The organism is Microbulbifer sp. NBRC 101763 (genome assembly GCF_040371615.1).
Taxonomy (GTDB): Bacteria; Pseudomonadota; Gammaproteobacteria; order Pseudomonadales; family Cellvibrionaceae; genus Microbulbifer; species Microbulbifer variabilis.
This window is the reverse complement of sequence record NZ_BAABQV010000006.1, coordinates 115,343-173,013: the sequence shown is the minus strand read 5'-3', so window position 1 is coordinate 173,013 and position 57,671 is coordinate 115,343. Positions and strand designations below refer to the sequence as shown.

Annotated in this window: 53 protein-coding genes (2 of these 53 running past the window's edge); 15 read left to right on the top strand and 38 right to left on the bottom strand. The window is 48.7% G+C overall.

Going from position 1 to position 57,671, the window contains the following annotated elements; translation table 11 throughout:
- A protein-coding gene (locus ABWV76_RS16060) for a hypothetical protein (protein WP_353376583.1) crosses the window boundary here: on the top strand, nt 1-408 show its 3' portion. It extends 171 nt beyond the left edge of the window; only the last 408 of its 579 coding nucleotides appear in the window; its start codon lies off the left edge, out of view; the stop codon is at nt 406-408.
- Between the two features lie 578 nt (nt 409-986).
- Here the strand turns inward: ABWV76_RS16060 and ABWV76_RS16055 are convergent.
- Both ABWV76_RS16055 and ABWV76_RS16050 read right to left on the bottom strand, forming a co-directional pair.
- Nucleotides 987-1,961 carry a DJ-1/PfpI family protein gene (locus ABWV76_RS16055; RefSeq protein WP_353376582.1) on the bottom strand — a complete coding sequence of 325 codons (975 nt, stop codon included), beginning with the start codon at nt 1,959-1,961 and terminating at the stop codon, nt 987-989.
- Between the two features lie 742 nt (nt 1,962-2,703).
- A complete protein-coding gene (locus tag ABWV76_RS16050) occupies nt 2,704-4,788 on the bottom strand; it encodes a neutral/alkaline non-lysosomal ceramidase N-terminal domain-containing protein (RefSeq protein WP_353376581.1) in 2,085 nt (694 codons plus the stop codon).
- Nucleotides 4,789-5,483: 695 nt separating this feature from the next.
- On the opposite strand from ABWV76_RS16050, the gene ABWV76_RS16045 reads away from it, so the two are divergent.
- Nucleotides 5,484-8,561, top strand: coding sequence for a cellulose binding domain-containing protein (locus tag ABWV76_RS16045; RefSeq protein WP_353376580.1), 3,078 nt, complete (start codon nt 5,484-5,486; stop codon nt 8,559-8,561).
- Between the two features lie 110 nt (nt 8,562-8,671).
- Here the strand turns inward: ABWV76_RS16045 and ABWV76_RS16040 are convergent, their stop codons facing one another.
- Together ABWV76_RS16040 and pcaB are read right to left on the bottom strand one after the other, a co-directional pair.
- A complete protein-coding gene (locus tag ABWV76_RS16040) occupies nt 8,672-9,064 on the bottom strand; it encodes a nuclear transport factor 2 family protein (RefSeq protein WP_353376579.1) in 393 nt (130 codons plus the stop codon).
- Between the two features lie 49 nt (nt 9,065-9,113).
- Nucleotides 9,114-10,463: a 3-carboxy-cis,cis-muconate cycloisomerase gene (gene pcaB, locus ABWV76_RS16035; RefSeq protein WP_353376578.1), complete on the bottom strand. Its 1,350-nt coding sequence runs from the start codon at nt 10,461-10,463 to the stop codon at nt 9,114-9,116.
- 1,129 nt (nt 10,464-11,592) lie between these two features.
- Between pcaB and ABWV76_RS16030 the strand changes: the two genes are divergently transcribed.
- From ABWV76_RS16030 to ABWV76_RS16020, 3 genes are read left to right on the top strand one after another with little or no spacing between them, the layout of a single operon-like run.
- Nucleotides 11,593-12,414, top strand: a complete 822-nt coding sequence (locus ABWV76_RS16030) for an iron-containing redox enzyme family protein (RefSeq protein WP_353376576.1) — start codon at nt 11,593-11,595, stop codon at nt 12,412-12,414.
- Nucleotides 12,392-13,162 (top strand): class I SAM-dependent methyltransferase, encoded by a 771-nt coding sequence (locus tag ABWV76_RS16025; protein WP_282952899.1) that lies wholly within the window; start codon nt 12,392-12,394, stop codon nt 13,160-13,162. Before ABWV76_RS16030 ends, ABWV76_RS16025 begins: the two co-directional genes overlap by 23 nt.
- Entirely contained in the window at nt 13,155-14,090 is a 936-nt protein-coding gene (locus tag ABWV76_RS16020) for a TauD/TfdA family dioxygenase (RefSeq protein ID WP_282952898.1), read from the top strand. Before ABWV76_RS16025 ends, ABWV76_RS16020 begins: the two co-directional genes overlap by 8 nt.
- 98 nt (nt 14,091-14,188) lie before the next feature.
- On the opposite strand, the gene ABWV76_RS16015 is transcribed toward ABWV76_RS16020, so the two are convergent.
- The 11 genes from ABWV76_RS16015 to cysM all read right to left on the bottom strand — a co-directional run bounded on the left by ABWV76_RS16015 (nt 14,189) and on the right by cysM (nt 26,470).
- Nucleotides 14,189-14,491 carry a hypothetical protein gene (locus tag ABWV76_RS16015; protein WP_020413443.1) on the bottom strand — a complete coding sequence of 101 codons (303 nt, stop codon included), beginning with the start codon at nt 14,489-14,491 and terminating at the stop codon, nt 14,189-14,191.
- A 512-nt stretch (nt 14,492-15,003) separates the two neighbouring features.
- Nucleotides 15,004-16,152: a tRNA-queuosine alpha-mannosyltransferase domain-containing protein gene (locus ABWV76_RS16010; protein ID WP_353376574.1), complete on the bottom strand. Its 1,149-nt coding sequence runs from the start codon at nt 16,150-16,152 to the stop codon at nt 15,004-15,006.
- Between the two features lie 83 nt (nt 16,153-16,235).
- On the bottom strand, nt 16,236-17,117 hold the full coding sequence (locus ABWV76_RS16005; protein WP_282952894.1) for an NAD(P)-dependent oxidoreductase: 882 nt from the start codon (nt 17,115-17,117) through the stop codon (nt 16,236-16,238).
- 5 nt (nt 17,118-17,122) lie between these two features.
- The gene (locus ABWV76_RS16000; protein WP_020413446.1) at nt 17,123-17,920 is read right to left on the bottom strand and encodes an undecaprenyl-diphosphate phosphatase; all 798 of its coding nucleotides are present in this window, start codon (nt 17,918-17,920) and stop codon (nt 17,123-17,125) included.
- Between the two features lie 3 nt (nt 17,921-17,923).
- Complete coding sequence (gene tsaB, locus ABWV76_RS15995) at nt 17,924-18,628, bottom strand: tRNA (adenosine(37)-N6)-threonylcarbamoyltransferase complex dimerization subunit type 1 TsaB (protein ID WP_353376573.1); 705 nt, start codon at nt 18,626-18,628, stop codon at nt 17,924-17,926.
- 180 nt (nt 18,629-18,808) lie between these two features.
- Complete coding sequence (locus ABWV76_RS15990) at nt 18,809-19,606, bottom strand: hypothetical protein (protein ID WP_020413448.1); 798 nt, start codon at nt 19,604-19,606, stop codon at nt 18,809-18,811.
- A gap of 266 nt (nt 19,607-19,872) precedes the next feature.
- Nucleotides 19,873-20,871, bottom strand: a complete 999-nt coding sequence (gene hemH, locus ABWV76_RS15985) for a ferrochelatase (RefSeq protein WP_020413450.1) — start codon at nt 20,869-20,871, stop codon at nt 19,873-19,875.
- Nucleotides 20,872-21,043: 172 nt separating this feature from the next.
- Nucleotides 21,044-21,697 (bottom strand): adenylate kinase, encoded by a 654-nt coding sequence (gene adk, locus ABWV76_RS15980; RefSeq protein ID WP_020413451.1) that lies wholly within the window; start codon nt 21,695-21,697, stop codon nt 21,044-21,046.
- Between the two features lie 147 nt (nt 21,698-21,844).
- The gene (gene mazG / locus ABWV76_RS15975; protein WP_353376572.1) at nt 21,845-22,672 is read right to left on the bottom strand and encodes a nucleoside triphosphate pyrophosphohydrolase; all 828 of its coding nucleotides are present in this window, start codon (nt 22,670-22,672) and stop codon (nt 21,845-21,847) included.
- Nucleotides 22,673-22,686: 14 nt separating this feature from the next.
- Entirely contained in the window at nt 22,687-24,933 is a 2,247-nt protein-coding gene (gene relA / locus ABWV76_RS15970) for a GTP diphosphokinase (protein WP_353376571.1), read from the bottom strand.
- 646 nt (nt 24,934-25,579) lie between these two features.
- Nucleotides 25,580-26,470: a cysteine synthase CysM gene (gene cysM / locus ABWV76_RS15965; RefSeq protein WP_282952889.1), complete on the bottom strand. Its 891-nt coding sequence runs from the start codon at nt 26,468-26,470 to the stop codon at nt 25,580-25,582.
- Nucleotides 26,471-26,689: 219 nt separating this feature from the next.
- Between cysM and ABWV76_RS15960 the strand changes: the two genes are divergently transcribed.
- On the top strand, nt 26,690-29,521 hold the full coding sequence (locus tag ABWV76_RS15960; RefSeq protein ID WP_020413456.1) for a response regulator: 2,832 nt from the start codon (nt 26,690-26,692) through the stop codon (nt 29,519-29,521).
- Here the strand turns inward: ABWV76_RS15960 and acpS are convergent.
- From acpS to ABWV76_RS15920, 8 genes are all read right to left on the bottom strand, one after another.
- Nucleotides 29,518-29,904 (bottom strand): holo-ACP synthase, encoded by a 387-nt coding sequence (gene acpS / locus ABWV76_RS15955; protein WP_020413457.1) that lies wholly within the window; start codon nt 29,902-29,904, stop codon nt 29,518-29,520. The two genes, ABWV76_RS15960 and acpS, sit on opposite strands and share 4 nt — an antisense overlap.
- Nucleotides 29,901-30,650 carry a DNA repair protein RecO gene (recO, locus tag ABWV76_RS15950; RefSeq protein WP_353376570.1) on the bottom strand — a complete coding sequence of 250 codons (750 nt, stop codon included), beginning with the start codon at nt 30,648-30,650 and terminating at the stop codon, nt 29,901-29,903. The genes acpS and recO overlap by 4 nt, the downstream gene beginning before the upstream one ends.
- A 26-nt stretch (nt 30,651-30,676) precedes the next feature.
- Complete coding sequence (gene era / locus ABWV76_RS15945; RefSeq protein ID WP_353376568.1) at nt 30,677-31,576, bottom strand: GTPase Era; 900 nt, start codon at nt 31,574-31,576, stop codon at nt 30,677-30,679.
- Between the two features lie 116 nt (nt 31,577-31,692).
- On the bottom strand, nt 31,693-32,373 hold the full coding sequence (gene rnc / locus ABWV76_RS15940) for a ribonuclease III (RefSeq protein ID WP_020413460.1): 681 nt from the start codon (nt 32,371-32,373) through the stop codon (nt 31,693-31,695).
- Nucleotides 32,366-32,806 carry a DUF4845 domain-containing protein gene (locus ABWV76_RS15935; protein ID WP_020413461.1) on the bottom strand — a complete coding sequence of 147 codons (441 nt, stop codon included), beginning with the start codon at nt 32,804-32,806 and terminating at the stop codon, nt 32,366-32,368. Before ABWV76_RS15935 ends, rnc begins: the two co-directional genes overlap by 8 nt.
- Before the next feature lie 48 nt (nt 32,807-32,854).
- Entirely contained in the window at nt 32,855-33,622 is a 768-nt protein-coding gene (lepB, locus tag ABWV76_RS15930; RefSeq protein ID WP_020413462.1) for a signal peptidase I, read from the bottom strand.
- A gap of 43 nt (nt 33,623-33,665) precedes the next feature.
- Nucleotides 33,666-35,471 carry a translation elongation factor 4 gene (gene lepA / locus ABWV76_RS15925; RefSeq protein WP_020413463.1) on the bottom strand — a complete coding sequence of 602 codons (1,806 nt, stop codon included), beginning with the start codon at nt 35,469-35,471 and terminating at the stop codon, nt 33,666-33,668.
- Between the two features lie 133 nt (nt 35,472-35,604).
- Nucleotides 35,605-37,002 carry a DegQ family serine endoprotease gene (locus ABWV76_RS15920; protein WP_020413464.1) on the bottom strand — a complete coding sequence of 466 codons (1,398 nt, stop codon included), beginning with the start codon at nt 37,000-37,002 and terminating at the stop codon, nt 35,605-35,607.
- Nucleotides 37,003-37,177: 175 nt separating this feature from the next.
- Between ABWV76_RS15920 and mpaA the strand changes: the two genes are divergently transcribed.
- Nucleotides 37,178-37,882, top strand: coding sequence for a murein tripeptide amidase MpaA (gene mpaA / locus ABWV76_RS15915; protein WP_353376567.1), 705 nt, complete (start codon nt 37,178-37,180; stop codon nt 37,880-37,882).
- On the opposite strand, the gene ycjG is transcribed toward mpaA, so the two are convergent.
- The 5 genes from ycjG to rpoE all read right to left on the bottom strand — a co-directional run bounded on the left by ycjG (nt 37,870) and on the right by rpoE (nt 41,929).
- A complete protein-coding gene (gene ycjG, locus ABWV76_RS15910; RefSeq protein WP_020413466.1) occupies nt 37,870-38,817 on the bottom strand; it encodes an L-Ala-D/L-Glu epimerase in 948 nt (315 codons plus the stop codon). The genes mpaA and ycjG overlap by 13 nt on opposite strands.
- Nucleotides 38,818-38,857: 40 nt before the next feature.
- The gene (locus ABWV76_RS15905; RefSeq protein WP_020413467.1) at nt 38,858-39,286 is read right to left on the bottom strand and encodes a SoxR reducing system RseC family protein; all 429 of its coding nucleotides are present in this window, start codon (nt 39,284-39,286) and stop codon (nt 38,858-38,860) included.
- 29 nt (nt 39,287-39,315) lie between these two features.
- Nucleotides 39,316-40,509, bottom strand: a complete 1,194-nt coding sequence (locus ABWV76_RS15900; protein ID WP_353376565.1) for a MucB/RseB C-terminal domain-containing protein — start codon at nt 40,507-40,509, stop codon at nt 39,316-39,318.
- A 1-nt stretch (nt 40,510) separates the two neighbouring features.
- A complete protein-coding gene (locus tag ABWV76_RS15895; RefSeq protein ID WP_083922729.1) occupies nt 40,511-41,197 on the bottom strand; it encodes a sigma-E factor negative regulatory protein in 687 nt (228 codons plus the stop codon).
- 117 nt (nt 41,198-41,314) lie between these two features.
- The gene (rpoE, locus tag ABWV76_RS15890; protein WP_020413470.1) at nt 41,315-41,929 is read right to left on the bottom strand and encodes an RNA polymerase sigma factor RpoE; all 615 of its coding nucleotides are present in this window, start codon (nt 41,927-41,929) and stop codon (nt 41,315-41,317) included.
- A 169-nt stretch (nt 41,930-42,098) separates the two neighbouring features.
- Between rpoE and nadB the strand changes: the two genes are divergently transcribed.
- On the top strand, nt 42,099-43,715 hold the full coding sequence (gene nadB / locus ABWV76_RS15885; protein ID WP_353376564.1) for an L-aspartate oxidase: 1,617 nt from the start codon (nt 42,099-42,101) through the stop codon (nt 43,713-43,715).
- Between the two features lie 37 nt (nt 43,716-43,752).
- Here the strand turns inward: nadB and ABWV76_RS15880 are convergent, their stop codons facing one another.
- Nucleotides 43,753-44,205, bottom strand: a complete 453-nt coding sequence (locus ABWV76_RS15880; protein WP_353376563.1) for a protein YgfX — start codon at nt 44,203-44,205, stop codon at nt 43,753-43,755.
- Nucleotides 44,180-44,425, bottom strand: coding sequence for an FAD assembly factor SdhE (locus tag ABWV76_RS15875; RefSeq protein ID WP_020413473.1), 246 nt, complete (start codon nt 44,423-44,425; stop codon nt 44,180-44,182). Before ABWV76_RS15875 ends, ABWV76_RS15880 begins: the two co-directional genes overlap by 26 nt.
- Before the next feature lie 114 nt (nt 44,426-44,539).
- On the opposite strand from ABWV76_RS15875, the gene ygfZ reads away from it, so the two are divergent.
- The 3 genes from ygfZ to ABWV76_RS15860 all read left to right on the top strand — a co-directional run bounded on the left by ygfZ (nt 44,540) and on the right by ABWV76_RS15860 (nt 46,997).
- Nucleotides 44,540-45,580 (top strand): CAF17-like 4Fe-4S cluster assembly/insertion protein YgfZ, encoded by a 1,041-nt coding sequence (gene ygfZ / locus ABWV76_RS15870; RefSeq protein WP_353376561.1) that lies wholly within the window; start codon nt 44,540-44,542, stop codon nt 45,578-45,580.
- A 171-nt stretch (nt 45,581-45,751) separates the two neighbouring features.
- Nucleotides 45,752-46,069: a hypothetical protein gene (locus ABWV76_RS15865; RefSeq protein ID WP_353376560.1), complete on the top strand. Its 318-nt coding sequence runs from the start codon at nt 45,752-45,754 to the stop codon at nt 46,067-46,069.
- A 328-nt stretch (nt 46,070-46,397) separates the two neighbouring features.
- Nucleotides 46,398-46,997, top strand: a complete 600-nt coding sequence (locus ABWV76_RS15860) for a class I SAM-dependent DNA methyltransferase (protein ID WP_282952874.1) — start codon at nt 46,398-46,400, stop codon at nt 46,995-46,997.
- A gap of 203 nt (nt 46,998-47,200) precedes the next feature.
- Here the strand turns inward: ABWV76_RS15860 and ABWV76_RS15855 are convergent, their stop codons facing one another.
- From ABWV76_RS15855 to ABWV76_RS15820, 8 genes are all read right to left on the bottom strand, one after another.
- Nucleotides 47,201-48,010 (bottom strand): hypothetical protein, encoded by an 810-nt coding sequence (locus ABWV76_RS15855; RefSeq protein WP_353376559.1) that lies wholly within the window; start codon nt 48,008-48,010, stop codon nt 47,201-47,203.
- A 530-nt stretch (nt 48,011-48,540) separates the two neighbouring features.
- Nucleotides 48,541-49,263 (bottom strand): uracil-DNA glycosylase, encoded by a 723-nt coding sequence (ung, locus tag ABWV76_RS15850; RefSeq protein ID WP_353376557.1) that lies wholly within the window; start codon nt 49,261-49,263, stop codon nt 48,541-48,543.
- A gap of 2 nt (nt 49,264-49,265) precedes the next feature.
- Nucleotides 49,266-49,856: a uracil-DNA glycosylase family protein gene (locus ABWV76_RS15845; RefSeq protein ID WP_040628784.1), complete on the bottom strand. Its 591-nt coding sequence runs from the start codon at nt 49,854-49,856 to the stop codon at nt 49,266-49,268.
- A 344-nt stretch (nt 49,857-50,200) separates the two neighbouring features.
- Nucleotides 50,201-51,139: an esterase-like activity of phytase family protein gene (locus ABWV76_RS15840; protein WP_020413480.1), complete on the bottom strand. Its 939-nt coding sequence runs from the start codon at nt 51,137-51,139 to the stop codon at nt 50,201-50,203.
- Between the two features lie 55 nt (nt 51,140-51,194).
- Nucleotides 51,195-52,133: a hypothetical protein gene (locus ABWV76_RS15835; RefSeq protein ID WP_353376556.1), complete on the bottom strand. Its 939-nt coding sequence runs from the start codon at nt 52,131-52,133 to the stop codon at nt 51,195-51,197.
- Nucleotides 52,134-52,516: 383 nt separating this feature from the next.
- Nucleotides 52,517-53,455 (bottom strand): esterase-like activity of phytase family protein, encoded by a 939-nt coding sequence (locus tag ABWV76_RS15830; protein WP_353376555.1) that lies wholly within the window; start codon nt 53,453-53,455, stop codon nt 52,517-52,519.
- Between the two features lie 17 nt (nt 53,456-53,472).
- Nucleotides 53,473-53,955, bottom strand: coding sequence for a YajQ family cyclic di-GMP-binding protein (locus tag ABWV76_RS15825; protein ID WP_020413483.1), 483 nt, complete (start codon nt 53,953-53,955; stop codon nt 53,473-53,475).
- Nucleotides 53,956-53,969: 14 nt separating this feature from the next.
- Nucleotides 53,970-54,506, bottom strand: a complete 537-nt coding sequence (locus tag ABWV76_RS15820) for a YaeQ family protein (protein ID WP_353376554.1) — start codon at nt 54,504-54,506, stop codon at nt 53,970-53,972.
- A gap of 86 nt (nt 54,507-54,592) precedes the next feature.
- Here ABWV76_RS15820 and ABWV76_RS15815 point away from each other — a divergent pair, with 86 nt between their 5' ends.
- The 4 genes from ABWV76_RS15815 to ABWV76_RS15800 all read left to right on the top strand — a co-directional run.
- Nucleotides 54,593-55,207, top strand: coding sequence for a LemA family protein (locus ABWV76_RS15815; protein WP_353376553.1), 615 nt, complete (start codon nt 54,593-54,595; stop codon nt 55,205-55,207).
- A gap of 15 nt (nt 55,208-55,222) precedes the next feature.
- A complete protein-coding gene (locus ABWV76_RS15810) occupies nt 55,223-55,972 on the top strand; it encodes a TPM domain-containing protein (protein ID WP_353376552.1) in 750 nt (249 codons plus the stop codon).
- A complete protein-coding gene (locus tag ABWV76_RS15805) occupies nt 55,972-56,583 on the top strand; it encodes a TPM domain-containing protein (protein WP_245556691.1) in 612 nt (203 codons plus the stop codon). The genes ABWV76_RS15810 and ABWV76_RS15805 overlap by 1 nt, the downstream gene beginning before the upstream one ends.
- Nucleotides 56,584-56,873: 290 nt before the next feature.
- A protein-coding gene (locus ABWV76_RS15800) for a hypothetical protein (protein WP_353376551.1) crosses the window boundary here: on the top strand, nt 56,874-57,671 show its beginning. It continues 987 nt past the right edge of the window; the window shows 798 of its 1,785 coding nt (coding positions 1-798); its start codon is at nt 56,874-56,876; its stop codon lies off the right edge, out of view.

Genomic DNA, 57,671 nt, shown 5'->3' with positions numbered 1-57,671 from the left:
ACTCAGTATTCAGAACTCAATGTAAATAATGACTTCGCATTCTCTTCAAACCCAAAAAGCGTAGCTGTGCAATCATTAGCAGAGACTATGAAAACTGGCGATCCACGTACACCTCCACTTGCCCCTAAAAATAATCCACGCACAAAGCCAAGCACTGAAGAACTTGTATCTCGCGATCTCTACCGAGAGTTTGAAGCTCGGCAGGAACAGGCCATATATGCCTCTTTTGCCGCAGCTGCGAAGCATAAAATTACGGAGCTAGAACAACAAATTGAACTAGGGAAGCAGTATGGTATAAACCGGGAACAACTCTACGAGGCGACTCAAAAACTGGATTCGCTGCGAAAACAAAGAGAAATTATTCTCAGGGATCACCTGGAAGTCGATACCGAATCCCCCAAAAAGTAATAGCTATAAAAGTCAGATTTAGACCCTATACGCCTTTATAACTTTTCAGTCTATATTCAAATAAGTCAATAAATTTTCGCAAATGGAAGCTTATAACACTATCATTTTCGGTGTTTTAAACCTGAGTGGCGCCAAGCCAGGTAGGAAGGATAATTGTGAAAGCGGCCCTCCTTCTCTTATTAAGCTTATTCTCCACTTACTCCCTGGCATCCTCTGTCAGGGTCCAATTAATGGACTGGGATAGCATTTGTAAAGTGCAAGTAACTGGTGGAAAGAACCCTTCATTCACAAATTTCCAAACCTACAAAAATGTAAGACGGGGCTGGGAGATTGAGCGCCCCTACCAAATTTGCTACCGTCGCAATGAAGAGCCCTCACAGTGTAACTCAAAAATGACTTTGTGGCGCTGTAAAAGATATGTTGAATCGGATGATCCCAAGAGCAACACTTTCCCGCTGTTCTGATTTTTTGAAAAATAGGATTGGATCAAATGTCATTGCAAACTCATAGCGCAAACTAAATATATAACTTAAGTTTTAACGGAGATTCCATACGCACTAATAGCCACAACCGCCAAGTTACGACGCTTGATCCAATATACTTAACTTAATCATCCAAGGATTGACCTCAGAAGGAGAAACAAAATCAATCTGCAGTACAATACCATCATCAGAAAACCGATATATCCATTTATTATCAATAAATTTTCCCTGGCTAATTTTCCAATCTGGATTCTCTTTCATCTGTTCACTTAACCAGGATTTTACAGTCTCCACATCACCGGAAACCTGAAATGCGGTATACCAATCTTCCAAGTCGCCATAGCTATATTCCTTAGAAACAAATTGAATTGACTCAGGCAAGTCACCAAAATTCGGCATAATTTTGTCTGCCATTATACCCCGGATATAACCGCCCTGCGGCTGCCACTGGTACTCAATCTTCGCCGCAACACTTCTGGCTTTCTCCATCGTATCAATCTTGCTTACCAGGTATAGAGCACCATCTATTCCGGATGAAAGACCGGCGGTAGTAATGATCTTCCCGTTATCTACAAACTTTTTATTCTTTACCAATTCGATATCAGGGAAACTTTTCTCGAACGAATTGAAGGCTCCACGAATAGTGGTTGCTTTCTTACTATGAAGCAGCCCGGTATTCGCCAAAATAAAGGCACCGTTACATACCGATAGCACATACTGCACCTGCTCAGACTGCTCCTTAATCCACTGCAATATCTCCGGGTTCTCCATCGCTTTATTGATGCCACCCCCAGGGATAATTACCGCATCAAATTGATTCTCTTGTTCAAAACTGGCATCTGGAACCACCTGTAATCCCATCGCTGAAGTAATGGTTTCACCATCTTCAGAGATGGTTGTCAAACGATAACGCGCCTGACCAAAAACCTCATAAGGGCCGGCATAATCAATAGTTTGTGCACCATCGTACAATAATATTCCAATATGGAAAGCGTCCTTAGATGTAGAGTGGGCCCAAGCCTTACTACTTAAAAGTAATGAGCACAGGGCAGCCCAGAAAAATATTTTCATGGTTATAACCTTAAATTCGAAAGTCAGTTATTTTTAGCAGGAGCAAAGGTTTATTCGACAATTGATCAGACACATCATAAAAATTCCGCTATATGAATAGGGCGCCTCCAGTCGAGGCAGTTGAAAGCATAAATTAATAGCATTAGTCGCAAAGGACATAAAGCCGACAAATTAGGACATCAATTATCAGAGAAGGAGCCTTTCTATCTCATTGATAATATTTAAGCTGGACATTGGCAATGTTTATATAGGCTCCACTGCCCTATATTTCTTCGCAACAAACCATATTGCCCGTGCTGGGCCAGTGAGGTACCTAAATGAATCTATTGAATTAGATCAGCCTCACCCCGTTCATGGGCAATAATTTTCCATAGTTCTTTATAGATTTTGGGGATTAGCTAAGCCTGCTTTTCGGCAAGCACTGCATCTGCAAATAACCCCAACCCATACATTGCGGACAGCAAGAACAGCTAGTTATTCATATATCAGTAAAGTAAAAAACTTTCCCTATACTGCTTATTACAAGGCGGACTACATGTTTTTTAGGGAATGGAGAAACCACGATTATACTGATGGAAAAGCGGAAAATGAATTACATAGTAGAAGCAGAATAAAAAGAAGAACAAGCAACTTATAATGGCACACAAATATAGTATATTTAGGGCATTTATAGAAAATATGGCATTACCTAGATGTCGATATCACAGTTTCGGTAATGCCATCTAATTGGTGCAAGAATCTGCTAATTAGCTACAGTAAAGTTGCTTGAGGTGCCACTATAGCTGGAAATTTTTCCTGTCCACCCACTCTTCCAGTTTCCGTAATGCTTAATACGATATGTGCCAGCTGGAGTATTTTCACCAATTGTCCACTGCCCTTCAGCAAAGGAACAAGCCAGACAATCTATAGCGGTATCCCTGGTCCAGATGAAACGGGTATCCAAATCATTATCCGTAAGATAGGTTTCCCAGCTACCATTCACTTTTCGCTGAATCTCAATAAACGTGCCGCCAGTCCTGAAATTATTGCGAGGATGTCCAGAGCGAAAAGAGGCGCTCACCATGTCTCCGGCAGAGTAGCTGTTACCGACATCATTCCAGACTTGCCCAAAAGATTCCCAAAGACGCTTATCATCATAAACCACCCCGATAACATGAATCACCTGGTCATTAGATAAATCTGCAGGTGTTGGGCCTGCATCGACTTCCAGATTATTGTTCATGGCATAAGCCATCTCCGTGTAGATTTGCTGGTAAGCTGCAAGGGTGTTGGGGCCAAAGATAGTATGGCCACCCTCATAGTGCTGCATATCAAATTCTTCGTGTGTAGTCACGTAACCGCTATAGGCATTCGCCAGACCGGCAATCACCACCGTAGAGATTCCATTACCCTGCATAGCTGAGAGCACCTGCTTTTCCAAACGGCGCCCCGCCATAGTAGTCATCTCACTGGGCGCAGCAACCAGGGCAAGGGAACCGATTCGAAACATCTGAAATGGTAAATAGGGTGTGTACAGCTCTTGCCCCACCACTTTACGCTCTACAAAGGTTGGCTTTGGATATTGGCAGGGATCATCCTGAGTCTCGTTGAAAACAGCCACCGCAGAAAAAGCGTTCATCAATCCAAATATCGGGAATCCATCAATTACAGATTCAAACAGGCTTTCGCTGCGATCCCATTCTGCACCCTCATTATCTACAGACATACCTTCGAAGATACCGTCAATTCCACTGGGGCCATCCCAGGTAGAACCCGCTGTGAAGGACCAGCCAACCGCGCCTTCACATATATCCTGCTGTCCTACTCCAGTGTACTGTCCCGCCACTGTGTAGCCTGGGAAGTAGATGATTTGATGACGATAGTCCAGTTCCCCTGTCAACTTGTTAGCTGCTGACTCATATAGTGACTGCGCTTTGGAAAACTGCTTTTCTGCAGCCAGCTCTAAACTCGCATATTCACTAGTACCACAGCCATCCCTGGGGCCACACACATTAGGAGAGGCATCACCCAGGTTGCTGTTGGCAAAAGCCGCCACGAAACCATCTGAGGTATTGGGCTGGCCAGCAGCCCAGGTTTCAAATAGATAACTGGCCGCACCTTTATGGTCGCTACTCAACTGGCGTTGTTCGGTTCCGAGGGAAACATTGTGCACAGCAAACCAATTGATAATCCCCATTGCCTCATTATCCGATCCCACCAATTTGAGCTGACTCATGGCTTTATTAGTATCGTATTGGTAATTACTAATATCGGAATTTTGTGCGTAAGGTTCTGGGTTGCGATTAACACTGGTATTGAGCAGGGTACCCTGATCCAGATAAATATCGCCCTCCTTCAGGCTGTTATTCGCTGAGACAATAGACTGGTAAATACCCTCCACAATCGCGCTATAATTATCTCCTGCGTAACCCAATGCACTCATATTCAACATTACATAGTGATCGTAACCACCAGGCCCCACATGAGTATGAGTTGCTGTGAGCATGACATTCTCATCAGTGAACCTATTATTGCCATACTTACTTTTAAGTTTGGCGATTACACCCTGTTTAACGCCCTGGGGAATGCCCTGCAGATCCGCAGAGACAAATACTAGGCGCCGACTATTCTGTGGATTCGCGATAATAAACGCGCGGGACCACAAACGGGTGTGAATTCCCTTTGTTGTTTGCCCTGTCTCACCATAGCCAACCATACCAACATCGGCGGCTGGGCCCGTAATATCGTATTTACCAGTACCCAGCAACCAGTCCGCACCGAATGCAAGAGGGGTAGCGCCTACTAGCCCCAAGAGCACCACACAAATCTTGATTATTATTTTATTCATTTTTTCTCCAAATAATTTGCTATAGCGATGCCTATACATAGCATGAGCCATGGAAAGAAGGCTGACCTTACTTGCAAAAATTATTCTGATAACGCAGTGAAAGAAACTGGCTCGATAGCCAGCTTTACGAAGTACAACTACATGACTGTACTTTTATTATTTCTATTATTTCTTCCTGATAGAGACAAACCTATACAGTGAATAGAGCTTAGACAGGTATGACAATATTCTTCCTTGATTCGCACCTTTTTATTAAGTTAATACTTTGGCACGCGGGTTCCATGATACTTCATTTACGCTATCCACAGGTTTGCAATAACTCCCAACAGACCAAAAGCCAGGGTAATTCGCAATGCCAGATCTGCAATTAGGATTTATTAAATATAGATATCATTCATAGACCGAGGTCGATGTAATTTCCACTTACTTTGAGAGGATCATCGGAGATGACCAGAACGTTTTTAGTTTAGCTTTGATGAATTTATGACTATTCCAACAAAAACGCGCACCAATTTGGAGCGCAAACAGGAACTAACCGAGATGCCTCTAGCTTCCGATAAATTTTGAAGCACTCACGAGCCAACAGAACATGTGAATCAATAGTCATTTATTCAGCATAACTCCTTTAAACGAAACTTTATCGCCAGGAAGGAGCCTTATCTGTTGGTACAAATTTAATAATTAGTGGTTTCTTGATGCATATCCGTCTCATCAAAGCAAGCATGGTCCCTTTACTTTTATTAGGGCTTTCTGGTCAGGCGCTCGCAGCTACAAGCTGCGACGTGAACCTGGTTGTTCAGAGCCAGTGGAATACCGGTTACATGGCCGCTGTAGTCGTTCGAAATACTGGCAATGAACCCATCAATGGCTGGTCAGTCGACTGGCAGTGGCCCGCAGACCAAGTCATCGATCACTCCTGGAATGCCAAGATTAGTCAAAGCGGCAATATCGTTACCGCGGAGGGAACTGGCGATTTTGCCACCATACCAACAGGCGAGGCGCGGTCCTTTGGGTTTAATATCTCCTACTCTGGGGGCAAGCAGATCCCATCCAAGATAAATGCCAGCTGTAATAAGCAAGCATCTTCGCCCCCAACACCTACTGAACCGCCAACAGGCACTCCACTATCCCCAATTGAGCGCTACAACTACATTCTCGGTACCCAGACAATCAGTCCCAAGTACAGTTTTACCGGGGAAGGCTCCCTTGTGGAGTCTGCCAAGGCCATTCATGCAATGGGCTCGAATTTTCTTAAGATTGCCCTCTCCACGGGCCTGTATGATGAACTACGAGGCAAAGGGCTGGACTACCAATTCAAACGCATGCTTGAAGAAGTGCCCGCTTATCGTGAGGTCCTGGAAATGGATTTTTCCCACTATATGTTTTGGGTGGAAGATTCAGGCTCCTGGATGGACAACAAGGGCATGTCCAAAGATGAACTAACCTGGCAGTACGATAAAATTTATGCCCTGGCTGAATACCTGCTAACGCAATATAACGGATCTGGTAAAACCTTTATGATCGGCCACTGGGAAGGGGATTGGAACCTGGTGCAAAAGGCAGACGGAACCCGTGATGACAACCAGGAAAAAATCGACCCCATACGTATCCAGGGATTAATCGACTGGCTCAATATTCGTCAGAAGGCCATAGATGATGCTAAAGCCAATGTAGCCCACTCCGATGTCAACCTGTATCACTATGTTGAAGTCAATAGGGTTGAATCAGCAATGCAGGGGAAGGAGCGTATTACCAATGCCGTACTGCCCCACACTAATGTGGATCTGGTGTCTTACTCAGCTTATGACCTGACTACCAAGGAAAGACACTCAGACTTCGCCACCTTACATACCGAGTTAACCAAAGCTTTAGATTTCATTAATTCAAAGCTTCCCACCAAGGCAGGCTTGCCATTTGAAAAACGAGTATTTATTGGCGAGTACGGATACGGTGAATCCTGGTTCAAAGACTGGGGCACCCGCTCCGGAGAAGCACAGGATATGCTCTCGCGCAATGTGATTAAAACTTCATTGGAGTGGGGGACTCCTTTTATCTTGTATTGGCAGATGTATGGTAACGAGTATGACAGCTGGGCTAATGAGTTTGTCGGCTACTGGCTGATCGACAACGAGGGGAACAAAAAACAGATTTACCAAACACACCAAGAGTTCTATCGGGACGCCAAACAATACCTGATCGATTTTCAGGCAAAGCGGGGTATCCTACCTACAGAGCGAGAGTTCCGCGCCTACGCACTTAAGTGGTTTGAGTCCACTAAATCCCCAACAACACCGCCAACTCCAGCACCAGACACAACACCTGCACCAAGCCCGGAACCTGCCCCCCCACTGTCATCCTCTGGCCAGTGTACTGTGGAATACACTGTCCAAAATGACTGGGGCAATGGCTTTATGGCTAATGTGGTTATCCGCAACACTGGAAATACCCCCATTGAGAAATGGCAGGTACAGTGGCAATGGCCAGGTAACCAAAAAGTGGCCCATCACTGGAATGCTCTGATAAGCGAAAATAGCGGTACAGTGACTGCCAGCGGCCAGGACACTATTCCTCCAGGCGAGGCTCGGGCATTTGGTTTTAATGGTGAGTACACGGGTGAAAATATTCAGCCAAACCTGACCACTAGCTGCCAGTCCAATAGCGTAACAGAACCCTCTCCGCCAAGTACCCCTATACCTACAGCACCAGAGCCCCAGCCCACTGAGCCGTCCAATCCCAATAAAGGCAATGCCAACAGCATAAAACTCTGGCTTATTGGGGACTCGATCACCTATGGCATGACAACACTACCCTTCAACTCCAATGGCTTCCGCTCCCAAATTTGGCAACATCTCTTCGATGCCTCCAATGGCAAATCCAGTTTCCCGCTTACCGCAAGTGAGAGCAATGGCTCCCTCCAAATTCTCTACAGTGGCAAGCCCATACACACTATCGGAACTGTAAATGGTCCAACTGGCCCAGAGGACTTGGCACAACAAAGCAGGAATTACTGGCATTCGGGAATCCCAGGAGCCACCACAAGCGATATGCTCTGCTTCCTAAACCCTACAGGTCATCAAGTTCCATCTGGCTATAATTTTGCCAACTGCGCTCAATCCATTGCTAACTTCAATTCGGTAGCTACCGAAATGTGCCGGGAAGGCAGTAACAGTGCCGGATGGCTAGGTAACCAAGCCTGCCAGCTGAGTCAAAGCCTCTCCGACACAGATGCCGTTGTGATACCTATCCAACTGGGAACCAACGACATTACTTTCTTAAATATGAATGGCGCCACCAAGTGCAGTGCCGCACCTGATATAGGAGGTATCACAGCCAGTCGACTGGAGCAGGTTGTTGCCGGCATATTGTCACCAGCAAATATTACGGATAACTCTACTCTGGTGGGTAAAATATATAGTCACCTTTCTTCATTAGGCATAGCCGATAAAAATATTGCCTTTGTAATCTCGATGATTCCTCGCCGAAGTAATATTGACGGGCAAGACCCCCAAAATTACTGCACCGATTACTACAATGCCCAGATTAAAAATGCGGTAGAAAATGCCAGAGCTTCTTTTAATATGTTCCTGGCAGATCAGGGAAAAATAATCCCTACTGGTGACTCGGTACATCCCACTACAGCAGGTCATAAGGTCATGGCCTGCAACCTGCTGTATGGTTATAGCTATGGGCATTCTGAGAGCTTCAACTGCCCAATACCAGACAGTACTCCAACTTCTGGCTTAGTGAAAGCACTAGAAAGCGTCATTCACTAGTTATACTACGATTAAATAAAGAGTTCGTTTTATAAAAAGACAGGATGGCGGCATGGCACATAAATTTGTGCCATGCCTCTAGACAGAAAAATCTAACCCATAAGAATTCCTCAATTAAAGTCACTCTTAACTGGAGCAGTATCATAAATGATAGCTACGGAAGAGAATCCACTTAGGTCAGTAGCAAGGTCAAAAATATCAACCGTGTTAATAGTAGCTGGCTCTTTGCCTTTTATAGTACGCGTATAAGTCATATAAATAGCAACCTGATTTGGATTCATCACTCCCTGCATAATATTTTTTAACTCCAAGTGACGTTCTTCTGTTGCCTGAGTGACATAGGAGTAAAAATCATCAACCTGGCACTCCCCAAATATCGGAGAATAAACCCTCGCACCTTCTGTAAAAACAGCCTTCAAAGCCTCCAAGTCACCTTGCTCCAAAGCCGATAAATACTTAAGACATAATCTCTGTATAGCTTCAGAGCGAATTGATTTTTTCATAATTCAAGAAACCCCAGCCTGAAGAGATTTACCATTCAAATAAACATCTTTACCGCTCCTTCCCGGCCAGGGTTTGATCAACCATCTCACCACACAATCCTAAGTAGTTCTTGGGATCCAATAATTCATCCACCTCACTGGAACTGAGATTTGCAGATATTTCCGGGTTTTGTATCAATAACTCGGCAAATGACTGCCCGCTTTCCACCGCATCACAACAGATCTGATATACCAGGTCATGGGCTTTCTCGCGTCCAATCTTAGGACCCAATCCCATCATAACTGCCTCAGAGGAAACCTGGCCTCCAGTCAGTTTTAGGTTTCGCATCATATTTTCCGGGTACACATTAAGTCCACTTAAAGCAAAGCGCGCTTGCGCCAAGGTTGCAGCCGACAGGCAAAATATTTCAGGAAGTACCACCCACTCAATTTCCCAGGTACCCGTAGCTCGCTCATGATCCTCTTCCATAGCATTGAGCAGAGCTGCCACCTGCTGCCTGATAATTGGCACAATGCCACTGATATAGACTGAAGAGACAGGGTTATGTTTTTGTGGCATCGTACTGGAAGCTCCTCGCCCGGACGTAAATGGCTCTGAAACCTCACCCACTTCTGTCTGCGCCATTAATTTAATATCGAGAGCGATTTTCCCCAGCGTGCCAGTGATCAACCCCAGCAGACAGGCTACCTCAGTGATTCTATCTCGCATGGTATGCCAGGCAATACATGGCTTCCCTAGCTTAAGCTCCTCCATAATCCCCACCTGTACCGCCAATCCCTGGCTCCCTAACGAGGCCAGATTTCCCGCTGCGCCACCAAACTCCCCAACCAGTGCACGTTTTTTAATTTCTTCTAAGCGCTGCTGGTGTCGATGGAAACCAGCCAGCCATACAGCCGCTTTATAACCAAAAGTTATTGGTACAGCCTGTTGCAAATTACTTCTCGCCACCATCGGCGTATCCCGGTACTCTTTCGCCAATTTAGCTAATGCAATTGAGATTGCTCCCACATCAGTTTCTATCAATTCCAATGCTGCACGAATCTGTAAAACGGTAGCTGTATCAGTAATATCCTGGGTTGTAGTTCCCCAGTGGCACCATTGCCCCAGCCCTTTATCGCATAGTGCTACCAGCTGTTGTACAACCCCAAAAACGGGATAACCAATCAACTCTGTCTGTGCCTTTAAGCGTACGAAATCAATCTCATCGGCGTTGCAGTGGCTGCAAATCTCTTTCGCCGCCTCCTCGGGGATGATCCCCAATCGCGCTTGAACTTTTGCCAGGGCCGCCTCGACATCCAGGTAGTACTGAACTCTCTGTTTATCTGAAAAAATATCTCGCATTGCCTGCGTGCCGAAAAGATCACAGAAAACTACTGAGTCAATAAGAGTTGCTGCCACGATTCACCTCTAAAAACCAAGGCAAAGCTTGCAGGTCCTTTGAATTCGCCCGGGCTGGTAGTGCAATGAGATTGCTCAAAAGCGAGACTAGCGGTACAAACAGTCATTTCTCAAAGAAGAATAGACAATAGCATTCGGGGCTTAATGAGCTATTAGTTAGTAGCTATTTCCTTCTAGGTCAACTTAATTGATAGAGAATGCAGGTATCCTTTACTCGGCCCCTGGTCAGATGACTGAGCGTCCCATATAAAAAGTACCAATTACATCTACATCAGTGAACATTTGCGGTAGCTAAGTATGCCAATTTTTTTCTTACATACAATCTCTCGCCCCACCCTAGCCAGTAACTCAATCCTCAAAAGCCATTTAGTTAAAAGAGAATTTTCTTTCCAATTACTGCCTCGTTAGCAGTCTCTACTCTGAAATCACACCACCTACTTATCGACATAAAATCATGATACTGCCAAGAAAATTCAAATGGTACCAACCATATAAATAGTAAAGAAAACCTTAAATCACAAAATCTCCACTAACCTTCTAAGCAAAAACATCCTTCCAGTACCACTCAAACTTATGCTTTTTCACTCATACTGGGACTCAATTTAAGCTCCAAGCTCCAATCACAAATAAATAACCCTTGAATTGATTTATATCAATTTATACTTCGATTCGGCTTTACAACAATAAGGGCACAAAAAAATTCAACACCAAATAAATCCTTCAACCCTACGCCACACACATAAACAAAATATAGAAGCTGACAAAAAGAAATTTAAATTTTCTTGAATTAAAAGCAATTACAAATAAATGGAAAAGAGAAACACAAGAGGCGAAAGCCCATAAATTTCAATATATCAGAAAATAAATACCTACAAGTAGGTATAGCCACACACCCCGCAGCCGAAAACTAATTAAATTTTCTCAAGAAAACAGAAGCAACAAACAACCAGCATCCGTGAATAATAATCATGATATTGCTAGAAAAAATTTTACTCCGTATACTCAAAATCCGTTTACTGGTCGAGCAACCATTAAACGCTATTCACACAGGATGTTCGTTAGCAAACTGAAATAATTACTTGTTACGGTTGCCAACTTTCGGCTCAACAGATGGAATTTAAGGCTTCAGATGAATAATCATAAAAGAGCCTGGCTAGAGCAACTCTCTGAAGAAGCGCTAAAGCACAGGGCTATCAACCACCCATATCTCAAACAATTCAGCAGTGCATCCCTTCCAAACTTTCGCTATGCGGTCGCGGATTTTGCTCAACAGTACGGGGTTTATTCATCCCGTTTTGTAAACTTGCTCACTGCTGTGATTTCCAGATTGACTACCCCGAAGCACCGGAACATTCTTCTGGAAAATCTCGCAGAAGAGTCTGGACACTATGAAGAAAAAGAGCTTATAGAGCTGGAGACTCACGGGATCAGTGCAAGCTGGGTCCGGAACATCCCACACGCACAGCTGTTTGAGACCTTCAGGAAAAGGGCGTTACGCGGAACACCAGAAATAGGAATTTCCGATGATCCTGCTATATGGTATGACATGCTCTCCGGAGTATTGCTTTATGGCTCTACTGAAGAAGCTATCGGGGCTTTAGGATTAGGTACAGAGCATATCGTCAGCTCTATTTATCCTTTCATTGAAAAAGGCTTAAAAAGCCTACCCGAATTTCAGCCGGAGGATTATTGCTTCTTCTCTGTTCATACACTCATTGATGATGACCATGCAGAAAGCTTAAACCAAATCGCATTGGATTTTGCCAATACCGAGGAGGGCCGCAAGCGTCTTCGTCACGGAGTGCTTAAAGCCTTGAACTTAAGGGCCGCCTTCTGGGATGGCATGTTGGAACGTGCAATTAGGGGTCCGCAAAAGCCTCTCGGAAATCTAAATAATTATACTCAACAAGTATCTGGAGTGGCTCAGGATGAACCAGCCCTTATCAACTGAAACAATCTATAACGCCCAAGCAGGCAACTGGTTGCGATCTGAGAAGGTCCTTTTAAGTGACTTTACTGCAAGACCTCGAGTGCTTGAGGAGTTAGGAGATATTGCTGGGCAAGACATTCTGGACTTTGGATGTGGCGAGGGTTACGTCTCACGCATGATTCTGGAAAATGGTGCTCGTTCGATATTTGGCATCGATTCTTCTGCGGAGATGATCAGTCAAGCACAGGCAATGGCAGCAGAGCTCGAACTATCCACTGCCAGTTATACGGCTGCTAATGCTGTGACTTTTGACCAATTCCCACAAAAGAGCTTCGACAAGGCCATTGCTGTATTTCTTTTTAATTATCTCACGATTGAAGAGATGACTCAGGTAATGACAAAGGTTAGATCACTGTTAGCCTCCACCGGGACCTTTGTTTTTACCGTGCCCCACCCTTGCCTACCATTTATGCGTGAAGAAACACCACCGTTTTACTTTGAGCATGGAGATAAAAGCTATCTCGATGGCATCAATCAAACTTTCGAAGGAAAAATCTGGCGCAGAGATGGAATTCCAGTATCTGTGCGTTGTGTACACAAAACCTTTTCACATTACTTCGAAGCACTCAAAGCAGCCGGGTTTAATCTTTTGCCGCAGGTGAATGAGCTTGCGGTAACAGACGAACACCTGGCATTGGACCCTGAATTCTTTGGCCCTCTGAAAGGTTACCCTCTGCATGTTTTATTTAAGGTACAAGTAAATGATTGAACTGGCTCCCAGAGAAGAGGTGTGCGCTCAAGCGTGGAAGGCTGCAGATATAGCCTCAAAATCCAACTGGAAGTTTGCTTGGCCTTCCGGCTGGCAAGAGGAAGTAAAAGCTCTTCAAGATTGGGCTTCCAATCAGGATCATCCTGTTGAATCCTTGAGAGCCGACTCAGTACCAACCCCACAGTTTGATCAACTTGCCCAACAGATCAAGCAAGAAATTGCACACGGAAGCGGTATAACCTGGATTCAGGGGATTGATGGCTTCGATCAAGATACACTCAATCTTTTGTTCTTAAATATCAGCCTGGCAATGGGGCAAACTATTGATACCTATGGCAGGTTGTACGGTATCCTGGATACAGGTCGAAGCTATAAAGATGAAGCAATTCCGGTATCACAAACTAATGCAGCTACCGGGGTACATACAGACAGCTCGCAACGTACAATCCAGCCCAATATTCTCGGCTTGTGCTGTATCACCCCTGCGATAAAAGGTGGAAAATCCAAAGTGGTCTCCGCAGCACAGGTCCACGAAGCCCTAAGAGAAAGAGAACCTGGCAAGCTCGCTCTACTCTATGATAACTATATACGCGATCTTGTCACCCCAGGCAGCGACAAGAACCTACAGAATATCCTTAACAATCACTTCCCCATTTTCAGCTACGAAAAGGGTAAGTTATCAATTCGCTATATGCGCTACTGGATTGAAAAAGGTCACCAGCGGGTCGATCAACCGCTAACCAAGGAGGTATTGCAGGCTTTAGACATGCTCGACGGGGAGCTAAACAATGAAGAAAACGTTGTCAGCTTCTATATGAACTCAGGAGACATGATATTTATCGACAACACTCGGATTCTTCACGATCGGGATGAGTTTGTTGACACATCCGAGCAAAAACGCGTTTACACTAGAGTATGGATAAATTGAGCCTCTATTAAATCACACCAATTAAATCCTTAACTGAAAATAAAGCCGAAAGGATAATTAGCATAAACTCTCTTTTCGGCTTTTAAGAATAAAAACCATCAACGCCCTTGTGATTGCCCCGTTACGACTGTTTTTCTTAGCTTATTAACATTTCTGGCCGTTTCCACTGAATCACCTGCCCACTCCTCTGCTGTCATGCAGACCTTCTTTTTGAATCTCGATCCCGTCCCTTCGCGATACTTACACACTAGTTCACTCTTTGGTTCCTCCTGTTTATCGAGGTTAGAGGCCAATTCTTCAACTTGACCGTCTTGATCAGACCCCGGCCTATTTGATACGGATGTACAACCAATAGCTAGCACCGAAAATAGAACTGCCAGGGCCAAAAAATACTTACTCATGATATATCCTTATCAATTTCCATATGAAATCCGCAGCTAAAGAATATAACATTGATATAAAAACAAGGAAAAGCTTCGATGACTTGATCTACTTGCAAGACAGCAAGATATAACACTTCTCTCAGCGCGCCTTACAATGGACAAAGAATAAAAAGGCACCATGATTTCCGCATCAAGTCAAAGCGTAAATTATTCTGCTAATATGAGCATATTCGTGGCAGCATACCACGCACGCGGCCTTCTCAGAGTGAGGGGGGATACTGCTGACTTATGGAATGGTACCAAAACCTCTATCTATTGCCATCTCTATTCTGTGGAGTATAAAAGTCAAGACTAGTGAGGGCCCATAAGCTATAGGGCTGCTAGCAGTATTTTTCAAGCCAGGGAGCGGCTGGCCGATCCCAGATCCAGGCCTACTGATATGAACTTTAGATACCTAAAAAAGCGTTATACAACCCCACTAAAGTCGCTTAGTCGGTGAAGTTTTTCAGTAGGTTTGGCTAATAATACTTTTATTTACAATAGCCGACTGTATCGGAGATACATCTGCTCAGAGCACAAAAATATTTATCTTTATAGCTTTCCCATGAAATATTATGAAAGTCCAATTTTACTAACGTTTCCGCACATTGAACTCTTTTGGCCATAGATTCAAGCTTTGTAACTGCATTCCTCACCCCCAAGTAACGCAATTGCTCAGGATAAAACTCCGGGTAACACTGCTCATCCGGCACTAATGGCGTGCAGCCCATCGCTGCGGCCTCCATTACCGCTAGCCCCTGAAACTCGTGGTAAGCGGTAGATAGAAATACATGGCTACCACGTAAGGTTTGCCGGTAGAGATGTTCGCTTTCCACATACCCCACCACCAAAAGATTTTGGCAGAATTCCTGCTTAATCTGCTTAAACTCTTCCGGGCTGTTACGAAACGACTGGCCCATCAAGTTGAGCAAGAACTTTACCTTTTTCTCTTTTAGGACCTGAAGAATCTGCAGTAGACGATCGGCGCCCTTGTCATACTCCCAGCGGGCAGCCCAACTGATGATCAATGTATCCTCGGTTACCTCTCCCTGATAACCCTGTCCCCACCGGTGATCCCAACAAAAATTTGTTTGTGCGCTTTTTTTGACAAAGAGCGCATCTTCCAAGGGTACAGGCAAGACCTTAGATTTGTTTTGTACTTCCTCGCAAATTCCTGTAGGTACACAATCGGGAAAACGCTTGAGTAATGTAACAGCTCCCTCAATTAAAGTGCGACGATTAAATTCTGAATTAAAAAGAACTAGGTCCCCAGCCAATGCGGTATAAATATTTAGTAATTGAGGCTCAATAGATTGGTAAGCATCTGTACTCACCGGATAAGCAAATTGATTCTCATGAAAATAAACAACAGTGGGAATCCCAGCCAGCTCTGGCACTAAACCGCGTAAGGCACTGAGATCCGTCATTGAAGTTGTAATAACAAGATCCCAATCCTGCTTGAGGACTTGCGCAGCCTCCCCTCTGGCCCAGGTCAGGCTATTTCCACGAATGCGCCAACTGAAATATCGTGGGGGCAGGGTAAGGACTGTCCACTGCCATTCGGGAAAAGCGGCAACCAGACCCTTACGCCAGCGCTTGTGGCTGTCCGCATCATAGGCCGAGAGCAATAGAACTTTCATCGAGAGTTAAACAATATAAATTAGGAATGCAGGGTTGGAAATAACTGCATCCAACCCCGAGAGCAGCTTTCAAGTAGAGAGTATCAATCGAAGGAACGCACATTCATCAGTCGCGCAAACAGGCTGGAAGTATCCCAGCGGGCACCACCGATTGCCTGCACTTCGCTGTAGAACTGATCCACCAATGCAGTGACTGGCAGCAATGCACCATTACGCTGAGCTTCCTGAAGGACAATAGCCAGATCCTTACGCATCCAATCTACTGCGAAGCCGTGGTCATACTCGCCAGCCAGCATTGTCTGGGAGCGGTTTTCCATTTGCCAGCTCTGCGCGGCACCTTTGGAAATTACATCCACTACTTGCTCCGCATCCAGCCCGGATGCCTTGGCAAAATGCAGGCCTTCAGCAAGTCCCTGGACTACTCCGGCGATGCAGATTTGATTGACCATTTTGCACAGTTGGCCGCTACCTACCGGGCCCAATAAGGTTACCGCTCTGGCGAAAGTTTCAATTAACGGATTAACTCGCTGAAAATCGGCTTTATCTCCGCCAACCATAACAGTCAACGCCCCATTTTCAGCGCCTGCCTGGCCACCAGAAACCGGGGCGTCAAGAAAGCCTATCCCCTTGTCACTGCCAATGGCTGCCAGCTCCCGAGCAACATCCGCCGAAGCAGTAGTGTGATCTACGAATAAGCTACCTTTCTCCATAGTGGAAAAAGCACCTTGCTCTCCAACCACTACCTGACGTAGGTCGTTATCATTACCCACGCAGGCGAAGACGACTTCCGCACCTTTAGCCGCTTCAGCCGGGGATGGGAAGCTTTCCCCTTTGTATTCCTCCAACCACTTTTTTGCTCGATTAGCGGTGCGATTGTATACCCTTACATGATGACCAGCTTTTGATAAATACCCAGCCATCGGGTAGCCCATCACCCCCAAGCCAATAAACGCTACAGTTGCCATATTACCTACCCCCATATCATCCAAATCAGGACCGCACCCAGTATCAGGCGATAAATTGCAAAAGGTGCCATACCGATACGACTAATAAACTGCAGAAAAAAGTGAATACATAAGTAAGCACTAATAAACGACAACACAGCACCCAGCAGAATATCGCCCCAGGGCACAGTTTCCAGTGAAAGCAAGTCGTATGTCAGTAACAGCGCCGGCAGTGCAATTGCTGGTATCGACAAGAGAAAAGAAAAGCGTGCGGCAGCCTCTCGTTTCATTCCTAGCATTAACCCCGCTGTCATGGTTATACCTGAGCGGGAAGTACCAGGAATCAGTGCTAATACTTGAGCCAAGCCAATCAGCAATGCCTTTTTCCAATTGAGTTGAGCCAATGTTTGTGTGCGCACCCCACGCACATCCGCCCACCAGAGAAGAATGCCGAAGCCAATTGTGGTCGTGGCAATAACAGCTGCTGAGCGAAGATTGGCTTCGATAAAGTCTTTGAAAATCAGCCCAACCAAACCTACCGGAATAGTCGCCAATACAATCAACCAGGCAAGTCTGCCCTCATCGGTAAAGTCCCCGCTGGCTAACCCTCCAAGCCCATCCCGGATCAGCGCCCAAATATCTTTACGAAAATAAGAAACAACCGCTATCAACGAACCAAAATGCACAGCGACATCAAATGCAAGTCCCTGGTCCTGCCAGCCCAATACCTCGGCAGGTAAGATTAAGTGCGCTGAACTAGAGATAGGCAAGAATTCAGTAAGCCCTTGGATCAAGGCCAAGACAACAATTTGAAATATTTCCATGGGTTACTTCTTAGATCGGATTTTTTGTCGTTTCTGCCAGGTGACCTCATTGCGAAGATACACAGGCTCTAATTCTTGTGCGGTCACCACCTTACCAGACAGGTATAGTGGCACAGCCAGCTGGGCAACCTCCCTCGCATGTATCAGGGTATCCAAGTCAACCCCACCCATGTGCGCCATGCGCAGAGCCTTATAATGCCAACCAGGTCCAGCACCATAAATAGGGGGCGATATGTGGGACTCTTTTAATGACATCAGCACTTGCTCAGGGTGCTGTACCGCCTCAGGCACCTGGCTTTGATGTGGTTCGCTAGCAGTGTAAATACCCCAATATACCTGCTGCATCCTCGCATCCAACATGGGCACTATTGAAGCTTCACCCCACTCAGGATGCGCTCGCCTGGCCCCTAGGGCCAAAGCAGCTAAACTGGACACCGGAACCACCGGCTTATCCGCTGCAAAGGCCAGCCCTTGCACACTACTGATAGCAATGCGCAGGCCGGTAAATGAGCCTGGCCCTCGACTAACTGCAAAAGCATCCAGCCCCGCCAAAGTCAGCTCCATTTCAGCCAACACTTCATCCACCATCGGCAACAGCCTACGGGTATGGTCCCGCTCAGCCTGAACAAAACGCTCAGAAATCTGGCCATTGCTGTAGAGCGCTACAGAGCAAGAACCAGAAGTCGTATCCAGGGCAAGAATCTTCACAACAATCTCAGACCAGGTAACTCAAAGAGAGGGATTGTGGCATGGTCGCAAGGGGGAGTCATGTAAATTAACAAAGAGCCAAAAACTACAGGGTACCTTCAATAGAAAACCCCGGACGGAGCCGGGGTCTGAGATAGCTGTTTAGGCCCAGCTATAAAGTAGGGTTTAAGTGAACTCGGGCTATGCCGCTTTCTTTGGCGGACGGCCGCGACGGGCAGCACCCGCTTTAGGCGGACGGCCCCGGCGGGCAGGTGCTTTCTTAGCTGTTGCAGCTGTAGCCTTTTTGGGACGCCCTACTCTCTTGGCCGGCTTGGCCGCGGTAGTAGCTTTCTTTGGGCGCCCTACACGCTTGGCCGTCTTGGCTGCAGTGGCTTTCTTAGGCCGACCTGCTTTTTTCGCAGAAGTCGCTTTCTTGGCGACCGCCTTTTTGGCTTTTTGTGCTTCCGCCTTCAGCTTGGCAGCGGCTTTCTTCTCAAACTCTTTGGCTTTGGCTGCGGCTTTCTTCGCCGCAGCCTTTACCTTAGCCTCTGCCTTCTTCTCCGCAGCCTTGATCTTCTTGGCGTGGGCCTTATCGCGAGTCTTTTTCCAACGCGCTTCAAACGCCTTTAACGCGGCAGCCAGATCTTTATCCGCCTTGGCAGACAGGCTATCAGCCAGAGTGGAAACCTTTTCTTTGGCCGCAGCCTCTGCTAGACGCACAGCATCCATAGCCTTGGCTTTGGCGAGATTCATCTTAGCCATTGCCAGCTTGGCGCGTAATTCCTTTGCCTTGCTATTGGCAGTAGCCAATGATGTTTTTGCTGCTGCAGAATTACTTTTTTGGGCCCGTGCTTTTGCTTTCGCAACACGATCTAATTGCCCATCAAGTGATTTACTCGCCGCATCAACCGCCTTTTGCGCTTTCGCGACTACTGGCGACGCTGCAGTCGAACCAGTTGCCTTCTTTGCACGCGTACTCTTTTTTACTACTCTTGCCATCCCTTGTCTCCTCACTGAAAAGAAGAAGTACATCCAAAAGTGTGCCGGCAGCATTGCCTGTTTGCTATCGAATAAAAACTGCAACGGGCTGTTTTTATCACTTATGCAGAGCGCCGCACCGCCAATTTCGATACAACTTTATCAAAGTTAATAAAAATATCCGGCATTGCAAGTAAAAAAGCGAAAAATGAGAAATTTTTCAGCAAAAAAGTATGTTTTTCTTATCAAATTTCTCCTAAACGGCTTTTTCAGGCCGCTGATAGAAATTATTTTGGCCCAAACAACTTTTCTTCAATGATCGCGGCAAGCGCTTCGATATGATCTTCACGCAAATTTAGAGCAGGAATATAACGATATTCACTGCCTCCAGCATTGATAAAATTAGCGCGATTCTCTACCGAAATTTCTTCCAGAGTCTCCAAGCAGTCTGCAGAAAATGCCGGACAAATAACATCAACACTCTTTACTCCGCCCTTACCCCACTCAATCAGCGTTTTATCGGTATAGGGTTGCAACCATTCAGCCTTACCAAACCTTGACTGGAAAGTGACTTGCCACTGCTCTTGTTCAATTTGTAATTCTTCTGCCAGAAGTCGTGCAGTTTCAGTGCAATGTCGATAATAGGGATCCCCTTTATCAACATTTGCTTTTGGAATTCCGTGAAATGACAGCAGTAACTTTTCTGCCTGCCCTTGAGCCTGCCAATGCTCGCTGACTGAGTTCGCAAGGGATTTAATATAGAGGGGGTGGTGGTAATAATCCCGAATCAATGAAATATCCGGAATATCACGACTTTTGCGAAAAATTTGCGCCACTTGATCGTAAATTGCGGCAGTGGTCGTAGCTGAATACTGTGGATATAGCGGTAAAACAGTGAAAGTTTCACACCCTTTTTTGCGCAAATCACCAATCACATTGTCTAACTGCGGCTCTCCATAAGTCATCGCATACTCGACCACCAGATCATGGCCATTATCACGCAGATACCCCTGCAACAGCTCGGCCTGACGACGCGTATAGTAAAGAAGTGGCGAACCTTCAACTGCAGCACCATCAGCACTGCAATTCCAAATCTCTTTATAGGCGGGCGCAATGCGCTTGGGGCGAAATGGCAAAATGAAGCCATTCAGTATCGCAAGCCACAGTGGACGAGGAATTTCCACTACCCGGGGATCGGAAAGGAATTCCTTCAAGAAACTTCTCACCGCTGGCGCAGTTGGCTGTGCAGGAGTGCCCAAATTCATCAAAATTATCGCACTGGACATAGAGGGGCCTGTCTGAAAAACAAATTTGCCAAGAAAAACTGCCGGCAATGTTAATGACTGAAGAAATAACTACAAGAGAAAAGGCTTTCCTAAATACCAGCAAAGGAGCTGTCGGGAAGAAATGAAAAAGCCCCCAGGTGGGGGCCTTTTAGAGTAACTGTCACTGAAGCAATCAGCTCAGAGCTTCAAAAACCTTCTCACGTATATCATCCATACTGCCCACTCCCATTACTTTTGAATACTTGGGAGCAGCCTCGGGAGAGCGGCTTTCCAGCTCGCGGTAGAAACCAACCAGAGGAGCAGTCTGCTCATGGTAAACAGCCAGACGCTTGCGCACAGTTTCTTCAGTGTCATCACTGCGCTGTATGAGTGTCTCACCAGTCACATCATCCAGTCCTTCACTCTTGGGCGGGTTATAGACAATGTGATACACACGGCCAGATCCTTCATGCACACGGCGACCAGATAGGCGCTTAACGATTTCCTCATCGTCAACAGCGATTTCCAGTACATGATCGATATGGATATCTGCATCCAACAGGGCCTGCGCCTGAGGAATAGTGCGAGGGAAACCGTCAAACAGGAATCCATTTGTGCAGTCTGACTGGGCGATACGCTCCTTTACCAGGGCAATAATCAGGTCATCAGAGACCAGCTTGCCGGCTTCCATAATATCTTTCGCCTGCAAGCCGAGAGGTGTGCCTGCCTTCACCGCTGCACGAAGCATATCGCCGGTGGAGATCTGCGGAATGCCGAACTTCTCTGTTATGAATTGTGCCTGAGTGCCTTTGCCGGCTCCCGGCGCCCCCAAGAGAATAATTCGCATGTTCAGTTAGCCTCCAAAACTGTCGACGCACCAATAGAGCCGCCGTGCCAAAAGAGCGCTACCTTACACGCAGACCCCAAATTGGGCAAGATTGCTGCTAATGCGAGGCTAATCCCGCAAGATATCCGCCCCCCTTTCGAGAGAGAATCATTGAGCAGAGCCCGGTTTCTCCCCCGCCTTGGCTCTATCCCAAAGCTGATCCAGCTCCTCAAGGTTAGCGTCAGCTGGTCTACGCCCCTGAGCCTTCAGGACTGCCTCTACACTTCCAAAGCGTCGCTCAAACTTTCGATTGCAGTGGCGTAGTGATGCTTCCGGGTCTTCTTTCAAGTGACGAGCAGCATTTACACAGGAAAACAGTAAATCGCCAAGCTCCTCCCTGGCATGCTCACGATCTCCAGTTTCAACAGCCTCGCGTAGCTCTGCAACTTCTTCCTCGATCTTGTCCAGCACGCCACTAATATTCGGCCAATCAAAACCCACTTGGGACGCACGCTTCTGTAATTTGGCCGCACGCGTCAATGCTGGTAGCCCTACCGTAACACCGGCTAGAACTCCAGACTCGCCTTTGGCATTACGCTCTTCAGTTTTTATCGCTTCCCAGTTCTGCTTTACCTGGGCTTCATCCACAGAACCAGAGTCATTGTCCCCATAGAGTTCTCCACTGGGAAAAACATGCGGATGACGGCGTACCAGCTTGCGCACCAGAGTATCGACTATACGTGAAAAATCGAAATAGCCCTGCTCACAACCAAGCTGTGAGTAGAAAATCACCTGAAATAACAGATCACCGAGCTCTTCATGGAGGTGTTCGTAGTCCTCAATTTCAATGGCCTCAGCTACTTCGTAGGCCTCTTCGACCGTAGAAGGAACTATGCTGGCAAAAGTCTGCTTCAAATCCCAAGGGCAGCCGCCGTCCGGGTTACGCAGCTGGGCCATCAGGTGAAGCAGGTCCTCCACCTTGTATTTATCTTGCACCTACCCCCCCTTATTCAGCGCAACATGCGTCTCTTCGCCAACGCTACATTAGGCAGGCGATTAATGCGATGCAGCACGTAACTCAATTCTTCAAAGTTGTGAATTTCAGCAGTCAGCACCATTTCAACGGTGTGCTTATGCTTATTGGAATGAGTCTGCATAGCCGTGACATTAATTTTCTGACTATCCAGCATGGCGGTGACATCTCGTAGCAGACCAAGGCGGTCATAAGCCTCAATAATGATTTCTACCGCGTAGAGTTCACGCGGCTTTTCCGCCCAGTTTACCTGCAGAACGCGCTCTGACTCCTCCGCCTGCATCCGTAACATATTGGCGCAGTCCTTGCGGTGAATGGAAACCCCGCGCCCGAGGGTGATATACCCCATAATTTCGTCACCGGGCACCGGGTTACAGCAACCGGCAATATGAGTGAGTAAATTACCTACTCCATCAATATAAACATCTGTCTTACCCTCACCACGCGCGACCGATGCGGTAAGAGATGGCACGCGCTCAGCATAATCAACTTTGACCATACGTTGGGCGGTATTTAATACCTGCCCTACACCGATATCACCCGCGCCTACCGCTGCATAGAGGTCATCCAGCGAGTGCATGTTCAGTTTCGCTGCTAGCTTCTCAAAGTCAAAGTCACTCAGGGCCAGTTGTTTAAACTCGCCATCAAGTATGCTGCGGCCATCGGCAATATTCTGGTCACGTGCCTGCTGTTTAAACCAGTGAATAATCTTGGCACGGGCACGCGAGGTAGTGATATAGCCCATCCCCGAGGACAGCCAATCACGACTCGGTGCCTCACGTTTACTGGTCAGGATTTCTACCTGGTTGGCAGTCTGCAATTCGTGGTTTAGAGGGACAATCCGCCCGTCCACTTTTGCTCCACGGCAGCGATGACCAATTTCAGTATGGATTTTATAAGCAAAATCCAGCGGCGTAGCCCCACGGGGCAAATCCACCACATGGCCATCCGGGGTGAACACATAAATACGTGAGTCCCCTTCGCCGGTCTGCAGATCGTCCTGCAGAGGGTTGCCTCCCACCTCTTCGTGCCAGTCGAGCACTTGGCGCAGCCAGGAAATCTTCTGCTCATAGCTATCCTTGCTCTCACTTTTCAGGTCAGTACCCTTATAGCGCCAATGGGCGCAGACACCATATTCGGCTTCCTCATGCATAGCAAAAGTACGAATCTGGACTTCCAGCACCTTGCGCTCTGGGCCAATAACCGCTGTATGCAGCGAGCGATAGCCGTTCTCCTTGGGAGAGGCAATATAATCATCAAATTCATTGGGGATATTGCGCCATAGGTTATGCACTATACCCAATACCGCATAGCAATCTCGCACTGTAGGTACAAGGATACGTACAGCGCGGATATCATAAACTTGGGAAAAGCCGATATTCTTGCGGCGCATCTTACGCCAGATACTGTAGATATGCTTTGCACGACCGTAGACATCTCCCTCAATGTCTGCCTTAGCCAACTCTTTGCGCAGAAGCTCCAACACCTCATCAATATACTTCTGGCGCGCCAGCCGCTTTTCATCCAGCAAGCGGGCAATCTGCTTGTAATCGTTTGGCTCCAGGTAGCGAAAAGAGAGGTCTTCCAATTCCCATTTGATATGACCAATACCCAATCGATGGGCAAGCGGCGCATAGATATCAGCCACCTCCCGCGCCACTCGAGTACGCTTTGCCTGTTCTACATTCTTCGCTGCACGAATTGCACAGGTTCGCTCCGCGAGCTTGATCAGAGCGACTCGAACATCATCCACCAGAGCTACCAACATGCGGCGGATATTTTCAGAGTGCTCTTCTACAGCACCACTTTTACGTTCATCTCCTGTATCTGCGCTGCGACTGCGAATTGCCGCCATTCGCAACACCCCTCGGATCAGCTTGGCTACTGTCGAACCAAACTCTTCCTCGACACTTTTAATTGGTATGCGCTTTTCACGCACAGCCCGATAAAGAACAGCTGCGACCAGAGCTTCTGAATCAATTTGCAGATCCGCCAGAATCTCTGCCATTTCCAGGCCAGTAGCAAAACTACTTGCACCTTCCGCCCATATGTTTTCCGCTTCAATAGCCCGCTGTTCCGCTTCAGCGCTCACTTCAGCGGCGCGGCGCAGTTTTACTATCGCAGCGCCATCCAGACCCGCCAATTTCTGTACATGACGAAGCCAAGACTCCAGGTCGAGTTCGCTCTCACCTCCGAAGGAATGATGTTTTCTGACTTGAACCATGTCTTACCGGACCGAAACAGGAATTTGGAAACTTACTGGCACTCCCCACCCAACTACGAAACTGCAGTGCCAGGTAAATAAAGTGCGTATAGCCCTTAAAGGAGCGCTTCTATCATAGGTTTGAACACACTAAAGTCCACGATTTTCTTTATATTTTTCAACAAGCTGCGCGAAATTCAGCATTCTTTCGCAGCAGCTTGTCAAACTTGACAAGAGAATAGCTGCGAATACAACCAGCCCTCTGGCTGGACAGTCACATAAAATACTTGTAAAGAAATGCCCACGTTTAAAAGTAAAAGCCGACCCACAGTACAAACCATTTGCAATAAAATTTTGTTTTGTAGATTTTCAAAAACCAGCATTAACTAAGAAATGGCCCTTCGAAAAGTTTCTGCCAAAAGATTAAACACTCAACAAATGCCCCCAGACAGCCTAAAATAGCTTCATCTAAAAAAGTCCAGCAAGTGAGGAATTACTTAGTTAAAAAATTGGGAATGCAACCAAGGAGGTAAAACCGAATTTACTAAAAAGGAGTAAATTTTATTTTGTGAGAAAAATTAATTGGGAAAAAAGGAAAAATATACGCGTAATGTTTGCTGAGGAACAGCTAGGGCTGGCAATAAGGTCTCACCAGCCTGAAAAAAATTTACTGGTTAAACAGTCCTGAGGATAAATAGCGATCTCCTCGATCACAAATAATGGCAACGATAATAGCGTTTTCCACCTGGGTGGAAAGTCGCAACGCACCAGCTACAGCGCCACCCGAGGAGACACCACAGAAAATACCCTCCTCTCGCGCCAACCTCCGTGTCATATCTTCAGCTTCACTCTGATCCATATCGATGACCAGATCCACTTCTTCAGGGACAAAAATCTTTGGCAGATAAGCTTGAGGCCAACGGCGAATACCGGGAATACTGGACCCATCGGTTGGTTGCAATCCAACAATCTGGATCTCCGGATTTTGCTCTTTCAAAAAACGACCACACCCCATAATGGTGCCGGTTGTTCCCATAGACGAAACAAAATGTGTTATTTCTCCTCCTGTCTGCTGCCAAATTTCTGGGCCTGTGCCCTCGTAATGGGCTAGAGGGTTATCAGTATTGGCAAACTGATTTAGTACCAGCCCCATACCGTCACTCTGCATTTTTAGCGCCAGATCACGTGCGCCCTCCATGCCCTGTTCCGCGCTGACCAGGATCAATTCCGCTCCGTAGGCAGTCATGGATGCCTTGCGCTCGGCTGTAGCACTATCAGGCATAATCAGGATCATACGGTAGCCTTTTATAGCTGCCGCCATCGCCAGGGCAATGCCGGTATTGCCGCTGGTTGCTTCGATCAGGGTATCACCAGGCTTGATCTGTCCCTTGGCTTCAGCCCGGTTAATCATGGAAAGTGCCGGACGGTCTTTGACAGAACCAGCAGGATTATTCCCTTCCAGCTTAAGCAAAATCGTATTGCTGGTATCACCAGGCAGGCGCTGTAATTTAACCAGTGGAGTATTGCCTACACAGTCAGCAATTGTGGGGTAATCCATAGTGCATTCAGTTCCAGACAGATATTGCGGCCGGACAGTTTACCTGAACGCCTACACATCGCTAAATACCAACTCTGTATGTGGACTATATAGTCGGGTTATTACGAAATGACACTCTCGAGGAGAAACAATTTCTTCAACTCTTTACATGAGAGTGCACCACCTGATCCATATAGGTAAAATGGGGAAAAAATAATCGCACAAGGCCCTTCTTTCACCATGGCCCCCAAAAACTCAATTCCATCCCTGCCAGCCCCCGGGGAATTGCGTTCACTGCGCTCCACTATGTTCCGTTTTACGGTTGCCCCGGCACTGATCCTGGCAATGACTTTGGCACTGGTCTTTACTCTGCAACAGATGCATGACCGGCGCCAGCTGCTACTCAGCCACGGGCGGGCCAGTGCAGAACAACTTGCAGAACTCATCGAGATGAGTGGAGGGCACCCGACCGAACTGCGCATGGAATGGCTGCGCAAAAGCTTATTGGCCTTAATGCTAGAGAAGGACATGGTGCGTTCGGTGCATATCTATTCCACCGAAGCGAGCAAGAAACTCCCATTGGACCTGGCGACGGGATTGGGTCTACTGGCTAGCGTCGGCCCGCGCCCACGAACCCCAATAACAAGTGAGCAGCTGCAAAGGCGCGAGCCATTTATTTTTGAGGATGACGAAAGCTTGCAGGTGTTGCAGCCCCTAAAGGGTGATATTACCACCTGCTGGATTAGTATTGAGTTGCACCGCCCCTATTTCCTGGTGGGCACTTACCAAGTGATTCTTGTAGGGCTGGTCGGCTTGATTATCTGCACCCTGGCAGCGCTGGCCTGGTCGGTAATCCTCTCTGAGCGATTTGCCCACAGCCTCGTCCGGATGGGGCAAGTATTACAGGCCATTGGGCGCGGAGAGTTCGACCGCCGCACTCACGAAATCGAGAACCGGGAACTCGCCCAATTGGCGAAGCAGATTAATGAAATGGCCGAGGGCCTTTCCAGCTATCAACTCGAGTACAAGTCTAATTTAATGCAGGCTATGGACGATATGCGACAGTCCCTTGATAGTATGGAGGAGCAAAATATTGAGCTGGATCTAGCTCGAAAGAGAGCTCAAGAGGCCAGTCGAATCAAGTCTACCTTCCTGGCAAATACCAGTCACGAGATCCGCACCCCCTTAAATGGCATCATCGGCTTCACCAATTTACTGCTGAAAACCGAGATCGACGAATTACAGCAGGACTACCTGCAAACCATCCTGCGCTCGTCGGAAAACCTGCTCACCACTATCAATGATATCCTGGATTTCTCCCGCATCGAATCTGGCAACCTGGTGCTCGATCATATTCCCATGGATCTGGGGCAACTATTGGAAGAAACTCTACAGATCCTCGCTCCCTATGCCTACGAGCATCACTTGGAACTAGTGCCACTGATTGACCCCCAGTTACCCTCTACACTGGTTGGCGACCCTTTACGCACCAAGCAAATACTGACAAACCTGTTGGGCAATGCTGTACGAAGCTCTGAAAATGGCAATATACCTGTACGCCTTACGGTACAAAGCAACAATGATTCTGAACTGGTGCTGCGTATCAGTGTTACCGATCTCGGCAACCGCATAGATGATGCTGGACGTCGCGAGCTACAGCAGATTCTCAATACCAAGACACCGCAACATGCACAACAGATCAGCGCCAACGGCCTCGGCATGTCTATTGCCCGCAGCCTGGTTGAGCGCATGCGTGGCAGCACCGGCCTGGAGAAAGCGGCTAACGACGGCAGTACCTGCTGGGTACAGCTGACTTTGGTCCCGGAACGCAACCGCGGCATACCACCTAGGGTAATGTTCCCCAATTGTCGCATCCTGATTGCCGACCCCAACGAACTCACCCGCACCCAGGTAGCACAACTGCTCAAGCAGTGGCAGGTTGAACCCGTGGAGCTCACCGATACCGACACGCTTCAACCAGCCATTGAACAAATGTGGCGACACGACGCACTGCCTGATGCAGTGATTATCGATACTGCCATCGCCAAAGGGGATTTCGACAGCTTCAGTGTCAAGGTGCAATCCCTAGTGGATGCTTACCAATGTCGAGTTATTGTTCTTGGAGCCCCGGCTGAGCTTCGGCGTTGCTACGAGCAGCTTCGCACCCGAACACTTACCTTCCTGGGCAAGCCGGTAACTAGGGAAAATCTGTTGCGCGCATTGAAAAGGTCAGTGCCGCAACAAAGCCAGCAGCGCTCCAGTAGCGGAGCCATACCCGCCCTCCCCTGGCCCGCCCCGCCACGGGTCCTCGCAGTCGATGATCACGCAGCCAACCGGCGCCTAGTTGGTGAACTACTACGTGCCCAGGGTGTCGAGGTGGTTATTGCCGCTAGCGGTCAGGAGGCCCTGCAACACTGGCAACAGAGTACTTTCGATCTTGTCTTTATGGACATCCAGATGCCCGGTATGGATGGTATTGAAGTTACTCGCTGTATCCGCGAACGGGAAGCCGGCAAACGGACACCAATTATCGCCCTCACTGCCCACGCAGGTGCCGAGGAAAAAGCTCGATTGTTATCCGCAGGACTGGATGACTATCTTAGTAAGCCCGTGAGCGAGGCCCAGCTATCCCACATGATCAAACGCTGGCTGAAACTTATCACACCGCAAGTGGTGGAAAAGCTGAATTTCAACAAGATGCGGCTTGTAGATATTGGCGAGAGCCTGACTCTAGCCAATGGCGATGCCAAGCTGGCCAGGGATATGTTGCAGATGCTTGTGGATGGGCTGGCTTCCGATGAGCGTGAACTTGAACGCCTACAAGTCATCGGTGACTTCAAAAGCATGTTTGAACTAACCCACCGAATGCACGGGGGGTGCTGTTATTGCGGCGTTTCCAGGTTGCGCGAAGCCACCTGTGTTCTGCAGGAAGAGTTGCGCACACAAAAAGATGATGAGCCGGCAGGGATTGATCGTCGTAAGCTGGATGCTGTACTGAGGGAGATTCGCGCTCTGCGTGAGTGGGCCTCGGAGCAAGACCTGGATACGCTTTTTGGACTCGAGGTGGCCTAATGCCTCTCGAAAATCACAAAAGCTAAAGCTGCATCCTTCTCATCGGAAAGAGACAGGTGAATCACGTCAACCCCCATAGCGCGAGCGCGTTGCTGCGCTGCGCCACTCAGCAAAACCTGAGGGGCTGCCCCTTTACGCCGGCGTATCTCAATATCCTGCCAGGAGACGCCTTCACCAATACCTGTACCTAATGCTTTGCCCAAAGCCTCTTTAGCGGCAAAGCGTTTGCACAAGTAGGCCGCACGATTAACCTCAGCCAGGTCAGCAAAATCACAGCGTTCACCATCGCTCAAGATACGCTCAACAAAGCGCCCACCATGGCGCTTCCAGACCGCGTCAATACGCTGGTAATTACAGATATCTGTACCGATACTAACAATCACTTCCCATAAACCTGTTTAAACAATTCGCGGCTCTGCAGTGGTTTATCACAAAGTAAGCTACGTAGTAATAAGCGAGTCAAACGCTTCGCGGGGGCCAACAACCCTATCGGCCAGTGCCCATCATCTTGCGCCCTTGCAATACCCAGCAACTCGGCTCCACGAAATTCACTATCGCACAGCACTCCGCCCTGAGGCCGAAATATTGAAACAAAACCCCGCTCAAGTTCGAACCGATAACAACTATCCGCAACCACCCCCCCCGGACCACCAGCACATTGATCCAGCGGCGGACAACTACCAAGCTCAGTGAGCAACCGTAGCTCAAAGCTACGTAGCGGGCCTTCCATCTCTGTGCTGTCACTGCCACCCAAGTTAGACAGTATCTGCAGCAGCCCCTGATAAGCGGCAAACAATGCATAGTGAGCCTCCCCTTCCGGTAACAGCCTTACCAGCAACTCATTGGAATAAAGGCCTCCGTATACGGCCCGCCCTTTCAGCCAAAGTGGACCACCGGCATTTTCTACCGGGCCCAGGGTCTTCAGTGGCCCATTACCTAGCAGGGAGACCAGCAGAGGTGAAAATGGTTGTAGGGCTTGCCGGCGTCGCTGCTTGTCCCTACGCGCACCACGAGCAACACAACTGATTCGCCCAAAATCTGGTGTGAGTAACTCCAAAATCAGACTGGAGTCTCGATAGGGGCGGGAGTGCAGGATATACGCCGGCTGTGCCGGCGGAGGTGTATTCATACTGTCAGCAGCCAGGCAAAGACCTGTTACTCATCGCGATAGCCGAGACTGCGCAGGGCTCTCTCATCATCAGACCAACCGGACTTCACCTTTACCCACAAATTCAGCATAACTTTACTGTCAAACAACCGCTCCATATCCTCACGTGCCTGGCTGCCGATTTGCTTGATACGCTCACCTTTGTTCCCAATAATGATTCGCTTTTGCCCAGAGCGCTCTACCAGGATCGCGGCACTGATATGCAGAATTTTGCCTTCCTGTTTAAACTCCTCAACCTCAACAGTCACCTGGTAAGGAACTTCAGCTCCCAGCTGACGCATAATTTTTTCACGCACAATCTCCGCAGCAAGAAAGCGGGAACTGCGATCGGTCACCTGATCTTCCGGGAAAAAGTGCTGTCCCTCTGGCAGGTGCTTGAGAATCACCGCCTCCAGAGCCTCTAGATTGACATTGCGCAACGCCGAAATAGGTACGATTTCTGCCTTGGGATGCTGCTCTGCCAAAGTCTGCAGTTGTGGCAAAAGTTCTCCCTTATCCTCCAACTGATCCACCTTGTTAACTGCAATAATCAGAGGGCATTTCAAACCCCGTAGCTTATCGGCCACCAACTGATCGCCCTCACTCCATCGAGTGCGCTCCACGACAAAAACCACCACATCCACATCCCGCGCAGCACTGGATGCAGCCCGGTTCATATAGCGGTTAATCGCTTTCTCTTGATCCGAATGCAGGCCTGGCGTATCCACAAAAATAATCTGGTTGGGGCCCTCGGTTTTAATACCAAGCATATTGTGGCGGGTGGTCTGTGGCTTACGTGAAGTAATCGCCAGCTTTTGTCCCAGCAAATGGTTCAAAAGTGTGGATTTGCCCACATTGGGACGACCTACAATCGCGACATAGCCGCAGCGAGAGGGTTGTTCGCTCAAAAAAGTTCTCCGAAAAAGTTTGGAGGCGCCCGGGAAGTCCGGAACCAGCTCACCCCCAGTGCAGGGGGCTGTCATTTCGAGACAGGCCGGGTTACGCCTTCTCAACTAGTGTAAGGTTAATCCTGGCCGGTAAGCTGCCTGTAAGCTTCTACAGCAGCGATCTTTTCTGCGGCGCGACGACTGCTAGCCTCTCCTCGAGCTGGTTGTGCCAGACCGCTGACCCGACATTCAACGATAAAGTGCTGGGCGTGTTCAGCGCCGGAGACATCCACCACAGAATACTCCGGCAGTGGCTTCTTACGCCCCTGCAACCACTCCTGCAGACGAGTCTTCGGATCCTTTACAGTTTCCAGGGACAGGCCTTGCAGCCGCGGGGCAAACCACTCCAATACCCTGGTGCGCGCAGCCTCTAGACCAGCATCCAGGTAAATAGCACCGATCAGGGCTTCCACCGCATCAGCCAGAATTGAGGCGCGCCGAAAACCGCCGCTTTTCATCTCACCTTCGCCAAGGCGCAGGCAGTCTCCAATATCCAGCTCACGAGCTAGCTTTGCCAGGGTTTCTCCGCTGACCAACTGCGCACGCAAACGGCTTAACTGCCCTTCCCTGCCCTCGGGAAACTGTTCGTAAAGCGCAGCCCCAATGGTAAAACCGAGAATAGAATCGCCAAGGAATTCCAGACGCTCGTTATTGCGGCTGCCGTGGGAGCGGTGTGTCAGCGCAAGCTCTAACAGATCACCTTGTTCAAACTTGTAGCCGAGACGCGTACACAGGCGCTCCAGTAAAAGATCAGTCACGTTTACGGAATTGCTCCAGATCTACCAGTGGATCACAGCAAAGCTCCGGCTTGGCCGTGTCGAGCTGCTTGTTAAACTTCATCACGACATCGATGTTGTAAATCAACGTCTGCCGCAATTCATAATTTATACTGACCACAGTACTCTTAGCGCCGCGAACGACTTGCAGAGCCTTGGTGGGCTCTCCTCGCACATTGTTGATCAGAAAGTAGCGACCCATCTCTTTTTTGATCTGGCCCGCTGTCATATTTTCCAATTCCGGGTTTTCACCCAGGGTTTTTAACGCTTCGTTAACGTAGCGCGCATCCACATAAGCCGGTGCCATTTTGGATACACAGGTTAGAGCAAAGCCAAGCACCGCAATAACCAATAACCAGCCCCAATAGCTCATACCGCGCTGGCGCTCCATTGAAATCCGGATAGCACTACCCATAATTATGCCCTCAATCCTTAGCGCCGACGCACTGTCGGCCAGTTCTCATTATTGGATAGAGCCTACACGTTTAAAACTGGGCAAACTGAGCAGTTTGTCCCAATGCATCCAGATAGCAAAAGCCTTGCCTACCACATCGCGCTCAGGCACAAACCCCCAGGCGCGACTGTCGAGACTGTTATCGCGGTTGTCGCCCATCATAAAGTAGTGGCCTTCAGGCACTGTGCCGCTAAAGTTTCCATACTCTCCGGGGCTAACATTTTTCGCCATTAGGTGACGCTGGCCGTAAAGGTTCTCCCACATAATCTCAACCTTAGGATTAACCGGTGGGAGCGCCTGAATTAACTCCTGTGGTGCCAGCTCTCCATTTACATAGAGCACGTTATTTTTCAATTCGATCTTATCACCGGGCAAGCCAATCACTCGCTTGATGAAATAGGTATCGTTCATGTGTGGTGGGAAAAACACCATCACATCTCCGCGCTGAGGCTCACCGATATCCACCACTTTCGTCCGGGATACAGGCAAGCGCAGACCGTACTCATACTTATTCACCAGAATAAAGTCGCCAATCTGCAAGGTGGGGACCATAGAAGCAGACGGAATCTGGAAAGGCTCGACAATAAAGGAGCGCAATACAAATACGATAGCCAGAATCGGGAAAAATGATTTAGCGTATTCAACAACAACAGGGTCTTCCTGCTGAGCGCCAGCCTCTTTCTTGCGACGACGAGCGAAAAACAGACTGTCCACCAGCCAGATCCCGCCACTGATTAAAACCAACCAGAGCAGAATCAGAGGTAAATTAATATCCATTGCGAGTCTCTATTATCCTTGATCTCAATAGCAGGCACGCCCACTACTGGTCCACCTTCAATACAGCCAGGAAGGCTTCTTGCGGCACTTCCACACGGCCTAACTGTTTCATACGGCGCTTACCCGCTTTCTGCTTCTCCAGCAGTTTTTTCTTACGGGTAACATCACCACCATAACATTTTGCGGTCACATTCTTACGCAGGGCTTTCACCGTAGTCCGTGCAACTACCTGTCCACCAATCGCCGCCTGGATCGCCACATCAAACATCTGACGAGGAATCAGCTCTTTCATCTTCTCCGCCATAGCGCGGCCCTTCTGCTGCGCATTTTCGCGGTGAACAATCAGGGCCAGGGCATCAACCCGGTCACCGTTAATCAGGATATCCAGACGCACCAGTTTTGCTGCCTCGAAGCGTACAAAACTGTAATCAAGAGAGGCAAAACCACGGCTCACAGACTTGAGGCGGTCGAAGAAGTCCATCACCACTTCGCTCATTGGCAGCTCGTAACGCAGGGATACCTGTGAACCAACGTACTGCATATCTTTCTGGATTCCGCGCTTCTCCACACAGAGAGTAATTACGTTGCCCAAATACTCCTGCGGTACCAGGATATTCACCTCGGCAATAGGCTCTCGCATCTCCTCGATATTGCCCACATCAGGTAGGCGCGAGGGGTTGTCCACCATCACCACTTCGCCATCGGTTTGTTCAACCTCATAGACTACCGTCGGGGCAGTGGTGATCAGGTCCAGGTCGTATTCGCGCTCCAATCGTTCCTGGATAATCTCCATATGCAACATGCCAAGGAAGCCACAACGGAAACCAAATCCGAGGGCATCAGATGTCTCGGGCTCATAGAACAAAGAAGCATCGTTTAGGGATAGCTTCTCCAGCGCATCCCGAAAGGCTTCATAGTCGTCTGAACTTACGGGGAACAAGCCGGCATAGACCTGTGGCTTAACTTTCTGGAAGCCCGGCAGCATTTCAATTTCATCGGCACCCTTGGCATGAGTCAGGGTGTCACCCACCGGCGCACCATGAATATCCTTAATACCGGCCACCACAAAACCTACCTCACCAGCGCGCAAAACACCGGTTTCGTGGCGCTTAGGGGTAAAGATGCCGATACTGTCCACCACATGAGCGCGGCCAATAGATTTGGTAACAATCTTGTCTTTGGTTTTCAGGGTTCCCTGCACTACACGAACCAGGGATACAACTCCCAGGTAGCTATCGAACCAGGAATCAATAATCAAGGCTTGAAGAGGCGCATCTACATCACCCTCAGGTGGTGGTACCAGTCGCACCAAGTCTTCCAGGACATCTTCCACACCCAGGCCTGACTTGGCACTGCACCGGGTGGCATCGGCGGCATCAATGCCGATGATATCCTCAATCTCCTCAGCAACCTTTTCCGGGTCTGCCTGGGGCAAATCCATCTTATTGAGAACTGGAATAACCTCCAGCCCCTGCTCAATAGCGGTGTAGCAGTTGGCAACTGACTGGGCTTCCACCCCCTGGGCCGCATCCACAACCAGGAGCGCACCCTCACAGGCTGCCAGAGAGCGAGAAACCTCATAGGAGAAGTCCACATGTCCTGGCGTATCAATAAAATTCAGCTGGTAGGTCTTGCCATCCCGCGCCTTGTAATCAAGCGTTACGCTTTGCGCTTTAATGGTAATTCCGCGCTCGCGCTCCAGTTCCATACTATCCAGAACCTGTTCGGCCATCTCCCGGTCGGAGAGTCCCCCACAGTCCTGAATAAAGCGGTCAGCCAGGGTAGATTTCCCGTGGTCGATATGGGCAATAATGGAGAAATTGCGGATATGAGAGAGATCTGTGGCCACTGCGGAATAAAAACCCTTGAAAAATCAATTGATTAGCTGGCAACCATGCCAACTGTGTGGCGCAAGTCTAACAGAACTCATGGATGTAGGTGAGAGGCAGGTGACCCATTGGGCCACCATTCGCCTCTCACCCTTAGCTTTCTATCTTGATAGTGCGGAAAGTTGACTGGCCGGCACGGAAGAATCGGATAGGCAGTAGCTCGTCCTCGGGAAGCTCCTTAACCACAGTTTTGTAGTCTTTTATATCCCCTACTTCCTCAAATCCGAGCTGGGCAATGATATCGCCACTACGCAGTCCTGCCTTAGCTCCAGGCTTGCCAGGAATAACCTGTTTAACGAGAACACCGGTCTCAACATTCCAGCGCTGCTTCATTCCATCTGGGATTTCTTCAACTACTACCCCAAGACGGCCACCAATACTGGTAGCTGGGTGGCTAGCAGCCTGGGTTCGTTCACCGTCAGAACCGGGCAAAGCACCAACAACCACTCTCAGTCTCTCAGACTTGCCTTTACGCATCAGCTCTACAGGAACCTCTGTACCCGGGCGAATTTGACCGACTACATGGGGCAGATCGCCATGTACGCCGATTTTGCGGCCATCAAAGCTGGTAATTACATCACCGGCTTTAATACCCGCTTCCGCTGCCGGTGTGCCAGGACTCACCTGCTCCACTAGCGCCCCAGACGGCTTGCCAAGCCCCAGAGCCTCGGCCATATCACGATCTACATTGCGTATACCTACACCCAACCATCCGCGATCGACGCGCCCTTTCTCTTTTAGCTGCGCCACCACATCTTGGGCCAAGCTTGCTGGAATCGCGAAGGAAAGGCCAATAGAACCGCCGCTACGGGTATAAATCTGCGAGTTAATACCCACAACCTCGCCATTGAGGTTAAACAGTGGACCGCCTGAGTTGCCGGGGTTAATGGCCACATCCGTCTGGATAAATGGCACGTAATTCTCACGGCTTTCATTAGGGATACTGCGTCCCATAGCGCTCACGATACCGGCACTAGCGGAATAATCGAGGCCAAACGGCGAGCCGATAGCGACCACCCATTCACCCACCTTCAGCTCTTCGGAGTCACCCCAACGCACAGCAGACAGGTCATCCGCCTCAATCTTGAGTAAAGCGAGATCGGAGCGAACATCAGTACCAATCACCTCTGCCTCATATTCACGGCGATCAGTCAGAGTGACCGTCACCTTATCGGCACCGTCAACCACATGGTTATTCGTCACGATATAACCGTCGTCCGAAATAATAAAACCAGACCCCATACTGGCAACCGGGCGCTGCTGACGCCTTCGCGGCTCAAGTAAGTGGCGGAAAATGTCTGGAATTTCCTGCTGGTATTGGGGGGAGCTATTCCCTCGCGCCACACGGTTGCGGTCCACGGTATTGATTTTCACCACCGCGGGAGAGTTATCCTCAATAAGCTCAGTAAGTTCAGGTAGCCCTCGGGCACTGGCAGCACCTGAAATGAGGAGACAGAGCACCAAGAAATATTGTGTACAGCGTTTAACCATAGGTTTGTTACCCCTAGTGATCCCTTCTAATATAAAACCATTGGATTTTGAGTCCCTTCCAGGGCATGCCTTCTATACCGGCTCCGGCCCCTTGGGGGACATTTTGTAACGATTTAGTGGCGATGCAGCTACGAAAGTTCTGCCGCCGTGTGTAAATCTGTGTAAAGGGCCAGCGATGTCTAAACTGCGCCCGCGCCCTGAGCGCGGCCAATTTCACCTCCCCAGGGAGGTGTATGGATACAGCGCACTGGGCGCTCCACTCTTTTATTTTCCCGCGCAATCCGGTCACAACCACGGACTGGTTATGGCCGGCACTCACGGCGATGAAGTCGCCGCTGTGGTCGCCCTCTCCTGCGCTCTGCGCGCATTGGCATCGGGCCAGCTGAAACATCATGTCATACTGGCGGTCAACCCCGATGGCTGCCAATTAGGTACCCGTTGCAACGCCTGCGGGGTAGACCTCAACCGTAACTTTGCCACAAAGAACTGGGATGCGAGCGGCAACGTATACCGCTGGAACAGTTCCGCCGAGGCCCGCGATGTAAGGCTCAGCACTGGCGATGGCCCCGCCTCAGAGTGCGAAACCGCTTCATTGTGCCAATTGATCGCCAAGCTTAACCCCGCCTGGGCAGTTTCTATCCACGAGCCTCTTGGCTGCGTCGAAGATCCTAAGGAAACAGAACTCGGTGCCTGGCTGGCCAAAGGATTGCAGTTACAACTAATTAAGGAAATCGGCTATCAGACTCCAGGCTCCTTTGGCACCTGGTGCGCCGAACGGGAGCTGCCCTGCATCACTGTGGAATTTCCACCGATTTCAGCTGACGCTGCCAGCGAAGACTATCTGGCGATACTCATTGAACTACTCACTTACGACCAGTAAACCCGACCTGCACCAAAGCGTAAAGGGGGTTCCGCATCCTTTGCAAGCCAAGTGGGGCCGTCCAAGTCCAGATAGCGCGCCCTTGGTCCCAGGGGCCAAGCCGCACGGATAGCCCGAGAAGTGCAGAGCATACAGCCGAGCATCAACCCAAACCCCTCAGCAACAGCCTGATCGGCCAGTGCCCGCGCCTCAGTGATTCCGCCAGCTTTATCGAGTTTGATATTGACCATCTCGTAGCGGCCTTTCAGGCGTGGTAAGTCAGCACGGGTATGACAACTTTCATCCGCGCAGATCGGCAGTGGATGAGGGAAGGCCTCCAGGAATTCATCATCACTCGCGGGCAGTGGCTGCTCCAGCATGGCCACCCCCATTTCAGCAAGCTTTTCGCAGCGCTCAATCAGGCCATCGCTACGCCAGGCCTCGTTGGCATCGATGACCAACTCAGTGGCAGGAGCGGCGGCACGCACCGCGGCCACCCTTTCGCTCACGAGCTGGTCATCCAATTTCAACTTTAACACCTCTACTCCCTGGGAAACAGCGACACTGGCAGCATCAGCCATCGCCTCTGGGCTCTCGATAACCAGGGTTTGTACGGTAGGCAATGAATCGGGACCAGCGAAGCCATCCCCTTTGTACTTTCTCTCCCAGTCCACTAATGCACAATCCAGAGCGTTACGCGCAGCGCCTGCCTGCAGGCGTGACTGTAATTGCGCCTTGTCCAGGCCCGCAGCTAACTCAGATAACAGCGGTTCAAGTTGGTGCATCACTGAGTCTGGGCTCTCTCCATAGCGAGCGTAGGGGGTGCACTCACCAATTCCGACAATGCCGCCCCACTTCACCTCCACCACGACCACTTCAGCCTCAGTGCGGGCACCCCGGGATATGACGAAAGCTGTGCGCAGGGGCCAGCGCTCAGCGTAGCAGCGGGCCAGCATGGAGAGTCTCCAATCGGGTTTATGGAGCTATCAGTTTAGGTTAGGAGCGGTCGCTGCCGGGCTCGATACGCAGCAATACAGGAGTGTAAGCAGGATTTGAAGACTGGTGGCGGCTGTACCAGCGTACCCCCAAAGCTCCCACCATCAAGCCGAGAACTGCGCCAATCACGGCGCCAGTTTCAGCGAAAAGGTAATCTCCCAATAGCGCTACCAGCACCAGGGAAAGCAGTGGCAACAAGTATACCAGTAGTGTACTACTGGTCAGAGCACTCTCGGTGATTCCAATAACCGCTGTATCATTCAGAGAGATTTTGTCGGCAGGGAAACCATTTAAAGCCGCCCGCACACGTGTGGAAGAGGAGAAAAAGTCTCCGAGCAAACCAGTTCCGCAGCCAGATTTAGCCTCACAGCCATTACAGGCACTGCGCTGGATGGTTTCCACCCAGACGGCATCAGATTCTATGGCCACGACTCGGCCCCGCTCTTCTAGCAAGCAATTCAGCCTTTTTCGATGATGGAGCTGGCCACTCTACGTGCTGTGGCATCGGGAATCTCTCCAACAACTGTGACGGTATAGGCCACTCCCTTCACCTCCATCCGGTCCATATAGGCGACAGTGGCACCGCGGATCGCCCGCCCCTTAAAGTTCTCCAGCTCAGGGCCAAGACGCTGTACAAACACAGTAAACACGCCGAGCCCATCGCTAAAGACCATCATATCGCCATCTGATAGCGGCTTTACCGAAACCACTTTGAACCCATCGGGCAACCAGCGCACCTGCCAGCGGCTCTGTGAAGTCTCACAAGTGCTGCGATTGTCGATACGTCGTGCTGCGTTTGAAACCGTCTGCAGGGCCGAGTCCTCTACTGGAGACAAATCCAGCTGTACAAATTGATAGCGCTCCAAGACGCGCCCCTGGGTACTCACCAGCATTGTTTTCAAGGGCAAGCCTGTCTCACGGTCAAGACTTACCACCAGCCCCAGTCGATAGCGGTCGCGGGGCCTGGCCTCAATCACTACCGCATCCCGGTCGGCAATACGCTCTTCACCACGCAAGATAAACTGATAAGCGCGCTGAACTTGTTGCTGCCCCACCGCATTCCATAAAGTAGTCCTCGCGCTGGGGGACGCACCGAATTCGCAGTTACCACCACTACCGTGACTGATCAATTCACGCGGTTCGCCACTCAAATAGCGAACCCGCTCAACTTGCTCACCATCACGCACCGCATGCACTACCTGTAGGGTCTCCAACATGCCGGCATGCTCGAAAGTCACCAGCCCGCTATACTCCAGCTCGCTGACAGCCTTGGCGAGCTTGTTCAACCACTGCTCTACCTCATTTCCGGCAGCCTGGGCACTAGCCATATTGGAACCAACAAGTGCCCCAGGGGCAGCTGCCGAAGGCTCAATAACAGCCGTTTCCGCCATCATTGGTGCAGAAGGGTCAATTACAGCAGCTGTAGTTGCTGAACTGGCTTCCCCTCCTGCAGCGACCAAACCAGATTCCGCTACAGGAGAACCCTGAGAGCTGGCCATATCGAGGTTTACTGCACTGGGGGTATTGGGGTCACCACCGGCAGCCTCCTGTGCGAATGACAGCGGGGCCAGCAGGAAGGAGGCCAACAGCAGGCTGCTGGCACTAAGGGTTGCGCTATTGATAAGACCCCCCCGGTAAACGACTTTCGTCACACTACATTCCAACCTGTTCGCCGTAGGTCGCTCGGGCAAAGGGCACCATACCCTGACTACCAACATGCGCGGCCTGTTCGGAGTGTTGAATCATCACACGGTTTAAATGGCGCATCAGCTCCGGCGTAGGTGCCTGCTGAATCACTGCCTGCCCGCGCTGCTCAGGTACAAAGCGCGGTGTGGCCGTACTTACTGAACGAGTCGAGGGGGCTGGAACATAAAAACCAGAAGGTTGTGGCGCCGACTGGGCTACCGGCTGCGCCGGGCGCTCGATTTCGGCGACCTGATCTATACCCTGCACTAGGTTCTGCTGGGTATCGGTAATCTGTTGCACCCCAAGGATTGCGGCGAAGGCCACAGTGGCTGCCACTGCACCGCGCGAAAGCGGACGCCACCAACGACTGTTAACCAGTTCGTTGGCGGCTACAGAAGCACTTCCAGTCTGAGACAGAGGCTCTTCGAGATCGATCGCTGCAGAGATGCTCGCAGCCAAGCCACTATCTACAGGGGCGACATGCTCGCGACGCATTACGCTCGCGGCCAGTTGGTAGCGTGACCAGCGCTCACCCAACTCTTCAGAGACAGCAGAGGCTTTAAGCAGCCGCTGCAACTCCAATTCGCTGCCTTCGCCATCCATAAGCGCCGAGAGCGATTCGTTGAGACGTTCCTGATGATTCCCGTGGGACATAGGGGTTAACCCTCTTGTGCAATCATTTATTCGGTGCCCACACGCACCATAATTGGTATCAGTTATGACCGGGCTCTCGGCGGTTGGTTTCCCCGGCAGGGAAAATTTTCCGCAAAATTAGCCTCTGTCACCCAGTGTTTCCGGCTCACCGGCCATCACGGCCTGGACTGTCCGGTCAATCGCTTCCCGTGCGCGAAATATCCTAGAGCGCACTGTGCCTACCGGGCATCCCATTACCTCGGCGATCTCCTCATAGCTCAATCCCTCAAGCTCCCTCAACGTAACTGCTGAGCGCAGATCTTCTGGCAGTGCGCGAATAGCGCGATGAACAGCCCCCTCCAATTGGTCGCGAAACATCTGATTCTCAGGAGTCTCGTTATCCCGCAAAAGATCGGCACCCGAGTAGAACTCGGCATCCTCAAGATCCACATCTGAGGACGGCGGACGGCGACTGCGGGAAACCAAGTGGTTCTTAGCGGTATTAATCGCGATTCGATACATCCATGTGTAAAAAGCACTGTCGCCACGGAAATTGGCAAGTGCCCTATAGGCCTTTATAAAAGCCTCCTGAGTTACATCCTGTACCTCACTGTGGTCCTTGATAAACCTACTGACTACGGCAACAATTTTGTGTTGGTATTTGAGTACTAAAAGATCAAAAGCGCGTTTGTCTCCCTTTTGAACCCGCTCTACCAGCTCACGGTCACTCGTTGACGCCTGATGCGCTGTCATCCCCAACTCCCATATCCAGCCACACTGCGGGCGCCACTTGTCATTATTAAGGGGCTGCCGGCGCAGGCGTTTCTTTTACTTTGTTGATGACACTGACAATAGGACATAAGTTCCACGTCAAATCGACGAATAATCAGGAGGCGCTATACTACGCGACCCTAAAAGATAAATGAAATCTATGAATGCCCAGGCAAACTACGACATTCTCGTAATCGGCAGCGGTGCCGCCGGCCTTACCCTGGCCTTGCACCTCTCAACCAAGTATCGCGTAGCTCTGCTCTCCAAGCAGCGCCTGCAGGACGGCTCCACCTGGTTCGCCCAAGGAGGCATCGCTGCAGTGCTAGATGAGATGGATTCGGTGGAGTCGCACATTGCAGACACATTAGACGCGGGTGCAGGACTCTGCCACCCATCGTCTGTACGCTTCACGGTGGAGGAGAGTACCGCTGCTATTCGCTGGCTGATCAACCAGGGCGTAGACTTTACCCGCGAGGGGGAGGATTACCACCTTACGAAAGAGGGGGGGCACAGCCATCGCCGCATCATTCACAGTGCTGACGCCACTGGTAAAGCCGTACACAGCACTCTGCTGGTAAAGGTGCTTAACAGCTCCAATATCGACTGTTTTGAACACCGCGTCGCCATAGACCTGATCCGCCAGCCTGATCCCGAGAAGGGGCGTTTTCGCTGTGCTGGCGCTTATGTTCTGAATAAAAATACTGAAGAGGTCGAGCTTATTCAGGCCAAGGCTGTGGTGCTCGCCACAGGAGGTGCCAGCAAAGCTTACCTATATACCAGCAACCCCGACGGAGCCAGTGGCGATGGTATTGCCATGGCTTGGCGCGCTGGTTGCCGGGTTGCCAATATGGAATTTAATCAGTTTCACCCCACCTGCCTGTACCATCCAAAAGCCAAAGCCTTCCTTATAACTGAAGCTCTACGCGGCGAAGGTGCACAATTGCAGCTGCCTGACGGCAGCCGTTTTATGGAGAGCTTTGACAGGCGTGGCGAACTGGCCCCTCGGGATATCGTCGCCCGGGCAATTGACCATGAGATGAAGCGCCTGGGTGCGGATTGCTTGTACCTGGATATCTCCCACAAAGACCCCGACTTTGTGCGGGAACACTTCCCTACGGTATACAGCAACTGTCTGAAGTACGGCATCGATATTACCCGGGAACCAATCCCAGTGGTTCCTGCCGCCCATTACACATGCGGCGGCATTATGGTGGACCATCACGGCCGCACAGACCTGGACCAGCTGTACGCCATTGGCGAAACGACATTTACTGGCCTGCATGGCGCCAACCGCCTAGCCAGTAACTCGCTTTTGGAGTGCTTGGTATATGCGCGCTCTGCCGCACTGCATATTGAGGAGCACCTCGATTCAGTACAGGTACCACGCCGCGCACCAGGCTGGGATGCTTCACGGGTAACAGATTCAGATGAAGATGTTGTGATCTCGCACAACTGGGATGAACTGCGTCGCTTCATGTGGGATTACGTAGGAATCGTGCGCACACGCAAGCGCCTGCTACGAGCCCAGCATAGGGTAAAACTCTTGCAGCGAGAGATTCGCGAGTTTTACGCCAACTACCGCATCACCAACGACTTAGTGGAACTGCGTAACCTGGCACTGGTTTCAGAACTAATTATTCGCTCAGCCCTGGACCGCCGCGAAAGCCGTGGCCTGCACTATTCCCTAGACTACCCAGACCTAAGGGAGCTGGCTATGGATACCGTTCTGGTACCTGAGAACTTCGCCAATCAGCGACAATTTATCTAGCAATTTAGAATAGAGGCGGCCCAGACTACCGATCCCCCTAACGGGAGAACCGCAGAGCCGCCTGCAGCCTGCGCCAGTCGTTAGGGCTTATTGCATCCCGTGCCAACACCAAACGCAACGACCTGCCCTGTAAGTCTCTCCCATTAATAACCACTAACCAGCCCCATAAGACCAGCTCACCACGGAAATAGAACTGGCGCTCATTATCACCAACCACCCGCCAAAACCAGCGACGCTCTCGAGTAGATAATATACCCACCATCTGCGCCAAACTGCGTACCTCCCAATAGGCAAATACCAAGATAACAGTCAGCAGGATCCAGAATAACCAGGAGGGCAGCCCGCAGAGCCACAATAGAATTGCAGCTTGAAGCACAGCCATTGAAAGAAGAAAAAATAAGATAGAGGATGGCGCAACGACACAACTCAGGCGGGCGCTGCGCTCAAAATAGAGAGGGGAACCTTTACTCGCGCAAACCGGTGTTGTCACGGATAATTTGTACTATTCGCTGGAGATCTGGGTCGGCCGGGTCTTCACGGCGGAGGAACCAGGCAAACAGGTCCTGATCCTGCTCGTCCAACAACCGAATATAACGCTGCTGATCTTCAGGTTCCAGGGTCTCATATACATTTTCCAAAAATGGCAGCAGCACCAGATCCAGCTCCAACATTCCGCGGCGACTGGCCCAAAACAGGCGGTTGCGATCCATACTTCTTTTCCAACCAAGTTAAAGGATGCAGTATACCTGCAGCCTGGCCAAACTTGAAAATGGGCGCTCCAACCCCCAGATATTGCCACCAAGACAACCGGAGGTGGCAGCACTATGGACCAGCAACAGTGGCAGGATTTTCTCAGCAGCGAAGGCGCCATTTGGGAAGGCGGCAAAGCTCACTTCCCTCTAACCAGCACGGATGACCCGCAGGCACTGCACCTTATCGATCTTGGCCCCCAAGGCGCTGTTTCGATCAAAGGCCCGGACAGCCAGAAATTCTTACAGGGCCAGCTCACCTGCGATCTGGTAAATCTACCAGACAAGCACAGCACCCTAGGCGCCCACTGCAATCCTAAAGGCCGTATGATCAGCGCTTTCAGTGCCCTCAAGCTGTCCCAGAGCGAATTTATTCTGCGTCTTCCTCGCAACCTCGCTCCGATTGCCCAACAGGCCCTAAGTAAGTACGCAGTGTTTTTTAAAGCAGAATTGACAGATATCAGCGATGACAGCCATTGGCTCGGCTTGCAAGGTCAAAACGTCGCACAGCAAACAGCACAGCTACTTGGCTTCGCCCCTCCCTCCCCCGGTGAAGTAGTCACTTTTGATTTCGATGGCGAGCGCTGCATCGCCCAGGCGGTTAATGAAGCCCAGCTTGCGCTACTGGTGCCAGTCACCAAAGCACAGCAGCTCTGGCAAAACCTCTCCCCAGAGTGTGAAGCGACTGGCTATGACCTTTGGCAAAAGGGACAGATAGAGGCCGGCATTCCCCAAGTTGATGCCGCCACCTCAGAAATGTTCATCCCTCAGATGACTAATTTACACTTACTTGGCGGCGTCAGCTTTAAGAAAGGCTGTTACACCGGCCAGGAAGTGGTTGCACGTATGCAATTTCGCGGCGCCGCAAAACGCCGCTTATATCGCGCAAAAAGTACAGGAGGCGATCTCCCCATCAGCGGCCTGGAAGTTTTCGGGGATGGCAAGCAAAGCATTGGCAACCTGGTAGAGGCCTGTCACAGTAAAGACGGCATAGAGCTACTCGCTGTCCTTACTATTGCCAAAGTCGCATCCGGTGAAAAGCTTCATTTGGAAGACGGCCGCATCCTGGAAATTCAGGAGCTCCCCTATGATGCAGATGCCGATCCTCTAGCCTAGCTAAAGCCGAAGTAAATACTCCGAGGGTGGTTTATGGCCGCCCTTTTCAATGAATCTAATCAGCCCCTCTCCTCCCACCAAGAAATTTCACACAAGATCAACCAATCCTTCTACGACCCTTTAAATTCATGTCTATAACGAAACCCTACAAACATCACAAGGTGATAAAATATGAAACCCTTTTCTGTTGCAATTTTAATTGCAGTCCTATTTACATCTTCTACAGCACTTTCCGAATCAGCTGAAGAAGTGCTATTGGGGATAACTGTACGCCTCGAAACACTTGATTTACACGTCGCATCTGGAGGGTGCACCAAGAAAGAAGATTTCAATATTAACGTTAATAAAGGGACCACAGGGCTGCCGCCCTATCAAGTCACAGTCACACGCATTAAACCTGACCACTGTGAAGCGCTATCCGTGGAAGGTGTCAACTTATCTTTTGACAGAAAAAACTGGGACTTGATGGCTCATCGACATTTAGACTAACTAATGAAATCGGTAATTTCTCACCTTACCAAGCGAAAATAAAAAACCATGAAATAAAGAAACTCCCTATATCTAGCATCATCGGAAAATATTCACGTATCTATAAAACTGGTGAAGCTCTGACTGAAGATTTTCGCCCTGAACGTGTAAATATAGAGCTGGATAACAATGAAATTATTGTTAATATTTGGAAGGGTTGAAAGAGGGGAATACAACTCGCCCTTAAAACGTTCAGAATAACTCAGCACATAAAAACAATAATTTCAACCAAGTCAAACCAAAGAATATTCAAACAAGCTTCAGACTACCCACCTGAGAATTTAAAAATATGAATCCTCAAGAAACCGGAAAAGCCTACGATGAAATAACCCATTTATGGGAGCGTAAAGTGTTTAATGCAGCAAACGGAATTGAACAACATAAACGAGCCTTGGCTTTTGTAAAGAACAGAGGTATGGCACTTGATGTTGGTTGCGGCTGTACTGGGAGGTTTATAGAGCTACTTCAAACTGAAGGCTTTGCGCCAGAAGGAATTGATATTTCTGCTAAAATGATCACTTTAGCAAAAAAGCGCCACCCGGATATCACCTTCCATCATCAGGATATATGTCTATGGGAAAGTCAGGAGCAATACGATTTTATTACTGCCTGGGATAGTATCTGGCATATTCCTCTTGAAAAACAAAAGGATGTCTTAACAAGGCTAGTCAAAAGACTCAACAGGGGTGGAGTGTTAATTTTCTCCTTCGGCGGCACAGATGAACCCAGCGAGCACAGAAACAATACCATGGGCCCAGAAATGTATTACTCAACGCTGGGCATAGTTGGGTTTCTTAAATTAACCCTCAGCTTAGACTGTACGTGCAGACACCTCGAATACGATCAACATCCAGAACTACACGCTTATTTAATTATTCAAAAAAACTGAAAATAAATTTTGCACAAAACTCGTAACTACACAATAATCTTTTCACGCCTTGAATATCACCCACTCTGCACCTAAGAACCAGCCATTAAAAATAAAATACCCAAAGACAACCTACCCTTCAACTTGATCCGACAGACCACTCCAACACATAATTAGCAGGTTCTATTTATTTTTTTAATAAAAACATATCCACAACAGCAAATCTAATTAGGGTTTGATGAAATCGCACTCTCTATCTTCCTTACCTTTTCTACAGATGGAAAGCCCGTTACCATCCCCCTTACAGTGGACTTTGTAATAGCAAAAAGTGACTTATTTATCTTTAACTTATTTGCAAGCTCAGGTAGATGGGTACCCTTACCACACAATGCCTGGATCGCAGAGTAAGTTCCATGAGACCATATCCCAAAAACTAAACACACACAGCTATCCCGCTGGCAGGGGTTCTCCGTTATGAAAATAAAACCATAATCCTCAGTGATAGAACCATCTAAAGTGTTTGACATATATACCCGCCCATCAGTCTCATCATTCGCAAAGCGTCCCAAAAAATCCACTTTAAATTTTGAGTCAATCTTCCTGGTCAGCAACAAATCACGGCTTACAACATTGATAGCTGGACCACCTATACATATAAATGTTTTTTGATCATGGACAAAATTATGTGAATCGTGAAAAACCACCTTCCTTTTAGGATATACTTTCTTAATCCTATCTTTCAAAAGCTGTATTGCGAGAGATTCGTCATAAGGCATAAATAATACATTATCCGGGATAAGACTTTGCGTCTTCGTAATATCTGAATATAGAGTTTTTTGCTTGATTAACGGAAGAACAACATGGATATCAGCCTTAGAGTCGCCCAAAAATCTATCCCAAAGGGCCCGGTAAGACTTCGCATCAAACTTCTTTTTACAAAACGCTGCCGTACCAATAAACAATGTGGTAAAGGCCGCCTCAACAAATGGAGCAGACAACCAATCTAGAACAGTATCCAAGAACAGATATTCCACTGCACCCACCACTCAAAGTAATTTGGCCACAAGAATTTATGATATTAAGACTAAAAATCCAGTATAAAGCCAAGAACACTTTTTTTCTTCTCAATGGATAAGAATGCTATAGACAAATACCCCCTACCAAACAGTCACCACGATCAACCAGACGGCAACCCAACCCCAAAAAGGCGCAAACAGAATTGACACATATTATTGAACAACACAGACAAAAAATATCAATCTAATTAAATGCGCGACGGGCCCCAAAATACTAAACAATATAAATTCAGCAAGAATTCATAAACCACGCTCTCCACATAGCTTTAAGGCTTAACTGCTAAGACGCAAAAATAATCTTTATAGGATAAAGAGCGGTAAATAAACCTTAAATTGAGAGTTTAAGCACCAAAAGAAAGGAGCAGCCCTTATATTCAAGCGACCACCCCAAAGTGCTTATTTTATGAAAAATTAAGGCTAACCAACTATAACCCAATAACCCTAAACAAGATCCCCAACTAACATAATCAATATAAATTAGCAGACACTTAAATCTCTACAGCAACCCTCTGCAACCGATTAGCCTCTGGCAATGCCCATTCAATCGGCTTTTCACCACGCTGTTGCAACCAATGATTGACTTGAGAAAAAGGTCGGGTGCCAAAGAAGCCGCGATGAGCCGATAGGGGAGATGGATGTGGAGCGCGCAACACCAAATGCTTGTTGCGATCAATAAAGCCTCCCTTCTTCTGCGCGTAACTACCCCACAGCACAAATACCAAACCTTCTCGCTGTTCCGCCAATTTATGAATGGCGGCATCAGTAAACTGCTCCCAACCACGGCCCTGGTGAGCACCGGCCTTACTATCTTCTACGGTAAGGGTAGCGTTGAGCAGCAGTACACCCTGCTCCGCCCAGGGCTGGAGGCAACCGTGATGGGCAGGAGCAATACCCAGATCCGAATGCAACTCTTTATAGATATTCTGTAGAGAGGGCGGGATACGGACACCCGGCATTACAGAAAAACACAAGCCATGAGCCTGGCCAGGTCCGTGATAGGGATCCTGACCAAGAATCACTACTTTCACCTGATTAAAGGGGGTGGAGTTAAAAGCATTGAAAATCTGCCCACCAGGAGGGTAAATCCGCTTACCGGCCTCTTTCTCTCCCCTCAGGAATTGACGTAAATGGGCCATATAAGGCTGCTTGAACTCCTCGCCCAACACACTGTACCAGGAAGGATGAATTTTGATATTGTCCGGAACCGGCATTATTAAACCTTGAATATTTTCTTAACTTGTCTTCGCAGCTCCGGCACCACTTCTTCCTCAAACCAAGGTCTGCGACGCAACCATAAGGTATTGCGTGGACTGGGGTGCGGTAAAGGGAAATAGCGGGCCGGCAAGGCATCGCGATAATGGCGCACATTCTCAGTAATACTGCCATACCAATGCGGCAAGTAGTGGCGCTGGGCGTATTGTCCCACCAATAGAGTAAGTTGCAAGTTTGGCAGCTGCTCCAGCAGGCGCTGATGCCAGGTAGTGGCGCATTCAGGACGCGGAGGTAAATCTCCTCCCTTGCCACGACCAGGGTAGCAAAAACCCATAGGAATGATGGCAATCTCGGATTCGTCGTAGAACACCTGCCTATCTATCGATAACCAATCTCGAAGGCGGTCGCCGGATGGGTCATTCCAAGGGATACTGGAAGCATGGACTTTGGTACCCGGCGCCTGGCCAACTATCAGCAAACGTGCCGACTCTGCTGCACGCAGAACAGGATTGGGCCCCAGTGGCAGATGCTCCTCACACAAGCGACAAGCTCGTATTTCTTCCAGCAATGTAGATAATTTCTTCTTTGCCACTAATTCTCAACCTTCAGGAAAACCAGACACAACATCAGTCCCAAACGAACTCTGGAAGCTCTAGCCCAACTGATATTAAGGCTGTTAAACATCACAAATATACTTTAGTTTTAGACAGCGACCTTATGGCTATCGTCGCTGGAATAGATCTCCAAGCAACTCACCAAGCATGGCAAATCAGCCATAACCTCGCTTGCTGGGTAAGCAGGGATCTCTGGAAAAGAGGGTAAGGATTACACTCTAAGATATTCAAGGCCTTACCACATAAATCTTGACTGGTTAAACCTTCAGGGTATCTACAAAAAACCAACCACAAGTAGCAGATACACTCCCCAAATCTGGCTTTACTGGACACGCTCAGGAAAGGCCAAATGTAACAAGAGCGCGCGGCGATCCTGAGGATTTGCACTGCGGCTGATGTTATCGTTATCAAACACTATAAATATACCTTCTTTCCCTACAGCCAACCCATCTCCCTTGCCTCCAGTGCGATGCCCCTCATATTGTAACTCAGAAGATTTTTCAATTTCTCGGTAGTCCAAGCACCATTCAGCTTTGAGGCTTGGCAGAACTCTTCGGCATACGGCATAAGCATTTCGCTCCAGAGTAAATAACCCGCCATCATAATAATCAAGCGCTCCCAGATCTTCAGGCTCTCCACGAAAGTTCAATCCGGCAACCGGTGGTGGAGTAAAAAGCTGAACATCGCCATTGGGGCTAAGCTTTACCAAACCGCGAGGCTCACTCTCCATAGCTACCCAAAAGTCATCACCAATTTTCACTAAGCCCTCGCTAGCAAGGTTGAAGCCCTGCATGTAACCTCGAGCTCTGGCCTCGGTGGTCCACATAGCATCCAACCAGTGAGCGTTCCCCTGCCGGTCCACTTCAAGAATACGATTGTAACGCTCACTTACTATATAGATATATTTATCGGAGCATGTAATTCCCTCAAAATCCATTGCACCCACTGGCCTGGATAGGTCCAAGATAAAATGCCAAAAATTTCTAGGCTTATCTTTTTGGGGAACAGTTAGTCCTGAAAGCTGCAAATAAGAAGCTAATTTTGCGTGTCTGCCTTCTCGTTTTAGGGTGAAAATTTCCCTTGAATTTTTATCAGAAATCGTGAGCAGCTCCCCATAACAAAAACTCAGACCAGATATACCTTCTCCCACACTACCATCCAACCAATAGTGGTTTATCTTTTTTGCGGGAATAACTTCAGCTCCTACTCCCGTAACTGAGAGTAATACGCCGGTAATTACATAAAGAAAGCTCTTAATCATAACGGGCCCAAATTACTGCTTAGCTTTATAGCCAATTCATATGTCTCCGTTCAATCTAATCAATAACTTCCGGGAAACCCAGCTGTAAAAAGAGGGCACGTCGGTCTTGTGGATCAGCACTACGACTAATATTATCATTATCGAACACGATAAAAATGCCCCCTTCTCCGATAGCTAGGCCATCTCCCTTACCCCCCGTGCGAGAAGCCTCATACTTAAGCTCAGAGGATTCCTCTATTTCTCGATAGTCCAAACACCATTCTGCTTTTAGACTTGGCAGAGCCCTTCGACACACCGCATAAGCATTTGGCTCAAGAGTAAACAAAGCTCCATCGTAGTAATCTAAACCGGCCAAATTTTCAGACTCCCCACGGAAATCCAAATCTTTTACTGGTGGCGGTGTAAATATCTGGACACTCCCATCAGGACCAAGTTTTACCAAACCACGAGGATCACGCTCCATAGCCACCCAAAAATAATCCTTTACCTTTGCCAATCCAACACCAGAAAGGTTGTACCCTTGCATATAACCCTGAGCTTTTGCCATTGAGGACCACATATTTTCCAGCCAGTGCCCCTTGCCCCGCATATTTACCTCAGCAATACGATTGTAACGTTCGCTCAGTAAATAAATGGATTTATTAGTGCAACTAATTGCCTCAAAGTCCATCGCGGAAGCCGGACGGGTCAGCTCAAGAAAAAAATGCCAAAAATTTTTTGGTTTATCTTTCTTTGGAACTTTCAACCCTGAAATCTCTAAGAAAGTTTCCAATTTTGCACTTCCACCCTCAATCTTAATTCGATAAATTTCTCTTGAGTATTTATCTGAAACTGTAACCAAGCTATCACCACAGAAACTCAAGCCAGAAAGACTCAACCCAGCACTACCATCAACCCAGTAGTGCGTGATTTTTTTTGCGGGAATAATTTCAGTTGCCTGCCCTGTCAGTGAGAGCAATATCCCAACAGCACCAGATAAAAAACGATTTTTCACGGTAAATTCCATTTACTATGGAAACAATAAAGCTCTAGAACTACATCATTATCGATAAAGTTTTTAACGCTAAGCTGTCCTCTCATTAATCAGAAAAATTCTCCTACAGTAGAATCAGGATCTAAGCGTTACCAGGAAACTGGCGACATACTCACATCGGCTTCTAAGATACGATATGCAAAGTCGGCTGTTGCTCATCATAGTAGCCCCAACACTTATCAGCAATTTGTCGATAATTTGCTCTTTTGTAGAAGGCCATTGTTTGGAGATTGCCAACCTCGGGATTAAAAAATCAGATATAACGCAAATTATGCGCCATATTGGCTAGGCAGCTCCTAATAACCTCAGAGATGAACTGAACTCATTCCATATAAATTGAATAACTATTGATTATCTCTGGGGAAAGCTAAGTGAAGTAGTAGTGCACGTTTATCATCGGGAGCCAGAGCGCGGCCTACATTATTGTTATCAAGCACTACAAAAATACCTTGCTGATTGACAGCCAATCCCTCCCCCTTGCCATAGCGAGTCTCTTCGTAGACACGTTCTGGGGACACTTCAAGGGCATGGTAATCCAGGCACCATTCCGCCTTCAGGCTTGGCAGAGCCCTGCGACATACCGCATGCGCATTACGTTCCAGGGTAAACAAAGCCCCGTCGTAATAATCCAAGCCGGTCAGGTCTTCCGAGCGCCCTCTAAAGTCGAGGCCAGCTACCGATGGTAAAGAAAACACACTGGCACCACCGCTCGAGTTCAACTTCAGCAAGCCCCGCGGTTCGCGCTCCATAGCTACCCAGAAGACGTCACCGGCCTTTACCAGCCCCTCACTGGAAGCATTGGCTTTTTGCAAGTAGCCTTGAGATTTCGCGGCGGGTGACCATAGGTACTCTTGCCAGCTTGCTTTTCCCTGGTCGCTCACCACAGCAATACGGTTATAGTGCTCACTGACAAGATAAATGGTGCTTCCATCACAGCTAACTCCTTCGAAGTCCAGCTCATCAGCTGGGCGAAAGAGTTCCTTAAATGCCTCCCAGAAACTCACAGGCTCATCATGCTCATCATGCTCAGGCACACCTAAGCCATCTAGTTGAAGATGGGATACCAGATCGGCATCCCCGTCGCGCAACTTTAGTGTATAAATTTCTCCAGAATTTTTATCAGAAACTGCAAGTAGCCTGCCGGTACAAAAACTTAAGCCGGAAATATCCAGGCCCGCGCTATTATTCACCCAATAGCTGGCCTTTAACCTGGCAGAGCTCACTTCTGCCACTACCACCAGTGGTGAAAGCAACATAAATATAAAACTGAAGAAAAAACGCATAAAAACTACAAACCCAGTTAATCGCGGAAGTTATTGAACTGTAGCGGTTGTTCCAACTCCTTACTACGCAGCAAGGCAATTACCTGCTGCAGATCATCGCGCTTCTTACCAGTAACTCGTACTTGCTCACCCTGAATAGCCGCCTGCACCTTAAGCTTTTCATCTTTGATCAGTTTAACGATTTTTTTTGACAGATCTTTGTCAAGCCCGTTCTTCAAGGTCACACCTACTTTAACCTGCTTCCCAGACTGTTCTTTTTCTCCTACATCCATCGCCAAGGGGTCAATATCACATTTGATCAACGCACCACGTAACATATCCACCATCTGGTCAACCTGCATATCCACCTCAGCACGAACCACCAGAGAGAATTCACTCATCTCCACTTCAGCATCCACGCCTTTAAAATCAAAACGGTTGGTGACTGTGCGATTCACCTGATCCACCGCGTTTGTCAGCTGATGCTTATCCACTTCAGATACAATATCAAATGAAGGCATTAATTTTTCTGCTCCTATTTCCAGATTTCCGGAGTAATCTCCGCGTTGTTAGTACCATCGGCTAGCCATATATGACCATCCTGAATGGAAATGCTGAACTCCATATTTCGCTCGGCCATCGCCGTCAGCTGTTCAGTAGCGTCTGCAGCCAAATGATAAACCCTGAGGTTATCAAAACGTGTAAGCTGGCTCTCCAGCTTTTGCCACCACACTGGCGCAGTACGCCGCCCGTAACTGTAAACTAAAACTTGCTCAGCCCGATTGCTGGCTTTACGCACACGCTCCTCAGTAGGAAGACCTACTTCCACCCATAGATCTATCTCACCATTGAGGCTTTTCTGCCACAGGTCCGCCTCCTCATCTGAAGAGAGACCTCTAGTGAACTCAAGGGAATCCGCAGCGTTGTGGGCAAATGCCAGCAAGCGCACCATCATACGCTCATCGGTTTCCGATGGGTGACGGGCCAAAATTAACTGATGCTCCGCATAATAATCCCGATCCATATCGGCGATTTGTACTTTGGCCTTAAAAATTGTTGCTTTTAGTGCCATTTCGGCTCCATCTCTGTGCCGTCCCCAGCACAGAGACTAAGGCGGACTATTCTTGGTTGGTTTACAGGAGAATAAGGATACCCCGCATGAGCTCTGCCGCTGGCAACAGTCTACCCTCTTGGCACTGCATCCTACTCTGCCTGCTGGTGGCCTTGCTCAGTGGCTGCGGCATCAACAACATCCCTACCTATGATGAGCAGGTAAAAGCCGCCTGGGCCCAAGTAGAGAACCAATACCAGCGCCGGGCAGACTTGGTACCCAATTTGGTAAAAACAGTACAGGCCTATGCGGGCCATGAGCGTGAGACACTGCAAGCGGTTACCGAGGCTCGCGCCAAGGTAAATTCTATGCAGCTAGATGGCAACCTACTCAATGATCCAGTCAAGCTGCAACAATTCGAAGCTGCCCAATCCCAACTCTCCAGCGCCCTGGCCCGCCTAATGCTCGTGGTAGAACGCTACCCCAACCTTAAGGCCAACCAGAACTTCCTCAATCTTCAATCCCAGCTGGAAGGAACTGAAAACAGAATCAGCGTGGCGCGGCGGGATTATATCCAGGCTGTGCAGCACTACAACCGGGAAATCCGCACTTTTCCCGGTAAGATTTGGCACGTAATTCTTTACCGCAATATGCCTCTGCGTGAGACTTACCAAGCTACCACTGAGGGGGCGGAGAAGGCTCCAGAGGTGAATTTCCAATAGGCAGGTGTCAAATTTATGATTCGCCCCGCACTGCTTGCCTTAGCCTTAATCACCTCATGGATGACTATGTCGCTGTGGGCAGATGTACAGTTTCCCATACTGACGGGGCGCGTAATAGACAAGGAAGAGCTTTTATCATCAGAAGAACGATACCGACTGACTGAGCAGATCCAGCAATACGAATCTGAAAGCAGCAATCAACTCGTAGTCGCAATTTTGCCAGATCTACAAGGGCTCACTATAGAGGAGTACGCCAACCAGCTGGCACGAGAATGGAAGCTGGGTCATAAGGATAAAAACAATGGCATTTTGTTTTTAATCGCACCTAACAAGCGCAAGGTTCGCATTGAAGTCGGCTACGGTCTGGAGGGCGCACTGACAGACGCATTGGCTGCCAATATTATCCATACCAAAGTACTGCCGAAATTTCGCCGTGGAGCTTTTTCGGAAGGTATAGAAACTGGCGTGCAGTCTATCATCGCAGCCACAAAAAATGAGTATGTAGCCGAACCCATAGAAAATAAAAAAGACCGACGCATCGCCTTTTTGGCAGGAATATTCCTGATTTTAGTAATGCTGCACCTGTTTGGCACCTCAATGCTCAGTTCACCCGTACACAGGCGTAGCTATAAGCGAGGCCGCTTCGGCGGCTACTATGGAACGGGTGGTTTTGGAGGCGGTTACTCCAGCGGCGGCAGACCGGGGGGCGGGTTTAGCGGAGGTGGTGGCGGCTTTGGCGGAGGAGGCGCGTCGGGAGGATGGTAATGCTCAGCAACAGTTATCAACGCCAAGTAGCCGAAGCGATCAAAGAGGTGGAAACCCATACTGATGCCGAAGTAATGGCTGTTGTAGCAAAAGAAGCGGACAACTACTTATACATTTCCACGTTGTGGGCTGCATTTCTCGCACTTTTACTTTCCCCCCTGTTCCAATACCTGCCTTGGTGGATTAGCTTCCAACAGGCTTTTATACTGCAATGGATACTATTTATTGCCCTAGCAATTTTTTTCCGCTGGCGCCCCATCACAATGCGACTGGTCCCCAAAAAGATAAAATTTTGGCGAGCATCCAACCTCGCCCGTCGCCAGTTTCTCGAACAGGAATTACACAGTACCAAAGGTCGGCTTGGACTTTTGATTTTTGTATGCGAGGCAGAGCACTATGTAGAGATTTTGGCAGACCGCGGCCTCGCCCAGCATATTACCAATGACAATTGGCAGGTGATTATCGAAAGCTTTATACAGGAGATCAAGCGGGGCAAGGCTGGGGAAGCCTTACTTTCATGTATAGCGCAATGTGGCGAGTTATTGAGAGAGGCCGCACCTAGAAGTGCAGTAAAAGACGAGCTGCCCAATCATTTAGTGCTAATTAACTAACCTGAACATCATATCTGCCAACATATTCATCGACAGCTTCAGCGTATAACTGGGGAAGGAAGTATCCGTCAAAAAAACAGTGTGAATCAACTCGATAAGTAAAATTACGAATACATGCACTGATTAAGGACAAGTCAGAGGAATGTTCAATCTATACTGATAGGAACGGCACTCGAAAATTTAATTACTACGTCTATGTCAAGACTAACGGAGCCTTGAACAACAAATAAGGCCTCTCAACTGGCCAGTTCTAATTAATATGAAGCCAACCCACTAGTTTCTTACTAAAAATGATTCAAATCAGAACAATAGAAGCAGGACTTATCAAAAAAATAGGAACTCTAGTCAGAATTATTTTGGTCATTTTGACACCATCTATCACCTATGCCAACTTCATAGGTTACGCCGGTGCCGAGACTGCTCCAAATATCGCTGAAATTGAAGTTACTGGAGATAAACTGCAAATCAGATTTGAAATATCAGCGGAAGATGCCGAAAAGTTCTGGCCTGAAATCCTTCCCACAGAAAGTATCTATGAACTGGCTATAGCCGTCAAAAAGCACAAAAAATTTGCTGTTAAAATTTTTACCGAAAAAAGGGAAATCAAACCGACAAATTCCGAAATTCGCATCGCCGAAAGAAAACCAAGAAACTCCCCCTTCGCTGGCAAGCTTGATCCACGCACTGGTCTTAGAGCGCCCAAGCTCCCAGGTGATGAAATTATTTTACTGGCAAATATAGAATATCCTATCAAGGGGGTAAGTCATCTGGATATCCAACCCCCGCTAGGAAATGATGGAGAGGCAACAGTTACAATCGGATTTACCAGTCAACACGGTAAAACTCCAGTCAGTAATTTTCAATACTTATCTCGGACAGAATCTCTCAACATTGACTGGAAAGACCCCTGGAATACCAAATTTTCCAACCACAGCCTCAACCGCCAAAACCGCTATCCATTGCAATCTTTCCTCTATGTAGAGCCACGCCAAATTCGACACGAAATACTATTGCGCCCCAAAGATTTACTACGGTGGACTGATCAAAATTTCAATGCCTGGCAGCCATTAACCACCAAAAAACGTGAA

Bases quoted from the DNA above. Each gene is read 5' to 3' on its own strand.
- ABWV76_RS15875 (WP_020413473.1), bottom strand. From the start codon at position 44,425: ATGGATCGCAACCGCCTGTTTTGGGCCAGTCGCCGCGGAATGTTGGAG.
- recO (WP_353376570.1), bottom strand. From the start codon at position 30,650: ATGAATACACCTCCGCCGGCACAGCCGGCGTATATCCTGCACTCCCGC.
- rpoE (WP_020413470.1), bottom strand. From the start codon at position 41,929: ATGACAGCGCATCAGGCGTCAACGAGTGACCGTGAGCTGGTAGAGCGG.
- ycjG (WP_020413466.1), bottom strand. From the start codon at position 38,817: ATGCTGGCCCGCTGCTACGCTGAGCGCTGGCCCCTGCGCACAGCTTTC.
- lepB (WP_020413462.1), bottom strand. From the start codon at position 33,622: ATGGATATTAATTTACCTCTGATTCTGCTCTGGTTGGTTTTAATCAGT.
- ABWV76_RS16015 (WP_020413443.1), bottom strand. From the start codon at position 14,491: ATGAGTAAGTATTTTTTGGCCCTGGCAGTTCTATTTTCGGTGCTAGCT.
- ABWV76_RS16030 (WP_353376576.1), top strand. From the start codon at position 11,593: ATGAATAATCATAAAAGAGCCTGGCTAGAGCAACTCTCTGAAGAAGCG.
- ABWV76_RS16005 (WP_282952894.1), bottom strand. From the start codon at position 17,117: ATGGCAACTGTAGCGTTTATTGGCTTGGGGGTGATGGGCTACCCGATG.
- ABWV76_RS16040 (WP_353376579.1), bottom strand. From the start codon at position 9,064: ATGAAAAAATCAATTCGCTCTGAAGCTATACAGAGATTATGTCTTAAG.
- ABWV76_RS16020 (WP_282952898.1), top strand. From the start codon at position 13,155: ATGATTGAACTGGCTCCCAGAGAAGAGGTGTGCGCTCAAGCGTGGAAG.
- ABWV76_RS15935 (WP_020413461.1), bottom strand. From the start codon at position 32,806: ATGGGTAGTGCTATCCGGATTTCAATGGAGCGCCAGCGCGGTATGAGC.
- ABWV76_RS16025 (WP_282952899.1), top strand. From the start codon at position 12,392: ATGAACCAGCCCTTATCAACTGAAACAATCTATAACGCCCAAGCAGGC.
- ABWV76_RS15895 (WP_083922729.1), bottom strand. From the start codon at position 41,197: ATGTCCCACGGGAATCATCAGGAACGTCTCAACGAATCGCTCTCGGCG.
- ABWV76_RS15990 (WP_020413448.1), bottom strand. From the start codon at position 19,606: ATGGCAAGAGTAGTAAAAAAGAGTACGCGTGCAAAGAAGGCAACTGGT.
- ABWV76_RS16055 (WP_353376582.1), bottom strand. From the start codon at position 1,961: ATGAAAATATTTTTCTGGGCTGCCCTGTGCTCATTACTTTTAAGTAGT.
- ABWV76_RS15830 (WP_353376555.1), bottom strand. From the start codon at position 53,455: ATGCGTTTTTTCTTCAGTTTTATATTTATGTTGCTTTCACCACTGGTG.
- ABWV76_RS15920 (WP_020413464.1), bottom strand. From the start codon at position 37,002: ATGGTTAAACGCTGTACACAATATTTCTTGGTGCTCTGTCTCCTCATT.
- ABWV76_RS15815 (WP_353376553.1), top strand. From the start codon at position 54,593: ATGAGCTCTGCCGCTGGCAACAGTCTACCCTCTTGGCACTGCATCCTA.
- ABWV76_RS15805 (WP_245556691.1), top strand. From the start codon at position 55,972: ATGCTCAGCAACAGTTATCAACGCCAAGTAGCCGAAGCGATCAAAGAG.
- ygfZ (WP_353376561.1), top strand. From the start codon at position 44,540: ATGGACCAGCAACAGTGGCAGGATTTTCTCAGCAGCGAAGGCGCCATT.
- cysM (WP_282952889.1), bottom strand. From the start codon at position 26,470: ATGGATTACCCCACAATTGCTGACTGTGTAGGCAATACTCCACTGGTT.
- relA (WP_353376571.1), bottom strand. From the start codon at position 24,933: ATGGTTCAAGTCAGAAAACATCATTCCTTCGGAGGTGAGAGCGAACTC.
- ABWV76_RS15960 (WP_020413456.1), top strand. From the start codon at position 26,690: ATGGCCCCCAAAAACTCAATTCCATCCCTGCCAGCCCCCGGGGAATTG.
- hemH (WP_020413450.1), bottom strand. From the start codon at position 20,871: ATGTCCAGTGCGATAATTTTGATGAATTTGGGCACTCCTGCACAGCCA.
- ABWV76_RS16000 (WP_020413446.1), bottom strand. From the start codon at position 17,920: ATGGAAATATTTCAAATTGTTGTCTTGGCCTTGATCCAAGGGCTTACT.
- ABWV76_RS15825 (WP_020413483.1), bottom strand. From the start codon at position 53,955: ATGCCTTCATTTGATATTGTATCTGAAGTGGATAAGCATCAGCTGACA.
- ABWV76_RS15810 (WP_353376552.1), top strand. From the start codon at position 55,223: ATGATTCGCCCCGCACTGCTTGCCTTAGCCTTAATCACCTCATGGATG.
- ABWV76_RS15820 (WP_353376554.1), bottom strand. From the start codon at position 54,506: ATGGCACTAAAAGCAACAATTTTTAAGGCCAAAGTACAAATCGCCGAT.
- adk (WP_020413451.1), bottom strand. From the start codon at position 21,697: ATGCGAATTATTCTCTTGGGGGCGCCGGGAGCCGGCAAAGGCACTCAG.
- nadB (WP_353376564.1), top strand. From the start codon at position 42,099: ATGAAATCTATGAATGCCCAGGCAAACTACGACATTCTCGTAATCGGC.
- ABWV76_RS15860 (WP_282952874.1), top strand. From the start codon at position 46,398: ATGAATCCTCAAGAAACCGGAAAAGCCTACGATGAAATAACCCATTTA.
- ABWV76_RS15865 (WP_353376560.1), top strand. From the start codon at position 45,752: ATGAAACCCTTTTCTGTTGCAATTTTAATTGCAGTCCTATTTACATCT.
- ABWV76_RS16010 (WP_353376574.1), bottom strand. From the start codon at position 16,152: ATGAAAGTTCTATTGCTCTCGGCCTATGATGCGGACAGCCACAAGCGC.
- ung (WP_353376557.1), bottom strand. From the start codon at position 49,263: ATGCCGGTTCCGGACAATATCAAAATTCATCCTTCCTGGTACAGTGTG.
- ABWV76_RS16045 (WP_353376580.1), top strand. From the start codon at position 5,484: ATGCATATCCGTCTCATCAAAGCAAGCATGGTCCCTTTACTTTTATTA.
- mpaA (WP_353376567.1), top strand. From the start codon at position 37,178: ATGTCTAAACTGCGCCCGCGCCCTGAGCGCGGCCAATTTCACCTCCCC.
- ABWV76_RS16050 (WP_353376581.1), bottom strand. From the start codon at position 4,788: ATGAATAAAATAATAATCAAGATTTGTGTGGTGCTCTTGGGGCTAGTA.
- ABWV76_RS15840 (WP_020413480.1), bottom strand. From the start codon at position 51,139: ATGATTAAGAGCTTTCTTTATGTAATTACCGGCGTATTACTCTCAGTT.